This window comes from Pseudomonas sp. QL9 (assembly GCF_041409665.1).
GTDB classification, from domain to species: domain Bacteria; phylum Pseudomonadota; class Gammaproteobacteria; order Pseudomonadales; family Pseudomonadaceae; genus Pseudomonas; species Pseudomonas knackmussii.
On sequence record NZ_CP166971.1, the window covers coordinates 4,085,927 to 4,139,775 of the forward strand.

The 53,849-nt window shown below is 63.1% G+C and carries 54 protein-coding genes, 1 tRNA gene and 1 pseudogene (1 of these 56 cut by a window edge); 24 read left to right on the top strand and 32 right to left on the bottom strand.

Features of this window, described 5'->3' with window-relative positions:
* Nucleotides 1-32: 32 nt before the first annotated feature.
* A complete protein-coding gene (locus ACA097_RS19180) occupies nucleotides 33-635 on the bottom strand; it encodes a glutathione S-transferase family protein (RefSeq protein WP_371365256.1) in 603 nt (200 codons plus the stop codon).
* 138 nt (nucleotides 636-773) lie between these two features.
* Between ACA097_RS19180 and ACA097_RS19185 the strand changes: the two genes are divergently transcribed.
* The 8 genes from ACA097_RS19185 (at nucleotide 774) to ACA097_RS19220 (ending at nucleotide 14,217) form a co-directional block, all read left to right on the top strand.
* Nucleotides 774-1,673, top strand: coding sequence for a LysR substrate-binding domain-containing protein (locus ACA097_RS19185; RefSeq protein WP_371365258.1), 900 nt, complete (start codon nucleotides 774-776; stop codon nucleotides 1,671-1,673).
* Between the two features lie 159 nt (nucleotides 1,674-1,832).
* Nucleotides 1,833-5,315 carry an exodeoxyribonuclease V subunit gamma gene (gene recC, locus ACA097_RS19190; RefSeq protein WP_371365260.1) on the top strand — a complete coding sequence of 1,161 codons (3,483 nt, stop codon included), beginning with the start codon at nucleotides 1,833-1,835 and terminating at the stop codon, nucleotides 5,313-5,315.
* Nucleotides 5,312-8,992, top strand: coding sequence for an exodeoxyribonuclease V subunit beta (gene recB, locus ACA097_RS19195; RefSeq protein ID WP_371365262.1), 3,681 nt, complete (start codon nucleotides 5,312-5,314; stop codon nucleotides 8,990-8,992). Before recC ends, recB begins: the two co-directional genes overlap by 4 nt.
* Entirely contained in the window at nucleotides 8,989-11,022 is a 2,034-nt protein-coding gene (gene recD, locus ACA097_RS19200) for an exodeoxyribonuclease V subunit alpha (protein ID WP_371365264.1), read from the top strand. The genes recB and recD overlap by 4 nt, the downstream gene beginning before the upstream one ends.
* Nucleotides 11,023-11,141: 119 nt before the next feature.
* Complete coding sequence (locus tag ACA097_RS19205; protein WP_371365266.1) at nucleotides 11,142-11,513, top strand: YciI family protein; 372 nt, start codon at nucleotides 11,142-11,144, stop codon at nucleotides 11,511-11,513.
* Between the two features lie 213 nt (nucleotides 11,514-11,726).
* The gene (locus ACA097_RS19210; RefSeq protein WP_371365268.1) at nucleotides 11,727-12,509 is read left to right on the top strand and encodes a DUF899 domain-containing protein; all 783 of its coding nucleotides are present in this window, start codon (nucleotides 11,727-11,729) and stop codon (nucleotides 12,507-12,509) included.
* A gap of 22 nt (nucleotides 12,510-12,531) precedes the next feature.
* Entirely contained in the window at nucleotides 12,532-12,960 is a 429-nt protein-coding gene (locus ACA097_RS19215; protein ID WP_371365270.1) for a nuclear transport factor 2 family protein, read from the top strand.
* Between the two features lie 9 nt (nucleotides 12,961-12,969).
* Complete coding sequence (locus ACA097_RS19220; RefSeq protein WP_371365272.1) at nucleotides 12,970-14,217, top strand: RNA polymerase sigma factor; 1,248 nt, start codon at nucleotides 12,970-12,972, stop codon at nucleotides 14,215-14,217.
* A gap of 92 nt (nucleotides 14,218-14,309) precedes the next feature.
* Here ACA097_RS19220 and ACA097_RS19225 read toward each other — a convergent pair whose 3' ends face one another.
* A complete protein-coding gene (locus ACA097_RS19225) occupies nucleotides 14,310-14,999 on the bottom strand; it encodes a Crp/Fnr family transcriptional regulator (RefSeq protein WP_371365274.1) in 690 nt (229 codons plus the stop codon).
* 168 nt (nucleotides 15,000-15,167) lie between these two features.
* Between ACA097_RS19225 and ACA097_RS19230 the strand changes: the two genes are divergently transcribed.
* The 3 genes from ACA097_RS19230 (at nucleotide 15,168) to copD (ending at nucleotide 17,496) form a co-directional block, all read left to right on the top strand.
* Entirely contained in the window at nucleotides 15,168-16,031 is an 864-nt protein-coding gene (locus tag ACA097_RS19230) for an SDR family NAD(P)-dependent oxidoreductase (RefSeq protein WP_043254472.1), read from the top strand.
* Between the two features lie 208 nt (nucleotides 16,032-16,239).
* Nucleotides 16,240-16,605 (top strand): copper homeostasis periplasmic binding protein CopC, encoded by a 366-nt coding sequence (gene copC / locus ACA097_RS19235; protein WP_371365277.1) that lies wholly within the window; start codon nucleotides 16,240-16,242, stop codon nucleotides 16,603-16,605.
* A gap of 30 nt (nucleotides 16,606-16,635) precedes the next feature.
* Nucleotides 16,636-17,496, top strand: coding sequence for a copper homeostasis membrane protein CopD (gene copD / locus ACA097_RS19240; protein ID WP_371365279.1), 861 nt, complete (start codon nucleotides 16,636-16,638; stop codon nucleotides 17,494-17,496).
* A gap of 99 nt (nucleotides 17,497-17,595) precedes the next feature.
* On the opposite strand, the gene fahA is transcribed toward copD, so the two are convergent.
* Nucleotides 17,596-18,900 (bottom strand): fumarylacetoacetase, encoded by a 1,305-nt coding sequence (fahA, locus tag ACA097_RS19245; protein ID WP_371365281.1) that lies wholly within the window; start codon nucleotides 18,898-18,900, stop codon nucleotides 17,596-17,598.
* 5 nt (nucleotides 18,901-18,905) lie between these two features.
* On the bottom strand, nucleotides 18,906-20,192 hold the full coding sequence (gene hmgA, locus ACA097_RS19250) for a homogentisate 1,2-dioxygenase (protein ID WP_160288118.1): 1,287 nt from the start codon (nucleotides 20,190-20,192) through the stop codon (nucleotides 18,906-18,908).
* Between the two features lie 101 nt (nucleotides 20,193-20,293).
* Here hmgA and ACA097_RS19255 point away from each other — a divergent pair, with 101 nt between their 5' ends.
* Nucleotides 20,294-21,082: an IclR family transcriptional regulator gene (locus tag ACA097_RS19255; protein ID WP_371365283.1), complete on the top strand. Its 789-nt coding sequence runs from the start codon at nucleotides 20,294-20,296 to the stop codon at nucleotides 21,080-21,082.
* 125 nt (nucleotides 21,083-21,207) lie between these two features.
* On the opposite strand, the gene hppD is transcribed toward ACA097_RS19255, so the two are convergent.
* Both hppD and maiA read right to left on the bottom strand, forming a co-directional pair.
* A complete protein-coding gene (gene hppD, locus ACA097_RS19260; RefSeq protein ID WP_371365285.1) occupies nucleotides 21,208-22,284 on the bottom strand; it encodes a 4-hydroxyphenylpyruvate dioxygenase in 1,077 nt (358 codons plus the stop codon).
* A 168-nt stretch (nucleotides 22,285-22,452) separates the two neighbouring features.
* The gene (gene maiA, locus ACA097_RS19265) at nucleotides 22,453-23,076 is read right to left on the bottom strand and encodes a maleylacetoacetate isomerase (RefSeq protein ID WP_371365287.1); all 624 of its coding nucleotides are present in this window, start codon (nucleotides 23,074-23,076) and stop codon (nucleotides 22,453-22,455) included.
* A gap of 217 nt (nucleotides 23,077-23,293) precedes the next feature.
* Here maiA and ACA097_RS19270 point away from each other — a divergent pair, with 217 nt between their 5' ends.
* From ACA097_RS19270 to ACA097_RS19280, 3 genes are all read left to right on the top strand, one after another.
* Complete coding sequence (locus ACA097_RS19270) at nucleotides 23,294-24,433, top strand: DUF1615 domain-containing protein (protein ID WP_371365289.1); 1,140 nt, start codon at nucleotides 23,294-23,296, stop codon at nucleotides 24,431-24,433.
* Nucleotides 24,434-24,525: 92 nt separating this feature from the next.
* Nucleotides 24,526-24,942, top strand: coding sequence for an MAPEG family protein (locus ACA097_RS19275; protein ID WP_160288113.1), 417 nt, complete (start codon nucleotides 24,526-24,528; stop codon nucleotides 24,940-24,942).
* Nucleotides 24,943-25,027: 85 nt separating this feature from the next.
* On the top strand, nucleotides 25,028-25,792 hold the full coding sequence (locus ACA097_RS19280) for an NAD-dependent deacylase (protein WP_371365292.1): 765 nt from the start codon (nucleotides 25,028-25,030) through the stop codon (nucleotides 25,790-25,792).
* A 24-nt stretch (nucleotides 25,793-25,816) separates the two neighbouring features.
* On the opposite strand, the gene ACA097_RS19285 is transcribed toward ACA097_RS19280, so the two are convergent.
* Entirely contained in the window at nucleotides 25,817-26,854 is a 1,038-nt protein-coding gene (locus ACA097_RS19285; protein WP_043254453.1) for an aldo/keto reductase, read from the bottom strand.
* Between the two features lie 134 nt (nucleotides 26,855-26,988).
* Nucleotides 26,989-27,426 (bottom strand): Lrp/AsnC family transcriptional regulator, encoded by a 438-nt coding sequence (locus tag ACA097_RS19290; protein ID WP_043254447.1) that lies wholly within the window; start codon nucleotides 27,424-27,426, stop codon nucleotides 26,989-26,991.
* A gap of 133 nt (nucleotides 27,427-27,559) precedes the next feature.
* Here ACA097_RS19290 and ACA097_RS19295 point away from each other — a divergent pair, with 133 nt between their 5' ends.
* On the top strand, nucleotides 27,560-28,450 hold the full coding sequence (locus ACA097_RS19295) for a DMT family transporter (RefSeq protein ID WP_043254446.1): 891 nt from the start codon (nucleotides 27,560-27,562) through the stop codon (nucleotides 28,448-28,450).
* A gap of 10 nt (nucleotides 28,451-28,460) precedes the next feature.
* Here the strand turns inward: ACA097_RS19295 and ACA097_RS19300 are convergent, their stop codons facing one another.
* Complete coding sequence (locus ACA097_RS19300; protein ID WP_043254445.1) at nucleotides 28,461-29,423, bottom strand: sensor domain-containing diguanylate cyclase; 963 nt, start codon at nucleotides 29,421-29,423, stop codon at nucleotides 28,461-28,463.
* Nucleotides 29,424-29,627: 204 nt separating this feature from the next.
* On the opposite strand from ACA097_RS19300, the gene ACA097_RS19305 reads away from it, so the two are divergent.
* Nucleotides 29,628-30,026: a hypothetical protein gene (locus ACA097_RS19305; protein ID WP_043254443.1), complete on the top strand. Its 399-nt coding sequence runs from the start codon at nucleotides 29,628-29,630 to the stop codon at nucleotides 30,024-30,026.
* Between the two features lie 218 nt (nucleotides 30,027-30,244).
* Here ACA097_RS19305 and ACA097_RS19310 read toward each other — a convergent pair whose 3' ends face one another.
* The 3 genes from ACA097_RS19310 to ACA097_RS19320 all read right to left on the bottom strand — a co-directional run bounded on the left by ACA097_RS19310 (nucleotide 30,245) and on the right by ACA097_RS19320 (nucleotide 33,423).
* Complete coding sequence (locus ACA097_RS19310; RefSeq protein ID WP_043254442.1) at nucleotides 30,245-31,054, bottom strand: gamma-glutamyl-gamma-aminobutyrate hydrolase family protein; 810 nt, start codon at nucleotides 31,052-31,054, stop codon at nucleotides 30,245-30,247.
* Nucleotides 31,055-31,542: 488 nt separating this feature from the next.
* On the bottom strand, nucleotides 31,543-32,643 hold the full coding sequence (locus ACA097_RS19315) for a polyamine ABC transporter substrate-binding protein (protein ID WP_043254441.1): 1,101 nt from the start codon (nucleotides 32,641-32,643) through the stop codon (nucleotides 31,543-31,545).
* A gap of 216 nt (nucleotides 32,644-32,859) precedes the next feature.
* Nucleotides 32,860-33,423 (bottom strand): hypothetical protein, encoded by a 564-nt coding sequence (locus ACA097_RS19320; RefSeq protein WP_371365296.1) that lies wholly within the window; start codon nucleotides 33,421-33,423, stop codon nucleotides 32,860-32,862.
* 158 nt (nucleotides 33,424-33,581) lie between these two features.
* Here ACA097_RS19320 and ACA097_RS19325 point away from each other — a divergent pair.
* Nucleotides 33,582-33,655: transfer RNA gene (locus tag ACA097_RS19325), tRNA-Gly, on the top strand.
* A 110-nt stretch (nucleotides 33,656-33,765) separates the two neighbouring features.
* On the opposite strand, the gene ACA097_RS19330 is transcribed toward ACA097_RS19325, so the two are convergent.
* Entirely contained in the window at nucleotides 33,766-33,927 is a 162-nt protein-coding gene (locus tag ACA097_RS19330) for a hypothetical protein (protein ID WP_371365298.1), read from the bottom strand.
* Between the two features lie 287 nt (nucleotides 33,928-34,214).
* Here ACA097_RS19330 and ACA097_RS19335 point away from each other — a divergent pair, with 287 nt between their 5' ends.
* The gene (locus ACA097_RS19335; protein ID WP_371365300.1) at nucleotides 34,215-34,424 is read left to right on the top strand and encodes a cold-shock protein; all 210 of its coding nucleotides are present in this window, start codon (nucleotides 34,215-34,217) and stop codon (nucleotides 34,422-34,424) included.
* A 366-nt stretch (nucleotides 34,425-34,790) separates the two neighbouring features.
* Here the strand turns inward: ACA097_RS19335 and ACA097_RS19340 are convergent, their stop codons facing one another.
* The 13 genes and pseudogenes from ACA097_RS19340 to ACA097_RS19400 all read right to left on the bottom strand — a co-directional run bounded on the left by ACA097_RS19340 (nucleotide 34,791) and on the right by ACA097_RS19400 (nucleotide 42,623).
* Nucleotides 34,791-35,810, bottom strand: a complete 1,020-nt coding sequence (locus tag ACA097_RS19340; RefSeq protein WP_371365302.1) for a tyrosine-type recombinase/integrase — start codon at nucleotides 35,808-35,810, stop codon at nucleotides 34,791-34,793.
* Nucleotides 35,810-37,102 carry a hypothetical protein gene (locus ACA097_RS19345; protein ID WP_371365304.1) on the bottom strand — a complete coding sequence of 431 codons (1,293 nt, stop codon included), beginning with the start codon at nucleotides 37,100-37,102 and terminating at the stop codon, nucleotides 35,810-35,812. Before ACA097_RS19345 ends, ACA097_RS19340 begins: the two co-directional genes overlap by 1 nt.
* A gap of 142 nt (nucleotides 37,103-37,244) precedes the next feature.
* Nucleotides 37,245-38,432 carry a zonular occludens toxin domain-containing protein gene (locus tag ACA097_RS19350; RefSeq protein WP_371365306.1) on the bottom strand — a complete coding sequence of 396 codons (1,188 nt, stop codon included), beginning with the start codon at nucleotides 38,430-38,432 and terminating at the stop codon, nucleotides 37,245-37,247.
* A 12-nt stretch (nucleotides 38,433-38,444) separates the two neighbouring features.
* Entirely contained in the window at nucleotides 38,445-38,774 is a 330-nt protein-coding gene (locus ACA097_RS19355; RefSeq protein WP_371365308.1) for a DUF2523 domain-containing protein, read from the bottom strand.
* Nucleotides 38,771-40,267, bottom strand: coding sequence for a virulence factor TspB C-terminal domain-related protein (locus tag ACA097_RS19360; RefSeq protein ID WP_371365310.1), 1,497 nt, complete (start codon nucleotides 40,265-40,267; stop codon nucleotides 38,771-38,773). Before ACA097_RS19360 ends, ACA097_RS19355 begins: the two co-directional genes overlap by 4 nt.
* Nucleotides 40,268-40,413: 146 nt before the next feature.
* The gene (locus tag ACA097_RS19365) at nucleotides 40,414-40,644 is read right to left on the bottom strand and encodes a major capsid protein (protein WP_371365312.1); all 231 of its coding nucleotides are present in this window, start codon (nucleotides 40,642-40,644) and stop codon (nucleotides 40,414-40,416) included.
* A gap of 13 nt (nucleotides 40,645-40,657) precedes the next feature.
* A complete protein-coding gene (locus ACA097_RS19370; RefSeq protein ID WP_371365314.1) occupies nucleotides 40,658-40,837 on the bottom strand; it encodes a hypothetical protein in 180 nt (59 codons plus the stop codon).
* A gap of 29 nt (nucleotides 40,838-40,866) precedes the next feature.
* Complete coding sequence (locus ACA097_RS19375; RefSeq protein ID WP_371365316.1) at nucleotides 40,867-41,097, bottom strand: hypothetical protein; 231 nt, start codon at nucleotides 41,095-41,097, stop codon at nucleotides 40,867-40,869.
* Nucleotides 41,098-41,113: 16 nt separating this feature from the next.
* Nucleotides 41,114-41,518 (bottom strand): DNA-binding protein, encoded by a 405-nt coding sequence (locus ACA097_RS19380; protein ID WP_371365318.1) that lies wholly within the window; start codon nucleotides 41,516-41,518, stop codon nucleotides 41,114-41,116.
* A 226-nt stretch (nucleotides 41,519-41,744) separates the two neighbouring features.
* Nucleotides 41,745-41,972: a hypothetical protein gene (locus ACA097_RS19385; protein WP_371365320.1), complete on the bottom strand. Its 228-nt coding sequence runs from the start codon at nucleotides 41,970-41,972 to the stop codon at nucleotides 41,745-41,747.
* Between the two features lie 3 nt (nucleotides 41,973-41,975).
* On the bottom strand, nucleotides 41,976-42,317 hold the full coding sequence (locus tag ACA097_RS19390; RefSeq protein WP_371365322.1) for a DUF5447 family protein: 342 nt from the start codon (nucleotides 42,315-42,317) through the stop codon (nucleotides 41,976-41,978).
* A pseudogene (locus ACA097_RS19395) lies at nucleotides 42,292-42,411 on the bottom strand (Arc family DNA-binding protein); the annotation flags it as partial. The pseudogene ACA097_RS19395 and the gene ACA097_RS19390, both read right to left, overlap by 26 nt.
* A complete protein-coding gene (locus tag ACA097_RS19400; RefSeq protein ID WP_160288099.1) occupies nucleotides 42,408-42,623 on the bottom strand; it encodes a DNA-binding protein in 216 nt (71 codons plus the stop codon). The pseudogene ACA097_RS19395 and the gene ACA097_RS19400, both read right to left, overlap by 4 nt.
* Before the next feature lie 114 nt (nucleotides 42,624-42,737).
* On the opposite strand from ACA097_RS19400, the gene ACA097_RS19405 reads away from it, so the two are divergent.
* Both ACA097_RS19405 and ACA097_RS19410 read left to right on the top strand, forming a co-directional pair.
* Nucleotides 42,738-43,010 (top strand): DNA-binding protein, encoded by a 273-nt coding sequence (locus ACA097_RS19405; RefSeq protein ID WP_371365325.1) that lies wholly within the window; start codon nucleotides 42,738-42,740, stop codon nucleotides 43,008-43,010.
* Nucleotides 43,011-43,086: 76 nt separating this feature from the next.
* Nucleotides 43,087-43,374, top strand: a complete 288-nt coding sequence (locus ACA097_RS19410) for a hypothetical protein (RefSeq protein ID WP_371365327.1) — start codon at nucleotides 43,087-43,089, stop codon at nucleotides 43,372-43,374.
* A gap of 89 nt (nucleotides 43,375-43,463) precedes the next feature.
* Here ACA097_RS19410 and ACA097_RS19415 read toward each other — a convergent pair whose 3' ends face one another.
* Both ACA097_RS19415 and ACA097_RS19420 read right to left on the bottom strand, forming a co-directional pair.
* Nucleotides 43,464-43,979, bottom strand: a complete 516-nt coding sequence (locus tag ACA097_RS19415) for a hypothetical protein (protein WP_371365329.1) — start codon at nucleotides 43,977-43,979, stop codon at nucleotides 43,464-43,466.
* Entirely contained in the window at nucleotides 43,979-44,716 is a 738-nt protein-coding gene (locus ACA097_RS19420) for a hypothetical protein (RefSeq protein WP_371365331.1), read from the bottom strand. The genes ACA097_RS19415 and ACA097_RS19420 overlap by 1 nt, the downstream gene beginning before the upstream one ends.
* A 540-nt stretch (nucleotides 44,717-45,256) precedes the next feature.
* On the opposite strand from ACA097_RS19420, the gene ACA097_RS19425 reads away from it, so the two are divergent.
* Nucleotides 45,257-47,629, top strand: a complete 2,373-nt coding sequence (locus ACA097_RS19425) for a site-specific integrase (RefSeq protein ID WP_052355357.1) — start codon at nucleotides 45,257-45,259, stop codon at nucleotides 47,627-47,629.
* Between the two features lie 156 nt (nucleotides 47,630-47,785).
* On the top strand, nucleotides 47,786-48,157 hold the full coding sequence (locus tag ACA097_RS19430; RefSeq protein ID WP_043254440.1) for a histone-like nucleoid-structuring protein, MvaT/MvaU family: 372 nt from the start codon (nucleotides 47,786-47,788) through the stop codon (nucleotides 48,155-48,157).
* A gap of 827 nt (nucleotides 48,158-48,984) precedes the next feature.
* On the opposite strand, the gene ACA097_RS19435 is transcribed toward ACA097_RS19430, so the two are convergent.
* Nucleotides 48,985-49,425 carry a hypothetical protein gene (locus ACA097_RS19435; RefSeq protein ID WP_043254437.1) on the bottom strand — a complete coding sequence of 147 codons (441 nt, stop codon included), beginning with the start codon at nucleotides 49,423-49,425 and terminating at the stop codon, nucleotides 48,985-48,987.
* 690 nt (nucleotides 49,426-50,115) lie between these two features.
* Here ACA097_RS19435 and ACA097_RS19440 point away from each other — a divergent pair.
* The gene (locus ACA097_RS19440) at nucleotides 50,116-51,372 is read left to right on the top strand and encodes a tyrosine-type recombinase/integrase (protein WP_043254436.1); all 1,257 of its coding nucleotides are present in this window, start codon (nucleotides 50,116-50,118) and stop codon (nucleotides 51,370-51,372) included.
* A 119-nt stretch (nucleotides 51,373-51,491) separates the two neighbouring features.
* On the opposite strand, the gene ACA097_RS19445 is transcribed toward ACA097_RS19440, so the two are convergent.
* From ACA097_RS19445 to ACA097_RS19455, 3 genes are all read right to left on the bottom strand, one after another.
* Nucleotides 51,492-52,874 (bottom strand): relaxase/mobilization nuclease domain-containing protein, encoded by a 1,383-nt coding sequence (locus ACA097_RS19445; protein ID WP_371365334.1) that lies wholly within the window; start codon nucleotides 52,872-52,874, stop codon nucleotides 51,492-51,494.
* Nucleotides 52,871-53,167, bottom strand: coding sequence for a plasmid mobilization relaxosome protein MobC (mobC, locus tag ACA097_RS19450; RefSeq protein ID WP_084166695.1), 297 nt, complete (start codon nucleotides 53,165-53,167; stop codon nucleotides 52,871-52,873). Before mobC ends, ACA097_RS19445 begins: the two co-directional genes overlap by 4 nt.
* A 198-nt stretch (nucleotides 53,168-53,365) precedes the next feature.
* On the bottom strand, nucleotides 53,366-53,849 hold the 3' portion of the coding sequence (locus ACA097_RS19455; protein ID WP_371365336.1) for a metallophosphoesterase. Its footprint extends 308 nt past the window's final position; only the last 484 of its 792 coding nucleotides appear in the window; its start codon lies beyond the right edge, outside the window; it ends in the stop codon at nucleotides 53,366-53,368.

The following is a 53,849-nucleotide window of genomic DNA, read 5'->3' on the forward strand; positions in this document are numbered from 1 at the left end:
CTACAGAAAGCCATGCGCCAAGGCGCGCAACCTCACACCGGCGGAAACGCCTTGAACGCCTCCAGCGTCTCGGCATACGCCGACCACTTGGCCAGCCCCGGATAGTCGCCGGCGGCGATGCGCTCGGCGTGCACCAGCTGGATGAAGCGCCAGGCCACGGCGATGCTCAGGCCCGCCTGGTCGATGCGCCCGTCGCGCGGCAGCGGTTGCGTCAGCAGTTCCAGCTCCAGGCCGGCGCAGGCTGCACGCAGTTGTTGATCGACGCGGGCGAACCAGTCCGGGTCGCGACGGCCCTCGGCGCGCTGCAGTTCGTAGTACATCTGCACGGCCTTCTCGCAAGCCGCCAGGGCCAGGCCCAGCAAGCGCGTGGCGCGCACCCGCTCCGCCGGTTCGGCGGGCATCAGGCTGCGCCCGGCCTGGTGCTCCAGCAGCTCGATCATCAGGCTGGAATCCATCAGCACCTGGCCGTCGTCGAGCACCAGGGTCGGCGCCTTCACCACCGGGTTGATCGCGCGGAATTCCTCGTAGTGACGGAACACCGAGAGCGAGCGATGGCTGAAGTCGATATCCAGCAGGCGCAGGCTGATGGCCACGCGGCGAACGTAGGGCGAGTCGAGCATTCCGATCAGTTGCATGAGGGCTTCCTGTTATTGGAGATTACATGGTCCGTTTGCGGGGATTGGCCGGCTAACCCGCTGTTAGTGCCAAATCTAGCCGTTCCTCAGGGGCGGAAAAATCGATGATTAATAACTGCATTGGTTAGAAAAACTTACATGAGCGCCTATCCACCGCTTTCCGCGCTGCGCAGTTTCGAGGCCGTCGCCCGGCTGGGCAGCGTGACCCTGGCGGCTGCCGAACTGCATGTCACCCACTCGGCGGTGAGCCAGCAGGTGCGTCAGCTCGAAGAGCTGCTCGGCATCACCCTGCTACAGCGCGAGGGCCGTGGCTTGCGCCTGAGCGAGGAGGGCCGGCTGTATGCCCTGCAGGTGCGTCGCGCGCTGCGTGACATCGCCGAGGCGACCCGCCTGGCTCGCGCCCGGCCCAGCGAGGGCGAGCTGGTGATCGCCGTGCTGCCGTCGTTCGGCCAGCAATGGCTGCTGCCGCGCCTGCCGTCGTTCCGCGAGCGTTATCCACAGTTTCGCTTGCGCCTGCTGGCCAGCCTGGAGGTCATCGACCTGCGCCAGGGCCTGGCCGACGCAGCCGTGCGCATCGGCCAGGGGCACTGGGAGGGGCTGGCCCAGCAGCGCCTGTTCGACGACGAACTGGTGGCGGTCTGCGCGCCGCATTTCAACGGTGGGCGACTGCCGCGAACCCCGGCGGAAATCCTCGCCAGCCCATTGATCCACGGCTTCGAATCCTGGCTGCCGTGGTGCCAGGCGGCGGGCGTGCCACTGCCCAAGGGCGATGGCGTCTTCACCGCCAACGATTCCAACCTGGTGGTAGAAGCCCTGCGCCTCGGCCTGGGCGTGACCATCGAACGCCGCAGCCTGGTGGCGGGCGCCCTGAGTCGCGGCGAACTGGTGCAACTGAGCGAAGTGCGCGCGCCCTATGCCTATCCCTACTGGCTGGTCTGGCCGCAGCGCGAGGCGGCGCAGGCCAAGGTCGCGCTGTTCGCCGACTGGCTGGCGGAGCAGGTGGACCTCTACCTGAACCCCGAGCGCCAACCGCTGTAGCGGATCCCATCCGCGAAAGACCGTGCGCCGATGCCACCCTGTAGGAGCGGGCCATGCCCGCGATCGCGGACAAGGTCCGCTCCTACAGGACTGCTGCCCCCGCTAGAATGCCCACCCAGTGGAAAATCCCCACCCGCGCTCCAGAGATAGGAAGAAACGATGAGCGAAGCCCTGAGCCCCGGCCTGATGGTCATCCATGGCAACCACCCGGAGGCGCTGCGCGACCTGCTGGTGGCCTGGATGGCGCGTTACCCGCTGGCGCCGCTGGAAAGCGAGACCATCCTGGTGCAGAGCAACGGCATCGCCCAGTGGCTGAAGCTGGCGCTGGGCCGCGATGTTGCCGACGGTGGCTGTGGCATCACCGCCGCGCTCGACGTGCAATTGCCCGCGCAGTTCCTCTGGCAGGCCTATCGCGGCGCGCTGGGCAAGGAGGCGGTGCCCGAGGTCTCGGTGCTGGACAAGGCGCCGCTCACCTGGCGCCTCATGCGCCTGCTGCCGACCCTGCTGGAGCGCGAGGAATTCCACGCCCTGCGCCGCTTCCTCGCCGACGACGCCGACCTGCGCAAGCGCTATCAGCTGGCCGAGCGCCTGGCCGACCTGTTCGACCAGTACCAGGTCTACCGCGCCGACTGGCTGGAAGACTGGAGCGAAGGCCGCGACCAGCTGCGCACCGCCAGCGGCGGCCTGCGTGATCTGGATGCCGACGAGCGCTGGCAAGCCGCGCTATGGCGCGCGCTGCTCGAAGAAGTCGGTGAAGACGGCCTGGCCGGCAGCCGCGCCGGGGTGCATCGGCGCTTCCTCGAACGCCTGCGCGAAGGCGCGCCGCCCAAGGGGTTGCCGCGCCGCGTGGTGGTGTTCGGCATCTCCGCCATGCCGGCGCAGACCGTCGAGGCGCTGGCCGCCTTGTCGCAAGTCGCCCAGGTGCTGCTCTGCGTGCACAACCCCTGCCGCCACCACTGGGCCGACATCGTTGCCGACAAGGACCTGCTGCGCCACGAGTACCGCCGCCAGCAGCGCCGCCCCGGCGTGCCGCTACAACTCGACGACGACCTGCAGCACCAGTACGCCCAGCCGCTGCTGGCCGCCTGGGGCAAGCAGGGCCGCGACTACATCAACCTGCTCGACCAGTACGACGACCCGGCGAGCTACCGTAACCGCTTCGGCGAAGTCAGCGGCGGACGCATCGACCTGTTCAGCGAGGAGCAGCCCGCGCACCTGCTCGGCCAGTTGCAGGACGACATCCTCGAACTGCGCCCATTGGCCGAGAGCCGAGCACTCTGGCCGGCTGTCGATCCGGCGCAGGACAGTTCCGTGCGCTTCCACCTGGCGCACAGCGCGCAACGCGAAGTGGAGGTGCTGCACGACCAGCTGCTGGCGCGCTTCGATGCCGACCCGACGCTGCGCCCGCGCGACGTCATCGTCATGCTTCCCGATGTCGACGCCTACGCGCCGCACATCCAGGCGGTGTTCGGCCAGCTCGGCCGCGACGACCGCCGCTTCATTCCCTACACCTTGGCCGACCAGGGCCAGCGTGGCCGCGAGCCCTTGCTGGTGGCGCTCGAACACTTGCTGCAGCTGCCCGACAGCCGCTTCGCGGTGAGCGAGATCCTCGACCTGCTCGACGTCGGCGCCCTGCGTGCGCGCTTCGGCATTCACGAGGCTGACCAGCCGCTGTTGCGCCGCTGGATCGACGGCGCCGGCGTGCGCTGGGGCCTCGATGGCAAGCAGCGGGAAACCCTCGGCCTGCCCGCGGCCGCCGAAGCCAACACCTGGCGTTTCGGCCTGCGCCGCATGCTGCTCGGCTTTGCGGTGGGCGAGGGCGAGGCCTTCCAGGGCATCCAGCCGTATGCCGAGATCGGCGGCCTCGATGCGGCGGTGCTCGGCCCGCTGGCCAACCTGCTGCAACGCCTGGCCGACACCTGCGAAAGCCTCGCTGAACCGGCCACGCCGCAGGATTGGTCGAAGCGCCTGCAGCAGCTGCTGGGCGACTTCTTCCTGACCCGCGACGAGCATGACGAACTGCTCCGCCAGCAACTCCTGCAACTGCTCGAGCGCTGGCTGGAAACCTGCGGCCACGCCGCCTTCGCCGAACCGTTGCCGCTCTCGGTGGTGCGCGAGGCCTGGCTCGGCGGGCTCGATGCCGGCGGCCTGAACCAGCGCTTCCTGGCCGGCGCGGTGAGCTTCTGCACGCTGATGCCGATGCGTGCCATTCCCTTCCGCCTGGTCTGCCTGCTCGGCATGAACGACGGCGACTACCCGCGCCAGCAACCGCCGCTGGACTTCGACCTGATGCGCAACGACTACCGCCCCGGCGACCGTTCGCGGCGCGAGGACGACCGCTACCTGCTGCTCGAAGCCGTGCTCTCGGCGCGCGACCAGCTGTACGTCAGCTGGGTCGGCAAGAGCATCCGCGACAACAGCGAGCGCGCGCCCTCGGTGCTGATCGGCCAGCTACGCGACCACCTGGCCGCCGGCTGGTCGCTGCCTGGGCAAGCCGGCGACGGCCAGGCGCTGCTGCATGCGCTGACCACCGAACATCCGCTGCAACCCTTCAGCCGCCGCTATTTCGAACAGGCGGGCGCGGGCATCGACGGTCTCTACACCTACGTCCGCGAGTGGCGCGAAGTGCATCGCGACGAAGCGCTCGCCGAACAGGCCGAGGCGCCCTTGTCCGAATACCTGCCGGACACTTCCATCGGCCTGCGCGTGCTGGGCGACTTCCTCGCCAACCCGGTCAACGCCTTCTTCCTGCAGCGCCTCAAGGTGCGTTTCGCCGAAGAGGACCTGACCGGCCACGACGAGGAAGCCTTCGCCCTCGACGGCCTGCAGACCTGGCAACTGCAGTTCGAGCTCTGCGAGCGCCTGCGTCCTTGGGTCGAAGACCAATGGGATAGCGAAGCGTTGCCCGAACGCATCGACCAGCAACTCACCCGCCTGCGCGGCGAAGGGCGCCTGCCGTTGGCGGCCTTCGGCGCCTTCTCCGCCCGCGAGCTGAGCAAACCGTTGAGCGAATTGCTGGGCCGTTATCGCGAGGCGCTGGAGCACTGGAACGAAGCCGAGGAAGGCCAGCGCGAGCTCGCCCATGAACATGCCGGCGTGAAGCTGGAAGACTGGCTCGGCGGCCTGCGCCGCAACGCCGACGGCCAGTGGGCCAGCGTGCAACTGGTCAGCGGCAAGCTGCATGAAGGACGCGGCTACAAGTGGCATAGCCTGGTGCGTCCGTGGGTTAGGCACCTCGGTTTGCAGTTGTGCGGAACGCCGGTGCGCAGCCTGCTGGTCAGCCAGACCGGCACCCTGGAACTGCCGCCACTGGCCGCCGATATCGCCCGCGGCCATCTGAACACCTTGATCGGTGCATGGCTCGAAGGTCTCCGCAGACCACTGCCGGTGGCCGGCAAGGCAGCCTTCGGCTGGTTGAGCGGCGGCGACGACGAAGAGAAGGCCGCTCGCGAAGCGGCCAAGCGTTACGACGGCGGCTTCGGCATGAGTGGCGAAGCCGCGTCGTCGCCCGCCCTGGCGCGGGTCTACCCGGACTTCGCCAGTCTGGCCGAAAGCGGCGAGTTCGCCACCTGGGCCGAAGCCCTCTACGGCCCGCTGTACCAGCTGCTGCAACGCCGCGACGACGAGGAGCAAGGTCAATGAGCCGCGAACTGCGCGCCCTGGAATTCCCCCTGCACGGCAGCCGGCTGATCGAGGCCAGCGCCGGCACCGGCAAGACCTTCACCATTGCCCTGCTGTACCTGCGCCTGGTGCTCGACCACGGCGGCGAGCTGGCGTTCGGGCGGCCTTTGAGCCCGCCGGAAATCCTCGTGGTGACCTTCACCGACGCCGCGACTCAAGAGCTGCGCGAACGTATCCGCGCGCGCCTGGGCGAGGCTGCCAACTGCTTCGCAGAGCCGGCGTTGGCGCACGATCCGCTGCTGGTCGAACTGCGCAGTAGCTACCCCGAGGACCGCTGGCCCGGTTGCGCGCGCTTGCTGCGCCTGGCTGCGGAATGGATGGACGAGGCGGCCGTTTCGACCATCCACAGCTGGTGCTACCGCATGCTCCGCGAGCACGCCTTCGACAGCGGCAGCCTGTTCACCCAGGACTTGATCACCGACCAGAGCGAGTTGCTCGCGGAGGTGGTGCGCGATTACTGGCGGCGCAACTTCTACCCGCTGCCGGCGCCGGCAGCGAAGGTGGTCGGCGACATCTACAAGGGCGGCCCCGAGGCGCTGTGCCGCCTCCTGCAACCGCTACTGGCGCAGCAGGAAGCCGACTTCCGCTATGCCGACCAGCCGCTCAGTGCCCCGGGTTCGCTGCGTGAGCTGCTGGAGGAAACCGGCGCCTTTTTCGCGCGTCTCGACGAGCTGGAGCAACAGGCTCGAAATGCCTGGTCCACTGACAAGGACGGACTGCGCCAACTGCTGATCGACCTGCGCCCGCAACTCAACGGCAACAGCTATCGCAACAAGGATGACGACGAAGTCTTCAGCGGCTGGCTACAGGCTCTGGAGGCCTGGAGCGAAGGCGGCGACGCCCCGGAAAACCTGGCTCGCTTCGGCCAGACGCGGATCAAGGTGAAGGCCAAGACGGTCGTTCCCGAACACCCCGCATTGCTGGCCATCGACAGCCTGCTCGACGCCAGAGAGCAGCAACCGGACATCGCTCCGCAACTGCTGCTGCACGCCCTCGGCGAAGTCGGCCGCGCCCTCGAAGCGGAGAAACAAAAGCGCGCCGAACTGGGCTTCGACGACCTGCTGGTGCGCCTCGACCGCGCCCTGGCCGGCGCCGGCGGCGAGCACCTGGCCGAGCGCATCCGCCAGCAGTTCCCGGTGGCGCTGATCGACGAATTCCAGGACACCGACCCGCTGCAGTACCGCATCTTCGAGCGCATCTACCGGATCGCCGAGAATCCGCGCGACTGCGGCCTCTTCATGATCGGCGACCCCAAGCAGGCGATCTACGCGTTCCGCGGCGCGGATATCCACACCTACCTGCGCGCCCGCGCAGCAACCGAAGGCCGGCACTACACCCTGGGCACCAACTATCGCTCGACCGAGGCGGTGGTCGAGGCGGTGAACCACTGCTTCGCCTACGCCGAAGGCCACGAGCGCGCGGCTTTCCGCTTCGCCAGCGAGGCCGGCAACCCTGTGCCGTTCCAATCGGTGGCCGCCAAGGGCCGCGCCGAGCGCTTGCTGATCGATGGGGAAGAGGTCTCGGCGCTGACCTTCTGGAACCTGGGCAACGATGGCCAGGTGGTCGGCAGCCGGTTCTACCGCGAGCAGATGGCCGCGCGCACCGCGAGCGCCATCCGCGACTGGCTGAGCCTGGCCCAGCAAGGCCGCGCCGGGCTCTACAAGGCTGATGGCACCGGCCGCGCGTTGCGCCCGGCGGACATCGCCATCCTCGTGCGCGGCCGCAGCGAGGCCGAAGCCGTGCGTAACGAGCTGGCCGCGCGGCGGTTGGCCAGCGTCTACCTGTCCGACCGTGATTCGGTGTTCGACAGCATGGAGGCGGTGGACCTGCTGCACTGGCTGCGCGCCTGCGCCGAGCCGGGCAACGATGCTCTGCTGCGCGTCGCCCTGGCCACCCGCAGCCTCGGCCTGGGCTGGGAGAGCCTGGAGCGGCTGAACCAGGACGAACAGTTCTGGGAAGGCATGCTCATGCGCTTCCGCGACTACCGCCTGCTCTGGCAACAGCAGGGCGTGCTGCCGATGCTGCGCCGCCTGTTGGCCGAGTTCGAATTGCCGGCGCGCCTGCTGCAACAACCCGATGGCGAACGCAGCCTGACCAACCTGCTGCACCTGGCCGAGTGGCTGCAGCGCGAGGCCGCCGAACTGGATGGCGAGCACGCCCTGCTGCGGGTGCTGGCCGAGCAGCTGGCAAGCCCGTCGAGCGAGGAAATCCTCCGCCTGGAAAGCGACGCCGACCTGATCAAGGTGGTGACCATCCACAAGTCCAAGGGCCTGGAATACCCGCTGGTGCTGCTGCCCTTCATCTGCAGCTGGAAGGAGCTGGACGGCAAGGGCACGACGCCGCCGAGCTACCAGGGCGAGGACGGCAAGGTGATCGAACTGGCGCGCGGCAAGGACCTTGCCGACGCCGCCTACAAGCTGGCCAACGATGAGCGCCTGGGCGAGGACATGCGCCTGCTCTACGTGGCCCTGACCCGCGCGCGCCATGCCCTGTGGCTCGGCGTGGCGCCGCTGGTGAGCGGTAACGCGAAGAACCCGGAGCTGCACAAGGGCGCCTTCGGCTACCTGCTCGGCGGTGGCGCGGCCATTGCGCTGGATAACTTCGACGCAAGCCTTGCCGCAGTGGCAGCCGGTTGCGCCGGTATCCGCATCGAGGCGGCGCCGGAAATCGACCTTACGGCCTACGACGAAACCCGTGCCGGGCTGCTCGGCCAGGCTCGCGAGCCGTTGCGGCGGGTGGCTGAGAAGTGGTGGATCGCCAGCTATTCGGCGCTGGCCACCCTCGACCCCGAAGGCGATGTGCCTGAGCCCGCGAGCGAACCGATAAGCGCCGAGGAAGCCACTCTGCGCGAAGGCGATGCCGACACGGCCGCGGCGGAGCTCGCGCAAAGCGCGCCGGTGGCCGGCAGCCTGCACGCCTTCCCGCGCGGACCGAACCCCGGCAGCTTCCTCCACGGCCTGCTGGAGTGGGCCGCCGACGAAGGCTTCGATGCCGTCGCCAATGATCCCGAAGCGTTGCGTGATCTGATCGCCCGGCGCTGCCAGCTGCGCGGCTGGGAAGCCTGGATCGAGCCGCTGAGCCAGTGGCTGCCGGCCTGGCTGCAGCTCGAATTCCCGCAGCCGGAAGCATCGCCCGTGCGCCTCGCCGGGCTGGCCACCTACCAGAAGGAAATGGAGTTCTGGTTCGCCGTGAATGCCGCCGACAGCACTCGCCTGGATGCTGCCGTGCGTGCCCATGTCCTGCCTGGTGCGCCGCGTCCGGCGCTGCAGCCGACCCAGCTCAACGGCATGCTCAAGGGCTTCATCGACCTGGTCTTCGAACACGAGGGGCGCTACTACGTGGCCGACTACAAATCCAACTGGCTCGGCCCCGACGACAGCGCCTACACCGCTGACGCCGTGCGCGAAGCGGTGCTGGAGCATCGCTACGACCTGCAGTACGCGCTCTACCTGTTCGCCCTGCATCGCCTGCTCAAGGCGCGGCTGCCGGACTACGACTACGACCGCCACGTTGGCGGCGCGCTCTACCTGTTCCTGCGCGGCGGTGCGCGCGGGGTGTTCCATGAGCGGCCGCCGAAGGCGCTGATGGAGGCGCTGGAGGCGCTGTTCAGCCGTCGCGTCGAGGAGGTGTCGGCATGAGCCTCGAAGCCCTTCTCGCACTGCTCGGCCAATGGGCCGAACGCGGCTGGCTGCGCGAGTTGGACCGCGCCTTCGCGGCCTTCCTCGTCGAGCAGGCGCCCGACGCCGAGCCGCGGCTGATTCTCGCCGCGGCCCTGGCCAGCCACCAACTCGGTCGCGGCCATGTGTGCCTGGACCTGGAGGCGACCTTGGCCGACAGCCGCTTCGCCCTGTCTTTGCCACCAGATGGCGAGCTGGAAGGCACGCCGCTCACGCTGCCGGGCGAACTGCTCGACGGCCTCGACCTGGCCGGCTGGCAGGCCGCGCTGGCCGACCCGCGCCTGGTGGGCGAGGGCGCCGGCGCCACGCCGCTGGTGCTGGCCGGTCCACGCCTGTACCTGAGGCGCTACTGGCAGTACGAACGCGAAGTCCGCGCTGGCATCGACCAACGCCTGGCGCGCTCGGAAGAATTGCGTGCGGCCTTGCCGGTCGATGCGTCGCGTCAGGCGCTCGATGCGCTCTTCCCGAAGAAGGATGGCGCGCCGGCGGACTGGCAGAAGCTCGCCTGCGCGCTGGCCGCCGGTAACGCCTTCGGCATCGTCACGGGAGGCCCCGGCACCGGCAAGACCACCACCGTGGTGCGCCTGCTGGCGCTGCTGCAAAGCCTGGCGTCGGCGCGGCCGCTGCGCATCCGCCTGGCTGCGCCGACCGGCAAGGCAGCGGCGCGGCTGAACGAATCCATCGCCGGCGCCGTGCAGAAACTCAAGCTCGATGGCCTGCCCGGTGGCGAAGGGCTGCGCGACCACATCCCCACGGAAGTGACCACGCTGCACCGCCTGCTCGGCAGCCGGCCGGACAGCCGCCAGTTCCGCCACCACCCGGGCAATCCGCTGGCGCTGGACCTGCTGGTGGTGGACGAGGCGTCGATGGTCGACCTCGAAATGATGTCCGCGTTGCTTGGCGCGCTGCCGGCCAAGGCGCGGTTGATCCTGCTCGGCGACAAGGATCAGTTGGCCTCGGTGGAAGCCGGCGCGGTGCTCGGCGAGCTGTGCAGCCGGGCGCGCGAAGGGCACTACCAGGGCGCGACCCGCGACTGGCTGGAGCAGGTCAGCGGCGAACGCATCGACGCTGCGCTGCTCGACGCCCAGGGCCTCGCGCTCGACCAGGCGGTGGCGATGCTCCGGCAGAGCCATCGCTTCACTGCTGCCAGCGGCATCGGGCAACTCGCCGAGGCGGTCAACGCCGGGGACGTGGAAGCTACGCGCGCGGTCTGGGAACGCGGCTACGCCGATCTCGCGCGGCTGGCGCTCGACGCCAAGGACGCCCGCAGCCTGCGCGAGCTGGTGGTGGAAGGCGGCGGGCGCTTCTTCCTTAACGCCGCAAGCCGCGAAGGCGTGCCGCCGCCGCAGGGCTATCGGCACTACCTGCAGGTGCTGCGCGACGGCCAACCAACGCTGCACGCCGATCAGGAGGCGTTCGATAACTGGGCCAAGCGCGTGCTCGAAGCCCACGGCCAGTTCCAGGTGCTTTGCGCCCTGCGTCGCGGGCCCTGGGGCGTGGAAGGGCTGAACCTGCGCATCGCCGAACTGCTGCAGGGCGAAGGACTGATCCAGGCGACCGGCCCCTGGTACCTCGGCCGTCCGCTGCTGGTGACGCGCAATGACTACGGCCTCGGCCTGATGAACGGCGACATCGGCATCACCCTGGCCCTGCCGCGCGAACAGGACGGCGAGCTGAAGTGGGCGCTGCGCGTGGCTTTCGCCGACGGCAAGGGCGGCATCAAGTGGGTGTTGCCCAGCCGCCTGCAGGCGGTGGAAACCGTGTTCGCCATGACCGTGCACAAGTCCCAGGGCTCGGAGTTCACCCACGCCGCCCTGGTGCTGCCCGACGCGCTCAACCCCATCCTCACCCGCGAGCTGGTCTACACCGGCATCACCCGCGCACGCAGCTGGTTCAGCCTGGCCAGCGCCGGGCGCGGCCAGTGGGTGTTGGAGTCGGCGATCCAGCGCCGGGTGCAGCGGGCCAGCGGATTGTTGGAAGCGGGGGACTGAAACCCACGGTTTCGACCGTTCGTCTGCCGACCGGGTCGGTTTCCGACCCGCTGTCGATCCCGCTGCCTCGCCGACGACTATAGGTATCTGCCACCCAGTCGCCGCCGAGGAGCCTGAAGATGAAATACCTGTGCCTGATCTACGTCGACGAGAAAGTCGCCACCCGCATGCCGCTGCATGACTATCGCGCGGTGGTGGACGAGTGCCTGACCTACGAGCAGCAGCTGCGCGAGAGCGGCAAGTTCCTCGCAGCCGAGGCGCTGCAGTCGGTCGAGTGCGCCACCACCCTGCGCCATCGCGATGGCCAGCTGTCGATCACCGACGGGCCTTTCGCGGAGACCCGCGAGCAGCTCGGCGGCTTCTACATGATCGAGGCGCGCGACCTCAACGAGGCCATCCAGATCGCCGCGAAGATTCCGCCGGGGCGCCTGGGCGCCATCGAGGTGCGGCCGATCCGCGATTGGGAAGAGCACTTCGCCGCCCTGGGCTGAAGGCGTTCCGGGCCATCCAGCCGCTCGCGGTGATGGCCGAACCGGTGTCCGCGACGGCTGCGCGGGCGCTCGAAAGGGAGGTCACGCCATGTGCCCCTTGTGTCTGTCCGCCTTGGGCCTGGCATTAGCCGGCGCCCTGTCCGCCGGCGGTTACGCCGCCTTCGCCGGGCGTCGCCGGCCGCGCTCATCCACCGCCGAAGAGGAGAAGGTCGCATGAGAATCGACAATTTCAGCCTGCCGCCCGTGGTCTCCCGCGAGGAATGGCTGCTGGCGCGCAAGCGCCTGTGGGAAAAGGAGCGCGCGGCCACCCATGCGCGTGACGCCCTGGCCGCCGAGCGGCGCCAGCTGCCGCTGGTGCGGATCGACAAGGACTACCGCTTCGAAGGCGCCAACGGCCCATTGCGCCTGCTCGACCTGTTCGAGGGCCGGCCGCAGCTGGTGATCTACCACTTCATGTTCCACCGCGACCGCGCCGAGGGCTGCGAGGGCTGCTCGTTCCTCATCGACAACATCGGCCGCCTGGAGCACCTGCACGCCCGCGGCACCAGCTTCGCCATGGTCTCGCGTGCGCCGCTCGACGAGTTCGCCGCATTCAAGGCGCGCATGGGCTGGCGCTTCCCCTGGGTGTCGTCATTCGGCAGCGATTTCAACTACGACTTCCACGTCAGCAACGACGAGAGCATCGCGCCGGTGGAATACAACTATCGCGACAAGGCGGAGCTTGAGCGCCTGGGCCAGACCTATCACGTTCAGGGCGAGCAGCCGGGGCTGAGCGTGTTCCTGCGCGACGGCGACAGCGTCTACCACAGCTACTCCACCTACGGTCGCGGGCTGGAGTCGCTGATGTTCACCTACCACCTGCTCGACCTCACGCCGCTGGGGCGCGGCGAGGGCTGGGGCGGCATGGCCGACCTCGACGGCCTGGGCCTGCAGTGGACGCGCTACCATGATCGCTACGGGCAACAGGAGCCGCCGCACAGTTGCTGCGCGTCCTGAACCGAGCACGGAGGGAACCCCCATGCACAGTCCCATCGACCCGGCCGTCCAGCGCCTGCTGGACAGCTGGCTGGAGGCGGTGAAGGCCGCCGATCTCGAGCGTATCGTCAGCCACTACAGCAGCGACGTGCTGGCCTTCGATGCGGTGGCGAAGCTGCAGTTCGTCGGCATCGAGGCCTACGCGGAGCAATGGCGCGCTTCGCTGAACGCCTGCCAGCAGGGCGTGTTCGAGCGCCATCAATTGGCGGTCGAGCAGGGCGGCGACATCGCCTTCGGCCACTACCTCGCGTATTGCGGCGGCAAGGATGAACAGGGCGTGGAGAAGGCGTCCTGGGTGCGCGTCAGCTTCGGTCTGCGGCGGACGGCGGGGGAGTGGCGGATCGTCCACGAGCATTTCTCCATTCCCTTCGACATGCAGAGCGGACAACCGCTGTTCGACGCCAAGCCGTGAGTCGTTCGCATGCATGACTACGAGCCGCGCCCGCTGCGCGACCAGGTGGACGCTATCTACCGGCGCGATTCGCGGCGGGTGCTGGCCACGCTGATCCGCCTGCTCGGCGACTTCGACCGCGCCGAGGAAGCGCTGCACGATGCCTTCGCCGCCGCCGTGGAGCAGTGGCGGCGCGACGGCGTGCCGCACAATCCGCGCGCCTGGCTGGTGTCCGCCGGGCGCTTCAAGGCCATCGACCACCTGCGCCGGCGGGCGCGCTTCAACGCTTCGCTGGAACAGATCGCCCAGCAACTGGAGCTGGACGCCGAGGAAGAAACCGAGGAGTACGAAGGCCTGGAAGACGATCGCCTGCGCCTGGTGTTCACCTGCTGCCACCCGGCGCTGGCCGCCGATGCGCAGGTGGCGCTGACACTGCGTGAGGTCTGCGACCTGCGCACCGAGGAGATCGCCCGCGCCTTCCTCGCGCAGCCGGCGACCATCGCCCAGCGCATCGTCCGCGCCAAGCAGAAGATCCGCGACGCGCGCATTCCCTACCAGGTGCCGGAGCCGGCCGAGCTGCCGCAGCGCCTGGCCAGCGTATTGCGCGTGGTGTACCTGGTGTTCAACGAGGGCTATGCGGCCTCCAGCGGCGAATCGCTGACCCGTGGCGACCTGTCGGCCGAAGCCATCCGCCTGGGGCGGCAACTGCTCGAACTGCTGCCCGAGCCGGAAGTGATGGGGCTGCTGGCGCTGATGCTGCTGCAGGAATCACGGCGCGCCGCGCGCACCGATGCGCAGGGCGAACTGGTACTGCTGGAGCACCAGGACCGCTCGTTATGGGATCGCGCGCTGATCGCCGAAGGGCGCCTGCTGATCGGCCAGGCCATGGCCAGCCGGCGCTTCGGCCCCTACACGCTGCAGGCGGCACTGGCTGCTCTGCACGCCGAGGCCGTCGATCTGCCGAGCACCGACTGGGCGAGCATGGTGGAGTTGTACGACGCCCTCCTGCGGATGCAGCCATCGCCAGTGGTGGCGCTCAATCGTTCGGTGGCCCTGGCCATGCGCGACGGTCCCGAGGCGGGCCTGGCGGCGGTGGACGCGATCCTCGCCAGCGGCGAGCTGGCCGACTACCACCTGGCCCACGCCACCCGCGCCGACTTCTGCCGCCGGCTGGGGCGCAACGGCGAGGCGCGCGCGGCGTACGAGCGAGCCTTGGCGCTGACGCGCCTGGAGCCGGAGCAGCGCTTTCTCGAACAGCGTCTGCGCGAGCTGGACTGAGGCGGTTCGCGAGCAAGCTCGCTCCTACAGGTGAAGCCGGCTCTTCGTAGGAGCGAGCTTGCTCGCGAACCTTGGGGCGACCGGCAACGCCATCACTCCTGCGCCAACGCCCTCAGTTTCTCCAGCGAGAGGATGCGCAGCTGCCGGTAGCCCAGCTCCAGAGCGCCGGCGCCGACCAGTTCGCGAAGCTCCAGGGAAAGCGTCTGGCGGCTGATGCCGAGCATCATCGCCAGTTGGTCCTGGCTGATGCGCACGGTGTTGCGTTGCGCGCCGTCGAGGCTGCCGTCGCCGCGCGCGAGTTGCTCCAGGCGGCTGACGATGCGTGCACGAGTGGAGCGCAGCATGCTGTCTTCCAGCAGGCGGTAGACCAGCCGCGTGTGCTGCGCCTGCAGCACGCAGATGGCGCGGGCGAAGCCGTTGTCGAACATCAGCCGGTCGAAGGTCGCCTGGTCGATGCCGAGCACCTCGCTGTCGCGCGTGGCCATCACGTCGTGGCTGCGCGGCAGGCCGTCGAGCATGGAGGCCTCGCCGAACCAGTGGCCCGGTTCGAGCACGGCGAGGATCGCTTCCTTGCCGTCCTCGCGCAGGGTCGAGGCCTTCAGCGAACCGCGCAGCAGGGTGAGGAAATGCCCGCCGCGGTCGCCCTGGCGGAACACGTATTCGCCGGCGTGCAGGCGCTGCCGGTGGCCCTCGCTGGCCAGCGTCTGGCGCACGGCCGGGGACAGGCCGGCGAACCAGGAATTGGCGCAGAGTTGCTGCAGCAGCGGGTCGAGATCGCTCATGGGAGGGGCGGGATCGGGCAGGGAATCGCAGCACTTTGACCGCCTCGCCCGAGCGGCGCAAGGGCGACGCAATTGTCGGGTTTCAGGCAGTTTCGCGCGGCATGCCGGCCTAGCCTGCGTGACACCGCGGGCCGCCCGTGTGCCCGCCCGGCCTAGGAGAACAACAAGATGAGTCATGCCGCCAAGGTTGTCTGGATCACCGGGGCTTCGTCGGGTATCGGCGAGGCGTTGGCACTGGCGCTGCTGGAACAGGGGGCCGAGGTGATCCTCTCCGGTCGTCGCGTCGAGGCCCTGCAGGCCCTCGCCGAGCGTGCCCCGCAGCGCACTTTCGTGCTGCCCTTCGAGAGCACCGACTATGCGCGCCTGCCGGCGCTGGTCGAGCAGGCCTGGGCCTGGCGCGGGCGCATCGACCTGCTGGTGAACAACGCCGGCGTGAGCCAGCGCAGCCTGGCGCTGGACACCGATCTCGCGGTCTATCGCCAGCTGATGGAAGTCGATTACCTCGCGCCCGTGGCCCTGACCCAGGCGCTACTGCCGCGCCTGGTGGAGCAGGGCGGTGGCCAGCTCGCGGTGGTCAGCTCGGTGGCCGGCAAGGTCGGCGCGCCGCTACGCACCGGCTACTGCGGCGCCAAGCACGCGGTGGTCGGTTACTTCGAGGCGCTGCGCGCGGAAGTGGAGGCGGCCTACGGCATCGGCGTCAGCGTGATCCTGCCGGGCTCGGTGCGCACCGCCATTGCGCAGAACTCGCTGGAGGGCAACGGCTCGCAGCGCGGCCGCTCCGACACCAACATCGACAACGGCATCGACCCGGCGGTCGCCGCGCAGACCATCCTCGCCGGCCTCGCCGCGCGGCAGCACGACATCGTGGTCGCCGAAGGCATGGAGAAGCTGGCGCTGCAACTGCGCCAGGCCGACGCGGAGAAACTCTTCGCCCTGACCGCCCAGGAAGGCGCGCGGCTGGCGAAGCAGCGCGAGGAGCTGGGCGCCGGCGCTTCCATCGATCCGGGTGACGTTCAACGCCTGCAGGGCTGAAGGGCTGGGTCCCCGCGTTCGCGGGGATGACGGAGGGGAACGTAGGATGGGGGGAGCCTGCGAGCCCCATGCTGTGACGGGGGGGAACTGCAGAGCGCCCACCTTCGGTCCGCATGGGTTTCGCTTCGCTCAACGCCATCCTACGAATGCCCGGAGCGCACCTGGGCTGGTAAGCTCGCGGCCGACTTTTTCCTGCCGAGGCCCCGTCATGCGCAAATCCTCCCTGCTCGCCACCCTCAGCCTGCTCGCCGTGCTGAATGCTCCGGCAGTGTTCGCCCATGCCCACCTGAAGACGGAAGTCCCGGCGGCCGACAGCACCGCCAGCGCGCCCAAGGAGCTGCGCCTGACCTTCTCCGAAGGTGTCGAGGCGAAGTTCACCAAGGTCTTGGTCAAGGGCGCCGACGGCCAGCCGGTAAAGGTCGCCGGCATCGCCACCGAGGCGGGCAACGCCAAGGTGCTGGTGGTGACCTTCGACCAGCCGCTGCCGGCCGGCAGCTACTCGGTGGAGTGGCACGCGGTGTCCGTGGACACGCACAAGAGCGAGGGCCATTACGGCTTCAAGGTCGCACCTTGATTCGCGCTGTCATGACGGGGTGCAGCCGCCATGGATGACGCCCTGGTCTTCTGTCGCTTCCTGCACCTGTCGCTCTGCCTGACGCTGTTCGGCGTCTCGCTGTTCCGCGCCGTGCTGCGTCGCCAGGAGCCCGCCGTTCTGGCGGCGTTGGACGGACACCTGCTCGGCTGGCAACGCCCTGCTGCCTTGCTGGCGCTGTTCAGCGGGCTGGCCTGGCTGGGCCTGGTGGCAGCGAGCATGGCGGGCGGCTGGTCCGCCATGCTCGATCCGTCGACGCTTGGCCTGGTGCTGCGGGAAACCTTCTTCGGCCAGGTGTGGACCTGGCACCTGGCGGCCAACGCCGCGCTGCTCGTCGCGCTGTGCCTGCCGCTGTCGGCGGACAACCCACTGCGTCCGCTGCTTGGCGGCGCGCTGCTGGCGAGCCTTGCCCCGGTCGGCCACGGCGCCATGCTCGATGGTTGGGCCGGCATCGGCCTGATGTTCAACCAGGGATTGCACCTGCTCTGCGCCGGCGCCTGGCTCGGCGGCTTGCTGTTGCTCGCGGCACTGCTGTATCGCGCGCCGGACTCGACCCATGCCGAGGCACTGCGACGCTTCAGCGGTGTCGGTTATCTGCTGGTGGCGGGCGTAGCGGCGAGCGGGCTGGTCAACGTCTGGGCGCTGGTCGGGCAATGGCCGGACCCGCGCACCTCGACCTTCGGCCGAGTGCTGGCCTTCAAGCTGCTGCTGGTGGCGGGCATGCTTGCCCTGGCGCTGCTCAACCGCGTGGCGCTGGCCTTCCGTGAACGCCACCTGCTGGCGCTGCGGCGCAGCGTGTTGCTGGAGTGGGCGTGCGGGGTGGCCGCGGTGGCGGCGGTTTCGCTTTTGGGGACGCTGTCCCCGGCGGGGTAGAAATGCTCTTGTAGGAGCGAGCTTGCTCGCGAACCGACTCCGCAGCGGGGCTGTTCGCGAGCAAGCTCGCTCCTACGAAAAGCAATGCCGGGCAGAGCTTCAACGCGCCGGCAGGATGACTCCACGGCATTCGCCGAAGCCGATGCGCGGATAACCTTCGCGCTCGCACCAGGCGCGGAAGATCACTTCGTCGCCGTCCTGCAGGAAGGTGCGCTGTTCGCCGCCGGGCAGCTCGATCGGCTGCTTGCCGCCGAAGGTGCTCTCCAGCAGGCTGCCGAACGCATCCGGTTGCGGGCCGGAGAGGGTGCCGGAGCCGAACAGGTCGCCCGGTTGCAGCTTGCAGCCGCCGACGCTGTGGTGCGCGACCATCTGCGCCACCGTCCAGTACATGTTCTGCGTGTTGCTCAGCGCCAGGCGCACGGGCGCGCTGCCGTGCTTGCGCATGGCCGGGGTCAGCAGCAGCACTTCCAGCTGGATGTCGAAGGCGCCGTGGGCCTGGTCGTTGGCGTCCATCAGGTAGGGCAGCGGCTGGGGGTCGCCTTCCGGGCGTGCCGGCTGGGCCTTGCGGAAGGGTGCGAGGGCTTCGGCGGTGACCACCCAGGGCGATACGCTGGTGGCGAAGTTCTTCGCCAGGAAGGGGCCCAGCGGCTGGTATTCCCAGGCCTGCACATCGCGCGCCGACCAGTCGTTGAGCAGGCAGTAGCCGGCCACGTGCTGCTCGGCCGCGCCGATGGCGATGGCGTCGCCCATGGCGTTGCCCTGACCGATCCAGATGCCCAGCTCCAGTTCGTAGTCCAGGCGCTTGCTCGGGCCGAAGCTCGGTGCTTCGGCGCCCGGCGCCAGGGTCTGGCCATTGGGGCGGCGCACTTCGCAGCCGGAGGCGACCACGGTGGATGCCCGGCCGTGATAGCCGATGGGCACGTGCTTGTAGTTGGGCAGCAACGGGTTGTCCGGGCGGAACAGACGGCCGACGTTGTTGGCGTGGTGGATGCCGACGTAGAAGTCGGTGTAGTCGCCCACCTGCGCCGGCAGCTGCAGCTGGCAGTCGATCTGCAGCGGCAGCAGCGAATCGCCCATCGCTTCCAGCGCGATCTGGTGCTCGCTGCCTTCGGCGAGCATCGCCTGCAGCTGTTCGCGCAAGGCGCGGCGGGGGCCGGCGCCGAGGGCGAAGAAGGCATTGAGGCTGGCGCCGCTGGCGGCTACGGCGGCGTGCTTGGCTTCGCCGATGAACAGGCCGGCATCGGCTGCCACCTTGAGGTCGAAGATGTGCTCGCCGATGGCCACGCCGCCGCGCGGCGTGCCGCCGGCCGTGCTGAACACGCCCAGGGGCAGGTTCTGCAGGGGGAAGTCGGGGTGGCCGTTGGCGGAGGCGATCCAGCTCTTGCGGGTGTCTGCCTGGGTCATGTCGATCAGTTCCTCTGGAAGGTCTTGGCCATGCCGCTCCAGCAGGCGTCGTAGTCGCGCTGCAGCTGCGGGCTCTCGAGAGCGTAGCGGCTCGGGCGGAGCACGCGGCCGGTCTCGAACATGAAGGCCATGGTGTTTTCGATCTTGTGCGGCGCGAGCTCGACGGCGATGGCCTGCACGGTGCTGGCGTTGTCCGGGCCGTGGGCGCTCATGCAATTGTGCAGCGAGGCGCCGCCCGGGGCGAAGCCGTCGGCCTTGGCATCGTAGGCACCGAGCAGCAGGCCCATGAATTCGTTCATCAGGTTGCGGTGGAACCACGGCGGACGGAAGGTCTTCTCGGCCACCATCCAGCGCGGCGGGAAGATCACGAAGTCGACGTTGGCCATGCCGTGGGTGTCGCTGGGCGAGGTCAGCACGGTGAAGATCGACGGGTCCGGGTGGTCGTAGCTGACCGTGCCGATCGTGTTGAACAGGCGCAGGTCGTACTTGTAGGGCACGTGGTTGCCGTGCCAGGCCACTACGTCCAGCGGCGAGTGGTCCAGTTCGCAGGCCCAGAGCTCGCCGAGGAACTTCTGCACCAGCTGCACGGGGGCGTCGATGTCTTCGTAGTGCGCCACCGGGGCGAGGAAGTCGCGCGGGTTGGCCAGGCCGTTGCTGCCGATCGGGCCGAGGTCGGGGATGCGCAGCGCGGCGCCGTGGTTCTCGCAGATGTAGCCGCTGGCCGTGGCGTCGAGCAGTTCGACGCGGAACTTCATGCCGCGCGGGATCACCGCGATTTCCAGGGGCTCGATGTCGAGCAGCCCGAGTTCGGTGGCCAGGCGCAGGCGGCCTTGTTGCGGGACGATCAGCAGCTCGCCGTCGGCGTCGAAGAACACCCGGTCCATCGAGCGGTTGGCACGGTACAGGTGCACGCTCACGCCGCTGGCCTGCTCGGCATCGGCGGTGGCGGCGAGGGTCAGCAGTCCGTCGAGGAAGTCGGTGGGCTCGGCCGGCACTTCATGCGGGTTCCAGCGCAGGCGGTTGGGGTTCACCGGGCCGATCTCGCGGCCGGGGATCTGCCGCGCCAGGCGCTCGAAACGCGGGTGCGCGGCGGACGGGCGGATGCGGTACAGCCAGGTGCGCCGGGCCTCGCTGCGCGGCACGGTGAAGGCGGTGCCGGAGAGTTGCTCGGCATAGAGGCCGAAAGGCACCCGCTGCGGCGAGTTCTGCCCGTGGGGCAGGGCGCCGGGAATGGCCTCGCTGCTGAACTGGTTGTTGAAGCCGGGCAGGTAGGTGAGGGATTCGACGGGCATGGCGACCTCGTTGTTTTTGTAATCGAATTACGAATAACGTAATTTGAACCGGGAAAGGGGTCAAGCTATAACAGCGCCTCCATTGCCTACCGAGTGATTGCATGGCCATCTCCAGGGACACCGGCGACGCGCCGAAACGCCAGAAAGTTCAGGCCGCCGAAGTCGGCACGGACATCCTCAAGGGCCTCGCCGACCTGGCCCCGGCGACCTCGCTGTCGCGCCTGGCCGAGCACGTCGGCATGCCCGCGGCCAAGGTTCACCGCTACCTGCAGGCGCTGATCGCCAGCGGCTTCGCCGAGCAGGACGCGGCCACCAACCACTACGCGCTCGGCCCGGAGGCGCTGTTCGTCGGTCTCGCCGCCATCGGCCGCCTCGATGTGGTGCGCGCCGCCACGCCGCATCTGAGCGCGCTGCGCGACGAGCTCAACGAAACCTGCTTCCTCGCCGTGTGGGGCAACAAGGGCCCGACCGTGGTCCAGGTCGAACAGCCGCTGCGCGCCGTGACCCTCGTCACCCGCGTGGGCTCGGTGCTGCCGCTGCTCGGTTCGTCCACCGGCCTGGTGTTCAACGCCTACCTGCCCGACGGCGAAACCACGCCGTTGCGTGCGGAGGAGGCGGGCATGCCCGGCGCTCTCGATGACGACGAACTGCATAAGCAGACGGCAGAAATCCGCGCGACCGGCCTGCACCATGTGCATGGCCTGCTGATGCCGGGCGTGAACGCGCTGTCGGCGCCGGTATTCGCCGTGGGCGAACAGCTCGCAGGCGTGGTGACGGTCGTGGGCGCGGCCAGCGCCTTCCGCGCCGAGACCCAGGGCCGCGCGGCGGAACTGCTCAAGGAGGCTGCTGCAGCCATTACCGCGCGCATGGCCGGGACCCGACCGGCGTAAAACTGCGGTGCCTTGTAGGAGCGCGCCATGCGCGCGAATCGCGGCCATGGGCCGCTCCTACAGGTGGTGTGTTTCCCCGTAGGAGCGGATCGCATCCGCGAACCGGCCGGCAGGCCGGCCCGGCGTTACTTGGTTTCGAGAACGCCGCGGCGGATCTGGTCGCGCTCGATCGACTCGAACAGCGCCTTGAAGTTGCCCTCGCCGAAACCGTCGTCGCCCTTGCGCTGGATGAACTCGAAGAACACCGGGCCCATCAGGGTTTCCGAGAAAATCTGCAGCAGCAGGCGACGGCTGCCGCCCTCGGAGGTGCCGTCGAGGAGGATGCCGCGGCTGCGCAGCTCTTCCACCGGTTCGCCGTGGTTGGGCAGGCGTTCTTCGAGCATCTCGTAGTAGGTTTGCGGCGGCGCGGTCATGAAGCGCGTGCCCATGCCTTTCAGCGCGTCCCAGGTCTTGAGCAGGTCGTCGGTGAGGAAGGCCACGTGCTGGATGCCCTCGCCGTTGAACTGCATGAGGAACTCCTCGATCTGCCCGGCGCCCTTGGAGGACTCCTCGTTCAGCGGGATGCGGATCATGCCGTCCGGCGCGGTCATGGCCTTGGAGGTCAGGCCGGTGTACTCGCCCTTGATGTCGAAGTAGCGGATCTCGCGGAAGTTGAAGAGCTTCTCGTAGAAGTCCGCCCAGTAGGCCATGCGCCCGCGGTACACGTTGTGGGTCAGGTGGTCGATGATCTTCAGCCCGGCCCCCTTCGGATGGCGGTCGACACCCTCGATGAACTCGAAGTCGATGTCGTAGATCGACGAGCCTTCGCCGAAGCGGTCGATCAGGTACAGCGGCGCGCCGCCGATGCCCTTGATCGCCGGCAGGCGCAGTTCCATCGGGCCGGTGGGGATGTCCACCGGCTGCGCGCCCAGCTCCAGGGCGCGGGCGTAGGCCTGGTGCGCATTCTTCACGCGGAAGGCCATGCCGCACACCGAGGGGCCGTGTTCGGCGGCGAAGTACGCGGCCAGGCTCTTCGGCTCGTTGTTGAGGATCAGGTTGATCTCGCCCTGGCGATACAGGTGCACGTCCTTCGAGCGGTGGGTAGCTACCTTGGTGAAGCCGAGGCTGGCGAAGATCGGTTCCAGCACGCCGGGGACGGGGGATGCGAATTCGATGAACTCGAAGCCCATCAGGCCCATTGGGTTTTCAAAAAGGTCTGCCATGTTGTGTTCCTCGCGGTGGACGCGCGCTCGCGCGTCCGGGATTCGTAAAGTCGTGGGGTGTCTCAGCAACGTGGCTGGCGCGGTGGCGAGCAGGGTACGCCGCGTACGCTGCGGGCGAGGAAATCGCCGATGGTGACTTTGAATCCGAGGCTTTGCATGGTGCGCTCCTCAGGCCGGCTTGTCGGCCTGGGCGTCGGGGTGGGCCTGGCGGAACGCCGGATGCTCCAGCGCCAGACGCTCTACCCGAAGTATGCGCGGGAATGCCGCGAGGTCCACATTGAAGCGGCGGGCGGCGTACAGCTGCGGGAGCAGGTAGACGTCGGCCAGGCCGGGTTGGCCGAAACAGAACCCATCGTCGCCGATCAGCGCTTCCACGGCGGCGAGGCCCTCGCCGATCCAATGGGCGATCCACTGGTTGACGCCTGTTTCGTCGATGCCCAGGCCGCGCAGGCGGTTGAGCACGGCGACGTTGTGCAGCGGATGGATATCGCAGCCGATCAGCGCGGCCACGGCACGCTGGTGCGCGCGCTGCAGCGGATCGCGCGGCAGCAGGGCGGGCTCGGGGAAGCGTTCTTCCAGGTATTCGATGATCGCCGGCGACTGGATCAGCAACTCGCCGTCGACGCGCAGCGCCGGCACGCGGCCTTGCGGGTTGATGGCGCGGTAGGCGTCCTGGCGGTGCTCGCCCTGCAGCAGGTTCACCGGCAGGTGCCGGGCGTCCAGCCCCTTCAGCGCCAGGGCGATGCGCACCCGGTAGGAGGAGGTGGAGCGGTAGTAGGTGTAGAGATCCATGGACCTTGGCTCGCAGGCTGCGCATCCGTCGTTGCGGGTGCTGTTGTTTTCGTAATCTTTTTACACTCTGCGTAATTTTTCGCGAATCGGCAAGCTCTGCTTGACCGACTGGCGCCGTGAACAGGAGCGTAGCCGCGCCGGCTGCAGGTGGCGATTCGACCTGTGTCCGGCTAACGCTTAGGATGCCCGGGCCGTATCTAGAAGGAGTCCGCCGCCGATGTCCCCTGTCCTCGTTTCGCCTGGCTTGCCAAGCGCCAATCGCTTGCTGCGCGACACCCTGGCCCTGGGCGCCGTGCTGCTCGTGCTGGCAGGCTGCAGCTCGCAATCGACGCGCCAGGCCGCCGAGCCGACGCCCGCCGAAGTCCGCGCCAGCCTCGTGCGCCTGCTGCCGGCCACGGTCAAGGACCGGCAGGGCTGGGCGACCGATATCCAGGTGGCTTTCGCCGCCCAGAAGATCAAGCCGAGCACGCAGAACCTCTGCTCGGTGATCGCGGTGGCCGAGCAGGAGTCCAACCTGCAGGCCGACCCGCAGGTCCCCAACCTTGGCGGCATCGCCCGAAGTGAAATGCAGCGCCGCGCGTCGGCTGTGCACGTTCCGAACTTCATGCTCGATGCCGCGCTGGCGCTGAAGTCGCCGGACGGACGCAGCTACAGCCAGCGCCTGGACAAGGCGCGCAGCGAACGCGAGCTGAGCGCGATCTTCGACGATTTCATCGGCATGGTGCCGCTTGGTCAGCAGCTGTTCGGCCGCTTCAACCCGGTGCATACCGGCGGGCCCATGCAGGTGAGCGTGGCCTTCGCCGAGGAACACGCCGCGGGCTATCCCTATCCGCTCAAGGGCAGCATCCGCCAGGAGGTCTTCAGCCGGCGCGGCGGGCTCTACTTCGGCACCGCCCACCTGCTCGGCTATCCGGTGGACTACCCGCAACCGCTGTACCGCTTCGCCGACTACAACGCCGGCTGGTACGCCAGTCGTAACGCGGCCTTCCAACGTGCGGTGAGCCTCGCCAGCGGCATTGCGCTGACCCTGGACGGCGACCTGATCCGCTACGACAGCAGCGCCGCTGGCGCCACCGAACTGGCTGCGCGCAGCCTGGGCAAGCGCCTGGACATGAGCGACAGCGAGATTCGTCGCGCGCTGGAGCAGGGCGAACGCCCCGAGTTCAGCGAGTCGCGGCTGTATGCGAAGGTCTTCGCCTTGGCGGAGAAGGCCGAAGGCAAGCCGCTGCCACGGGCGATCCTGCCAGGCATCACGCTGCACAGCCCGAAGATCACCCGCAACCTGACCACCGCCTGGTTCGCCCAGCGCGTGGACGAGCGTTACCAGCGCTGCCTGGCGCGGGCGGGGAAGGGCTGACGGTTCGGCGAAAGTACGGCTAGAGCAAATGCTCTAAATTCTCTACAGTCACGGGGCTTCTCCTCCATCAAAACAACAAAAGGAGTTTCCCCATGTCTCTCAGCGCAAGCGCAGTCGCCTTGCTCGGCCTGGTCGCCTGGACCCTGCTGCTGGTCTTCCTGCTGGTCAATCTGCGCGGCCTGCTGGTTATGTCCGGGCGCATGGCGGTCAATGCCTTCGCTGCCGACGGCAGCAATACACCTGGCCTTGGCCAGCGCCTGGCGCGCGCCCATGCCAACTGCGTGGAGAATGTGCCGCTGTTCGCAGCCGCGCTGCTCTACGCGATGGTTACCGGGCAGACCCAGATCACCGATCCGCTGGCGCCGCTGCTGTTGGGCGCGCGAATCTTCCAGTCGCTGATGCACCTGATCAGCACTTCGCCGCTGTTCGTCTGGCTGCGTTTCGCCGGCTTCCTGGCACAACTGGTGATCCTCGCCTGGTGGCTGCTGCGACTCGCCGGATGGGTCTGACATCTCCGTAGGCGCAAGCCGCATTGCCCCACCCGGTGCGCGCCGCGAATAATGCCGGGCTCATTCCTCAGCCAAGGTGCCAGGCATGTCCGCGACCTTCCCCCACGTTCTTCTCGATGCCCTGCGTACGACTCGCCACCTGGTGGTGTTTACCGGAGCCGGCGTTTCCGCCGAAAGCGGCATCCCTACCTTCCGCGACGCCCTGAGCGGGCTCTGGGAGCGCTTCGATCCAGCGCAGCTGGCTACCCCCGAAGCCTTCGCAGAGGACCCGGCGCTGGTCTGGGGCTGGTATGAATGGCGGCGCATGAAGGTGCTGGCGGCGCAGCCCAACCTCGCGCACCACGCCATCGCCGAACTGGAGACCTGCGTGCCGCGCCTGACGCTGGTGACACAGAACGTCGACGACCTCCACGAGCGCGCCGGCAGCACTGAAGTCATCCATCTCCACGGCAGCCTGCACCAGCCGCGCTGTGTGGCCTGCAGCATGCCCCACGGCACTTTGTCGAGTGCTCCGGGCGAGCCCGAAGAAGGTCGCCGCCTGGAGCCGCCGCGTTGCCTGCACTGCGGGGAGCGCGTGCGGCCGGGCGTGGTCTGGTTCGGTGAAATGCTGCCGGAATCGGCACTGCAGACAGCCTTCGAAGCAGCGCAGGACTGCGACTGCCTGCTGTCCATCGGCACCTCCGGCGTGGTCCAGCCAGCGGCGATGGTCCCGCAACTGGCTGCCGAAAGCGGCGCCGTGGTTGCCCACGTCAATCCACAGCCGGTGAGCGTGCACGGGCCGCGCGAGTTCAGCCTGGAAGGGCCGGCCGGGGTGGTCCTGCCGGCGCTGCTCGACGCGGCCTTCCAGTAAGGGTCAGGCGCGTCCGGCTTCGGCTCAACCGCGCAGCTGGCCGCGCCGGTACTCGCCCTGGCGTTCGAGCATCCAGCCGGGGTATTCGGCCGGCAGCGCGCTGACTGCATCTAGTGTGGCCAGCTCCTCGGCGCTCAGTTGCACCTGGGTGGCAGCAAGGTTGTCCTGCAGTTGCTCCAGGCGCTTGGCGCCGATGATCACGCTGGTCACTACCTCCTGGTGCAACAGCCAGGCGAGGGCGACTTGCGCCACCGTCACGCCCTTGGCCTCGGCGATGCCACGCATGGCGTCGATGCAGTCATAGGCGCGCTCGCGATTCACCGGCGGGAAGTCGAACTGGCTGCGCCGGCTGTCGGCCCCGGCGTCCAGGCCGCGTCCGTACTTGCCGCTGAGCAGCCCGCCGGCCAGGGGGCTCCAGACCATCAGGCCGACCTTCTCGCTGCGCAGCAGCGGCACCAGCTCGCGCTCCAGGTCGCGCCCGGCGAGGCTGTAGTAGGCCTGCAGCGATTCGAAGCGAGCCAGGCCCAGGCGCTCGGCAGTGCCCAATGCCTTCATGATCTGCCATGCCGCCCAGTTGGAAACACCGACGTAGCGCACCAGGCCCTGGCGCACCAGGTCGTCGAGGGCGCGCAGGGTTTCCTCGATTGGCGTCGCCGGGTCGAAGCCGTGCACCTGGTAGAGGTCGATGTGGTCGAGTTGCAGACGCTCCAGGCTGGCCTGTACCCCACCTGCGATGTGGTAGCGCGACAGGCCGCGGGAGTTGGCGCCGCGGGTGCCGGTTTCGCCGAACACCTTGGTGGCGACCACCACGTCCTCGCGGGCCACGCCGAGGTTCTTCAGGGCCTGGCCGGTGATCTGCTCGGAGCGGCCTTCGGAGTAGACGTCGGCGGTGTCGATGAAGTTGATGCCGGCCGCCAGGGCGGTAGAGATCAACTGCTCGGCCTCGGCCTGCTGCAGCTTGCCGATCTGGCTCCAGAGCTGGCCTTCGCCGCCGAAGGTCATGGTGCCCAGGCACAGTTCCGAGACGAACAGGCCGGTGTTGCCGAACTTTCTATAGCGCATGGAGCGATCCTCGGGATGGGCAGTGGAAGGCGCCGCTCCGCCGGGGGCGGCGAACGTCGTCCAGTATGGTTGCAGCGGCCGAAAAGGACGGCGCTCGATGCTGCCGGATTCTTGCCCGATCCTGTCGCGGCGCTTCAGGTCATCGGTGGCAGGCGGCGCTTGACCGGGGTTTTCTTGACGATGGCGGTGTTGGTCTCGGCCTGGCCGTTGAGGCGGTCGAGCAGGGCGTCGAGCTGCTCCATGTCGCGCACGCAGAGACGGGCGACGAAGCAGTCGTCGCCGGTGATCTTGTCGCACTCGGTGAACTCGGGGATCGACTGGATCAGCCGCTCCACTTCATGCAGCCGGCCCGGCAGCGGGCGCACGCGGACGATGGCCTGGAGCAGATAGCCGAAGGCCTTCGGGTCGATTTCCAGGGTGTACCCGCGGATCACCCCGCGCTCCTCCAGCTTGCGCAGGCGCTCGCCGACGCTGGGGGCGGAGAGGCCGCTGACCTGCGCCAGGGCCTTGAGCGACAGGCGCGAGTCATCCATCAGGGCGGCGATCAGCAGTTGGTCGATTTCGTCGGTCATGGTGCGCTCGTAAGGTGAAGTGCGTGAGTTGCCTTGATAGTAAAGGTGAGTCTGCAGATACGCCTATGTAATGCGATAGAAGGCTGTCGCGCGCCTTGGCATCCTGTAGGCACATCCTGCTGGAGACCTTCCCATGGACAAGTCGATTCAACGCGGCACGCTGGAGATGACCGCGGCAATGCTGATCTGCGGCACCATCGGCTGGCTGGTGCTGATCTCCGGGCAACCGGTGCTGGACGTAGTGTTCTGGCGCTGCGTGTTCGGCGCCGTCACCCTGCTCGCCGCCTGCGCGCTGCTCGGGCTGCTGCGCCCGGGCGTGCTGAGCCTGGCGAGCTTCGGCCTGGCGCTGCTCAGCGGCGTGGCCATCGTCGGCAACTGGGTGCTGCTGTTCGCTTCCTATTCGCGCGCGTCCATTTCCATCGGCACCGCCGTGTACAACACCCAGCCCTTCATGCTGGTGCTGCTGGCGGCGTTGTTCCTCGGCGAGAAACTCAGCGCGCGCAAACTCGGCTGGCTGGCGCTGTCCTTCGTTGGCATGCTCGCCATCGTCAGCGCCCATGGCGGCGCGGGGCAGGGCAGCGACTACCTGGGCGGCATCCTCCTGGCCCTGGGCGCGGCCTTCCTCTATGCGCTGGCGGCCCTGATCATCAAGCGCCTGCAGGGCGTGCCGCCGCACCTGATCGCGCTGATCCAGGTGTGCACCGGCGTACTCCTGCTGGCGCCTTGGACCAACCTGAGCACGCTGCCGCAACAGCCATCGGCCTGGGCCAGCCTGGCGACACTGGGCATCATCCACACCGGGCTGATGTACATCCTGCTCTACGGAGCCATCCAGAAGCTGCCGACCACGCTGACCGGCGCGCTCTCCTTCATCTACCCGGTCTCGGCGATCCTGGTCGACTGGGTCGTGTTCGGCCATCGCCTGGGCCTGGTGCAGTGGCTCGGCGTGGCCGCCATCCTGCTGGCGGCGGCCGGGATGCAGCGCGGCTGGGGACTCCCGAAAGTGCGCTGGGCGTGGCGTTGAGGCGGGCGCCTCAAACCTGCTCGGCCAGTTGCTCGGCGTTGCCCCAGCAGGCGGCTTCCAGGCGGTTACGGCCGTTCTGCTTCGCCTTGTAGAGCAGGCGGTCGACCTGTTCGATGAAGTCCAGCGCTCGTTCGCCATGACGGGGCTGGATGGTGCCGACGCCGAGGCTGATGGTCAGCAGCGAGGCGATGGCGGACTTCTCGTGGGGAATGCAGCGTTCGCGCAGCAGGGCCCGGCAGTGTTCGGCGACCAGGATGGCCGACTCCCCGGAGGTCTCCGGCAGGATCAGCACGAACTCCTCGCCGCCGAAACGGCCGACGAAATCGCGCGGCCGGCTGACCGCCTGCTGCAGGACCTGGCCGACGCTACGCAGGCATTCATCGCCCTGGATGTGGCCGTAGTGGTCGTTGTATTGCTTGAAATAATCGATATCCAGCAGCACCAGGGACAACGGCTGGCCGCTGCGCTGCGCGCTGGCCCATTCGGTCTGCAGCACAGAGTCGAACATGCGCCGGTTGGCGATGCCGGTGAGGCCGTCCTTGAAGGAAAACTCCTCCAGCTGTTTCTGTAGCTGAAGCAGTTGCTGCTCGGTTCGCTTGCGTTCGCTGATATCGAACATGAAGCCGATCAGTGCCAGCACCTCGCCGTTGGCATCGCGTTGCACATGCACCACGTCGCGGATCCACACGTAGTCGCCGTCGGCGGTGAGCGCGCGATAGTCGGCCTCGTGGTCGGTGCCGGCCTGGGACTGCGAGACGCAGAAGGCCACCACAGCGTCGCGGTCCTCCGGATGCATGCGCTCCGCCCAGTCGTTCACGCCGACCCAGCTGGACTGGCTCCAACCCAGCAACTGCTCGATCTGCGGGCCGATGTAGGCGAAGGTCATGGTCTTCCAGTCGATCTTCCAGGGGATCGCCCGGGTGGATTCCAGCAGGGTCTTGTAGACGTCGTTATCGCTTGGGGCGTCTTGCATTGTCGTCTCCGATGGAGAGGGCGGGGCGCGTGCGTGCGATCCTTCAGGCGCAATAATCCGTGTACGGTTAACGGCAGCATGGATGATGGCTGAAGGCCATTTATCCGGAATCCTACTGGCAGCGGAGACTTTTCTATCGCATTCACCGGAATTTTTCCTACGCCAAGCACTCCAAACCGCACCAAAGACCGTCCCGAGGAAAAGATGAACTACAAGTTGCTGCCCCTGATCGCCGCCGCGGTGCTGCTCAGCGCCTGTGGCGCAAAGAAGGATGCTGAGGCTTGCGTCAGCAAGGACATGCGCGACCAGTTGGTGAAGGTGTTCACCGATGGCCCGTTGCAGGGGCGTGCTTCACTGCTCAAGGATGCCGAACTGAGCGAGGGCGCCGTGACCGAGAAGGACGGGGAGAGCGGCGTGCTCAACTGCGTGGCGACTTTCAAGGTACCGGTCGGCCAGCAGGTGGTGCAGGGACCGTTGGAGTTCCGCATCGCGCCGGCGGCCAAGTCCGATCACGACTACCTGCTGCTGTTCACCAAGAGCGACCGCGCCATGGCCTTGGCCGAGCGCATCCAGCGGGTGTTCCCCAACGCACCCGCCCAGTAAGGTTCTGCTGTAGTAGTCGCAACCGTCTTTAGGGCCAGTCCTATTCCGACCAGCGCAAACCCTGTTCGCGGGAGTGACAGCTGGGAGTGGCTTCTCCTGCGTCATCCCCGCGAACGCGGGGACCCAGAAGACAACGCAGGCGTTCCCCTCGCAGCTACACAAAAGACAGGCAAGAAAAAGCCCGACCAATGCCGGGCTTTTTCATTTCAGGCTCTCGCTCAGGCAGCGTTGCCGTAGCGGGCCTGCTTCTTCTTTACCTGCTGGCGGCAAGCGTCGCCAAAGGCCTCGAAGATCTTCACCGAATCGGGGTTCTTCGCCGCCTGCCATTCCGGGTGCCATTGCACCGCGAAGAGGAAGGGCGAAATGCTCGGTGCGTGGATCGCTTCGACCAGGCCGTCTTCGGCGTGGGCGATGGCTTCGATGCCCTTGCCGAGGGTCTTCAGGCCCTGGCCGTGCAGCGAGTTGACCTGGATGGTGTCGCTCTGCAGCAGCTTGTGCAGCCAGGTGTTGGCAGCTACTTGCACGCTGTGCGCCGGCGCGTACTGCACATCCACCGGATCTTCCGGGTTCTCCCGGTGATCGTTGAAGCCAGGCTCGGCGTAGAGCTTCTGGTACATGTCGCCGCCCAGCGCCACGTTGATTTCCTGCATGCCGCGGCAGATGCCGAAGATCGGCAGGCCACGGGCAATCGCGGCTTTGATCAGGGGCAGGTCGAACAGGTCGCGGTTCTTGTCCTGGCCCTTCTCGGGGGTGGCGTTTTCCTGACCGTAGAGGGTCGGGTCGATATTGCTGCCGGCACCGGTGAGGTACACGCCGTCAGCCATGTCGAGGTATTGCTCGAGATCTTCGGTACCGCAGCAGGTCGGTACCAGGACCGGCACGCACCCGGCGATTTCGGCGAGGGGAGTGATGTACTTGTGGGTCATCACTTGGTAGTCGTGACCCTTGCGTTCCTGGTAGCCCATGGACATCAGGACGACGGGTTTACGGAGTTTCTGATTCTTATTGCCAATGTTGCTGTTGGACATATGTCACCTTGAGACAGGCGCGGCCTGTCGTTTCTGTGCAGGCGCGACCGGCGGGACGCTACCTGGGGTTCCGAGCACTGCCGCAAACGGGACCTAGGAAGCCCGAATACGGTCGAAACCTGTCCACCAGCCTGCCAGAGCCGTAAAATATGTCAAACAATTTCGGTTTGGATCGTCAAAAATAATGGCCGAACCGAGCACGCGGTTATGTCGTAAAGTGCTGATTTTTAAGTTTAAAAATGTAATGCCGATAAAAATCGGTCCATTATTTTTGACGACTCACCCTGGTTCATGAAAATTATACTGAACATTTTCACGGAGTCGGCGGCAACCGCGTCCTTGAGCGGGCGGTGTGTTCGGGAATATCGAACAGGGTTCGCGAAGGGGAATGCAGAAATAAAACGCCCGCCCCGTTCGTTGTGCGAAAGCGGGGCGGGCGTTTTGGATTTGCACCTTCCTGGTGCGATTTGCGTCCTGCGTGGAGCGGATTACTTGCCGGTCTTGATGGTGGTCCAGGTACGGGTCATCAGACGCTGGGTGTTCGCCGGCAGGCCCGGGAAGGCGTACAGCTTCTTCATCACCGCTTCGCTCGGGTAGATGCCCGGGTCATTGCGGATTTCCTCGTTCACCAGCGGAGTGGCGGCGGAGTTGCCGTTGGGGTAGGAGATGGCGTTGCTGATCTCGGCGATCACCTTCGGATCAAGCAGGAAGTTCAGCCACTGCAGCGCGCCTTCCTTGTTCTCGGCATCCTTCGGAATGGCAACGGTATCGAAGAAGGCGCCAGCGCCTTCCTTCGGAATGTTGTACAGCACTTTCACGTTGTTCTTCGCTTCCACGGCGCGAGCCTTGGCCTGGTAGACGTCGCCGGAATAGCCGATGGCGACGCAGATGTTGCCGTTGGCGAGGTCGGAGATGTACTTCGAGGAGTGGAAATAGGTGATGTACGGACGGATCTTCAGGAACAGACCCTCAGCTTCCTTGATCTGCTTCGGATCGTTGGTGTCGGTCTTGTAGCCCAGGTAGTGCAGGGCCGCCGGCAGCATCTCGGTCGGCGAGTCGAGGAAGCTCACGCCGCACTGCTTCAGCTTCTCGATGTTCTCGGGCTTGAACACCAGGTCCCAGGAGTCGACTGGCGCATTGTCGCCCAGCACGGCCTTGACCTTGTCCGGGTTGTAGCCGATGCCGATGGTGCCCCACATGTACGGGATCGCATACTTGTTGCCCGGGTCGCTGACTTCCAGGGTCTTCATCAGATCCGGGTTGAGGTTCTTCCAGTTCGGCAGCTTGGACTTATCCAGCGGCATGTAGACGCCGGCCTTGATCTGCTTGGCGAGGAAGTTGTTCGACGGAACCACCACGTCGTAGCCCGACTTGCCGGCCAGCAGCTTGGCTTCCAGCACTTCGTTGCTGTCATAGACGTCGTAGACGACCTTGATTCCGGTGGCCTTGGAGAACTCATCGACCGTGTTCGGGGCGATGTAGTCCGACCAGTTGTACACGTGCAGCACTTTGTTGTCCGCCTGCGCCATACCAGCCACAGCGCCCGCCAGAGAAACAGCGAGCAGGGTCTTGCCGAAGGTCTTGAACATGCGTGTAGCTCCGTTTTTTTTAATGCTTGCGGAAGTGTCTGGACTGCCGCGCTGTGGAACAGCAAAAAGCATTCCGGATAATAGCCGTCCGCCATATGTCGGCAATCGGCCTTTACCATTTCTTGACCTAGAGCAGATCAGGTGCAGTGCGGCTACGGAGCGCCCGGCGGAATGCCGGCACGGCGTGTTACAAGGAGTACCGTCGTACCAGAGGCGTCAGTCGAGGCGGTAACGCGCCAGGTCCTGGGCGGAGAGCAGGCGCACCTGCCCTGGGGTAATGGACGACATGTCGTCCAGGAGGCTCTGCGCGACATTCATTTCGCGCAGATAAGCCGCCGGGCTGTAGCGACCGGCGCGCTCGTCCTGCCAGGAGTCGCCGCCAGGGAAGTAGGGGCGATGCAGGCCGACGTAACCGCGTACCCGCCGCGAATGCCCGGCAGCGAGCACGTAGACGCAGGTGCCCTGGCAAACGCCATGGCTAGGGACCCAGGTGTCGAACCCGGTCTCGCGCAGCAGCCGGCCGATCTTGATCGCCTCGTCCTGGTTGCCGCCGATGCAGTCGAGCAGGGCGATCTTGCGCGAGAACTTACCGGGGTTGTCCTTCAGCCCACGCATCAGCAATTCGTAGTCGCCCACGGCGATGTCTTCGGTGATGCGCACCGCCAGCGTCGGTCCGAGCGAAGGGTTCTGCACCGGCTTGACCTCGACCCGCGCCAAGGCCGCTGCCGAACACAGCAGACCCAACCCCAACGCGGCAGCACGCATGGCAGAACGGCTCATCACCTGTCTCACTCGAATCCGAAAATCGAAAGCGCTCGAAGATACCTGCCCAAGCCGTATTTGGCACGACCCATAAGGGGAGGGGAGAGGCAGTATGCGAAGCGGCAGCGGCCAAGGCTTCACTAAGCCCAAGCCTTCTGGTAAAAAGGCACCCCCAAGCGGGCGTCGTATAATGGCATTACCTGAGCTTCCCAAGCTCATGACGAGGGTTCGATTCCCTTCGCCCGCTCCAGAACACCCTGCCAAGCCCCTGAAATGCCTAGCGTTTCGGGGGCTTTGCTTTTGGGGGGATGGAAAGGTGTCGAAAAAGTGTCGAAGGATCAACGCAACGTTGGGTTCAAATCAGGCTTCGGGCTTTTTCTCAGGGGACTTCGTCCAAAGCGGCGGACGCTTGTAGCCAGTCTTACCAGCTGGAACCTTCTGAATTTCTCCCCCTTGGGATAAAAATAATTCAGTTTTCGCGTTTATCTCCGATCGTGCACTATCTAACAGTTCGTTGGACATGTTTTTACCCTTTCATGACGGGTGGCAAAATTAGCAGCCCTCTTGAATATACAGGTTTTGTCCATGTATCTGGTGGAAATGCGGACCATCTATCCGAATAATCAGTGATTGAGCGAAATATCTATCAATTCATCCGCGCGGCGGTATTCTACGAATCTGCCTGCTTGGTCTAGCGGCCCCGTCTTGATGTTCTCTAGTTGACTTTCATCTCCTCGGCACCTCTTCACTTCGCATTCAGTCAGTCTCAGTCCTGACGACTGGGTATTCCTGCTTTGGAGAAAAACATCATGGCTAGTCGCCAAACCGGTACCGTCAAATGGTTCAACACAGTGAAGGGCTTCGGCTTCATCACCCCTGAAAATGGTCCAGACGTCTTCGTGCACTATCATGAGATCGAGTCGAGTGGCTTTAAAAGCCTGGAGGAAGGCCAGCGAGTAAGCTTCCTGGTGGCTCCCGGGGCCAAAGGACTTCAGGCCGAGCAAGTACAAATTCTGTAATCGGTCTAAGTGGGGAAAACCCGTAATTCACACATTGCGGGTTTTTTTATACGAAAAGGTGAGGAGTAAATCAGTTGCTATAAATTTGAATAGAGAGGATGGTTGAGAAATTTCATGTCCGAGCCTTGGCGGAATTGCCCGCCACCGTTCGGTCGTCAACCGAGGTTGATATGAATGACGAACGATTCAATCGGGGGTTGAGCATCGCTTGTTGCTGCTTATCTCTGGCAATGGATGACCTTGAAATTGCAGAGAAAAAAACTGAACCCAACGACGCGCTGGAAAGAATTCAAGAAATAATTCGCCACGTCGAGAGCTGCTTGTTGATACTGGAATCTCTGCAAAAGTATCGAGCTTTGGCTGTAGTTAAAGTCGATACGTTGCACTAGAAGCAGGCGAAGTTTCCCCTGAAAGCGGATTGAGCCGCACAGCTTCAGACAAATGGTCTTTAGACAAATGTGCGTAGCGCATCGTCATCGACAGTGACGCATGCCCCAGGATGTGCTGCAAAGTCACGATGTGACCGCCGTTCATGATGAAGTGACTGGCGAAGGTGTGGCGTAGCACATGACTGGCTTGGCCCCTTGGTAGCTTGATCGAGGTGGACAACAACACCAGCCGGAACACGCCAAGGCAATTCGTGAAAGGGCCGTGAGTCTTCCAGTGCTGGCGAATATCTTTGGCCAATTGCTCCGAGATCGGCACCGACCGAACACGTTTTGACTTCGTGTTAGCAAACACCACCGTGTTGCCCTTGAGCCGTTCCGGTGTCAGGGCCTGAGCTTCACCCCAACGCGAACCAGTAGCTAGGCAGAGGCGGGCGACCATCTTCGGATGAGGCGACGTTTCGCGTGCGTCGAGCGCTGCGAGCAGCTCTGAAACCTGATGCTTGGTCAGGTAGGTGAGGGGCTTTTCCTGAAGCTTCAGCGGACGCATCCTGCCGATGGGGTTCTCGTAGTCGATGACACCCAGTTGCCGCAGTTCATTGAATATGGACTTGAGGTAGCCCAGCCGGTTGTTTGCTGACTTGCCCGACATGCCTTGGCTGATCTGCTTGGTTCGCAGGCGAGCCACTTTCGCCGGGTCCAGATTCGCCGCCACTGGGTTGCCGAGGTCTTGCGCTACCAGCCGCAGAATCGCGACACAGCGGTGGCCGTTAGCCAACGTCTGCCCATGCAACTCATACCAGAGTTCGACCAGCTCGGAGAGCTGTCGACGATCCTTTGGCTTGATGCTCCAGCCTGGATTTTCAGCGCATTTCTGGCGCGCCGTGGCCTCAAAATGTTGCGCCTCGGCCTTGGTCTTGAAGCGTTTGCGGAAACGCTTGCCCTTGATCGGTTCGACATCAACGAACCAGCGACCATCGGGGAGCTTGGTGATGCTCATTACACCGCGTATCCCTTCTTGAGGTATCGGTCGCACATGAGCCGGTGTATGTGCCGTTCGAATTCCTTCAGAGTCCAACCCTTGCTCAGGTAGTGGTCTTCGATCACGTGCCAGAACTCCAATTTACGGGCGGACTCGATGGCCTTTTTTGCCGGTATCCGCTCCCGGGCAATCAGGCTAATGAACTGGCCGAGGAACATCTCGCAGTTACGACCAGAGAAGCCTTGCGCGGTCTTGTAGTAGCGCCGGTATTCGGTGCGCTCGATGAGCGGATCGGCTTCGACCTGGACCCGCACGTCCTGGCTGATAAGGGACCAGAACGGATCGAAGGTGGTGCGCGATTCCAATAGCCGGAAATTCTCGCAGGCGTATTGCCAGAGCCCTTGCAGATGCGGACACAGCCCCTCGTAGGTTCTGCAGCCAATCACCTCACCAGAGGACAGCGTGGAGCCCTGCGCGAACTGCTCCACCACCGAATGGTGGAAACGAAATTCCAGGCGCCACACGGTTTCCAGCGGGTTATAGGCGGGTTCGCCATCGCCGAAGGGATCGCCGTTCAGTGTGGCCCACACGCTTTGCCAGTAATCGAGCTTGTCGGTAGCCCGTGCCTGCAAGGTCTTGTTGTAGATGCACAGTTGCACGCCGGTTGCCGAACCGAACATGTACGTTTCACCACGGCCATACACCGAGGCGTTGCCGTCAAACTCGATGCGTTGAATCCCGCTGATCTGGCGCACGCGGTGGGCGCGGCAATGCATGCGGTCCACCAGATCGGCGGGAGGCGTCCAGCCCTGCACGTCCAGGGCGATATGGACGGCGCACTGGTTGGCTTCACAGGCGGTCAGGACAGCGGCGGCGAGGTCGTCGAGCATACCTTGCAGGATGCGCGGGTCGGCGCCATCCAGGGCGTGCGGCGAGATTTCGAACTTGAGATGTGGCCCGATGTTTTCGAGCTTCACGTTGTGGTTCTTGATGAGCAGGATGATGCCGAGGTCTGCGTTCTGCAGCCGGAACTGATAGCCCGAATCCCGACCGATACGGCCCTTCATCCATTCATAGCCCGCGAACTCTACGAGGTCGTCTTTCTCGTCGAAGATGGCCATGACCTCGGGACGAATCAGCCCGTTGTAGAGCTGGCGAACGGTGTCCACGCCACAGCGCAGGAAGCGCACGCCGGACAAATCGGTCCACTTCACGGTTTTATCGTTGAAGAACAAACGCCCTTCGGGCGACTCGAAAACTTGGCCGTCCGGTTTCATCACGACGCGGACTTGATGGGTCGGTTTACTCATTTCTCAAACACTCCGAATAGCAACGAATCGAAACGGGACTAGGTGAGCTTTCTGACGTGTTACAGGGACGTCGACCGCTCCGGCTGGCCGGTTTGCGGTGGGGCTCCTCCGTCGCCTCCAACCGCAAAACGGAGCCAGCCGGCTACCACAGGAATTCCCCTTTCTCGTGCGGGATGATCGTCACCCTTGGCCCGTTGATTTCGCCGTTGCTGGCCTGCTGCTGGGCGGGGTCGGGGATTGGCTGGACCGGCACCGGTTGCTGCGCCACGCGCGACTCAGGCCCTGTGCCTCGGTCGGGGATGGTTGGATCGAAATAGCCGTTCCTGGCCACGCTCAGGCAGAAGTCGAATGAGGTGGCGAACTTGCTCGCCTGCTGCGTGTAGCACTGGCAGGACGTGCCGTCCCGTACCGTCTCCGGCGGGCGGCGTTCCACCAAGCGCGGATCACTGGTGGACAGGCAGTAGATGCGAGGTCGACTGACGGGTGTGCTCAGTTGGTCGTACAACGGCGCCGAGGCTGGAAAGTCAGGAATCCTTGGCTTGCGGTCGGCGATGTACTGCTCGGGTGTCGTGGCCTTCGGTGCGTCGGCGCCGCCGCTGGGATTGATGAGGGAGCCGACCATGGACTTGGCCTGATCAACCACGCCCTTGTCTTCGCCGGGCTTGCTCGGGGCAGTGGCTTCCGCCGGCTTGGTCCCCTGCTGGTAGCGCTCATAGGCGCGGTACACCATGAACGCCGCGCCCAGGATCACCGCCAGCGCCAAAATCATCTTCTTCGGCGGTTTGAAGGCGAAGTGGTGCTTGGCCTGGGTACTGGTGTAAACGCCGAAGTACTTCTTATCGAGCTTGAGGACGGTCTTGTCGGCGTCCTTGAAGCTGGTCTTTTTCTCGACGTTCTCGATCACCACCTCCGATTCAAAGCGGAGGAGCTGCTGCGACTTGAAGACCCGCCAGTAGTGGATGTGGCCGTTGCACAGGCGCCTCAGGTGGACGTCGATGTAGCGCGGGTCTTGGGTCACGAGATGCACTTCGTGACCCTGATGGCGCATGGTCTCGAAGCGGGTGATGTGTTCCGGCGGGCGGTTGCGCGGGTCGCGCACGCCGAACCAGCCTTGCGATTCATCGACGACGATGATGGCGTCGTGCGGCAGCTCGTACCACTTAAGCGGGTCATCAAACTCGAACCAGGCCGCGTCGAGCTTCTCCGGCTTGAGGCCTGCGACGTTGTGGAAGTACACGACGCGACCTTCCGCCTTCGCCTTGGCATCGACTTCGCGGATGGTGTTGAGGGTCTTGCCGTGGCCGGGTTTGCCGGTGCGGATATAGAGCATGGCCGGTCCCCCTTAGGCGTCGATGTAGTCGCGGCCCGGCGGATTCCACACCTGCCGACGGAGACGGTCCTGCGCCTTCAGCCATCCGGCCATCAGGGCGCGGGTGGTGACGGCGGCGAGGTACATATTGATCGCCACATCGATCTTCGCGAGGCCGAGGATTTGCTGCACCGGGACGGCGACGCTTCCCATCTCGGCCATCAGGTAGCTGCGCGCCTGATCGATGAGCAGGTTGAAGCCGACGTAGCTGACAACGGCGAAGCCAATGGCGCGCAGCACCATCTTCACGATGGGCACCGCGATGATTAGGAGCATCTGGACGATAAAGGCGTATTGCATCATTCACCTCCGAGGGAACGACCGACGTAGAGCACGCAGAAACACCCGACCGCGATGACAATCAGGTAGCCAAGGTCAGTGGCGAGGGAGCACAGCGGCCCATAGGTCAGCGTGAAGGTGCGACCGCCGCCGGTTTGCAGGGAGAAGGACTTGTCCGCCGGACAAGCCGCAGGCAGGAAGCGCGTGCCTTGGTTGATAAAGGACGGAATCTGGATTTCGCTGCTGTCGTCGATCTCGAATTTCTGGCCGGTGACAGCGGCTTTGATTTCGTCCTTGTGCTTGTCGTAGTCGTTCTGCTTTTCGTAGGCGCAGCGCAGGGCCTTGTCTTGGGTCAGGACCGCGCAATCGATGGCGTCGCCCGAGCAGGAGAGCGGTACGTCGCATTCGCTACCAGCGGCCTCGCGCTCGGGCTTCTCCTCTTCCGGCTTGTCTTCGTCCGGCTTCTGCTGCGGGTCGCCCTGGTCGGTAGTCGTTTCCTGGCCGGTCTGCACACCATCTTGCGTGGTGGTCTTGGTGGTGACGGTGTCGTAGTCGAAGTAGGTATCGCCGTAGCGAATGTTGTAGGTGGTCCCGGTGGTGGTGGCCGTGCTGCCCAGCGTGCCGTCCGGACGGTTGTAGGTGCCAGTGGTGGTTTGCTTCGGACCTTGGACCGAGGTGGGGCCACTGATGATGGCCTTCGACTGCTTCTGCAGATCGTCGTAGCAAGCCTGCGGATTCAGCGTGCCGTAGGAGCCGCCACAGGTGTCCATTAATAGCGTTTTCAGCCAATCAGCAGATTGTGCAGCCACCCACGGATCAAGCGCGGCCCAATCCGAATCAGTCAGGTCGAGCTTGGAGGTCTGAATATCCGCAATGGATATCGCTTTAGCCGCCGACTGCTGCCAACCATTGGTGGTCGGGTAATAGCCATTGGCTGTTTGCGTGCAGTTATTGGGTGCCTGCGTATAACCGCTTGGAATCCCGCCATACTGCGTAACGATCACGGCGTAGGTAACGCCTTCATAGACCGTGATGTTGATCTTGTTGAGTGTCTGGGCAATAGGCAGGTTGAAGCAGATCTGAGAGGGCGCAAAGGTGAAATGCCCGTTGACTGGCTTGGCGTCCACGTTCTCCTGTTTACGCTGCAACTTCGTGTTGTCGTCCGACATCACCCAACCAACGCCGGCGACTGCACCAGAGACAGCGGCACTGAGCATCAGCTGACCGGCGTTGGTTTTTAGACCGGACTTCAACTTCCCAACCAAACCGCCGACAGGGACTGTCACCTTAGGCTTGATCGTGACCGGAGTTTTAACCGACGCCGACCCGAGCCAACCTTTGCGCTCGGCCTCCATCAGGAGCTGTTGATTCGACTTCGATGGGACATAGCCAGTGATCGAGCCGGTGGCGGCGGTATAGCCGGGACCGGCCTTGATGTACGGATCGACTTGCACGCGCTCAGTGGCGAGCGCCGGGAGCGCGAGAGCAACGAGGGCAAGGGCGAGGTAACGGCGCATGGTCAGACCCGCCCGAACAGCACCACGGCAAACGCCAGGGTGGTGACGATGAGGACATACCATTGGACGGTCATTGCAGTGTCTCCAGAAGAAAGAACCCCGCCGGAGCGGGGTTCGGTGCTTCGGCTGCCTAGGCCGGGTGGGGGTTACAGGGCGCGGCGCATGTACTTGAAGGCCGCGGCGGCGACCAGCACGGCGAACACGGCCCAGCCGATGGTGTTGGTGTCGGTGCCGGCAGTGGTCAGCGCGGTGGTGGCCGAGGCCGGGACGTCAGCCATGGCGACGCCGACAGCACCGATGGACAGAGCGGCTACCGCAGCGGCCTTGCGACCGAAGGCGAAAGCGCCGTTTTGCAGGTGGGTTTTCAGTTGGTTCATAGGTGTTACCTCGCTATTTGATGAGTCGTTTCAGGGCCAGGAAGCCGAAGGCGATGCAGAAGAGGCCGAGCACTTCGCCGCGCAATTGGGCGACCTGATCCCAGGTCAGATCGGAGCCCAACAGGCTCCGCATTTCCTCGCTCGTGTAGGTGTGCAGGGTGCCGGTGCAGGTGGTCGCGCCCTCTGCGTTCACGGTCCAGCTCCCATCACAAGCGAGGAAATTCACTTGGCCTCCCCCACCTGCCGTCGGGGGGCGTCACACCAGCGCCAGAAGGCGCGGAGCACGAACCACCAAAGGGCGATGAAGGCCACCAGGGCGGTGGTCAGGGAGATGGCCAGATCGAGCGGAGCGCCCTCGAGGAACGCCAGCACCGCACGCACTACCGGAGCGACGGCGCTGAACAGCGCGACGTAGAGAACCCAGCCGAAGGCGAAACGGAGCGGAGCTTTCATCTAGGCGCCCCTCCGGTTAGGACTTGGCCGGTTCGGACGGCTTGTCCGAGGTGGGCTGCTGAGTCGGGCGCGGGGACTGCGGCTGGCGGGCGACCGGCGCTTGGGCGAGCGGCTTGCCGTCCACTTCCAGCAGTTCGACGAGGACTTGGGTGTTGGTCACCCGGCCGAAGCGGTCCTGAGTGGGGCGCACCACCGAGGCGAACTTGCAGCGCAGCGGCGCGCCGTTGAAGACGATCTCGTCCAGCAGGGTCGGCTCTACCGGGTATTCGGTGATCTCGAAGCCCTTGGCGTTGCCGCGAGCGCCTTCGGGTATCGCGGAAATCGCCTGGACGTTGGCGTAAATCTCGCCGGTCTTGGTCGAGGTGTAGGTATCGGTCTTGGTGACCCAAATCTCGGTGATGCTCTTAGCGGTATCGAACATGGTGAAACTCCTTATTGGCCTTTTTCGGGCATGAGTTGGCCCGCTGCTGCAATGGGCTCGGTTTGGTGGCCGTCATTCAGCGGGTGGGGTGGTGCTCGGTTTTTGCGGTGGTGCGCGGTAAGTCGGGTGAACACCAAGGGCTCTGCCCTTGTCATCCCGCTCTTGCCGCCGAGGGCTCAGGAGCGCGGGGCGGTGGAGCTGCCCCACACTCCCGAGGGGAGGCTATTCAGGGCGGGGGACGGTCAAGGGTGCGCTTCGCCCGGCGCTCCGTTTGTCCGAACGGGAAAGCGTGTTCGGACAAGCCGGTGCGGCGGCCCTGGACCGGGTTGGCCTGGGTGCGGTTGTTGCGGTCGGCCCACTTCGAAATTTCATGGGCTACGCACATCAGCGGAAAGCCAACGCAGGTCAGGAGAGCGAACAGCAAACTTACGCAGAAGGTGGCGTCAGCAGGCATGGCTCAGGCCTCCAGCTCGAAGCGCTCGCGGATCGGCACGAAGGGCGTCGGTTTGCCGCTGTCGTACACAACGTGCCAGTACGGCGGCGGACGCCGGGCGGGATCGTGTTTCGCGCAGAAAGAACGGGGGCGGCAGAGCCACCGGCCATTTTCCTTGTAGGGGCGCCCAGGGGGCTGGCAGTCCGGACACGGCGACGGGTTGCACGATTGCGGACCCATGTTGGCGACAAAGCACACAGAGCAGTCGCAGTGGGCGGGATGGGGTAGGTGTAGATATCGACTGACGTGCATCGGCAAATACCTCCCAGTCAAAGCTTTCTCGAAGGCGGAAGACCAGCTCGGCATTTAGGGAGCGGTTAGCGGCTTTGGCTGCGCGCTCAACGCGGGAGCGGAGCGCGGAAGGCAGACGGAGCTTAAATTGCGAATCCATACGGCTCATGCGGTCCACTCCTGTTCCAGCAGCCAAGAACGGAGCAACGCGCTATTCACCATGCGCAGCTTGCCGAGCTTCACTGAGGGGAGAACGCCCCGGTAGACCCAAGCGCGGGCAGTGCCGAAGGTGACGCCGTTACGCTCAGCCCACCGCTCGATGGGCTCCACATCCTGTTGCGGCCCAACCAGGGCTGCGGGGTTCAGCTCTTCCAGTTCCATGCTCGTTCCGTCACTATTCGTTGCATTGGCAAAAAGGCGAATATGCAATAAGTGCATATGCACAGAGTACACTCTCAATGGTGAATGTACAGAGTGCATTTATGGAAATTTTTTATGAGCGAAGAGATAAGCAATAGAGGAATGCTATTGCTGGAAGCGGCAAGCATCAAAGCCCTTGCCGAAGCAGGCAGCACCGAATACATGCGCTGGCAGAACATCAAGCGCGGTCGTGCTCGCCTTGGAGCCAACGAAATTGAAATCCTTGGAAGAGTTTTCCCAAAATATCGTTGGTGGCTGCTAACTGGTGAGGTACAGCCAGAGCTGGGCCAAACAAGCCCCGATTACGACGAAGCTAATTCAAACTTGACCGGTCAAAACGCGGGATAGCGATTACCAAGGAAGTAGCTAGGCGCTGGTTTGCCCGGCAAAAAGATCGGTAGGGCGGAGAGCCAAGGAGCTACAGATGGGATTGATGGATAGAGACTGGTTCAGGGATGAGGGCCGCAAACGTGACGGCTTACCGCCGAAGGACAGCAGCGGAAACAGATCGAATACCAGCCGCTCGAGCAACACTAACAGGTCTTCTACCCCGGAAGATTCAGCCAAAGCCAACAATGTGCCTCCAGCCCATGCTGTATTAGCTGCACGTTATGAGCTGGCGGTAAGGGCAAGGACAAAGAAAACCTTCGCACTTGGATTCATCTGTGGCGCGGTTGCATGTGGCATGGTGTTCGCCTTTTATTATCTTTAAAGCTGGTATCTGTAGATTGGGGGAGTGGAAAGAATTGGTGACTTCATCGCCCTCAGCAGAAAGGCGATGAAGTAGTGTTCCTCTATAATCTATTGCACGTACCCCGGACGCCTTCGAGTGCGGTCATCCATTACTGCCTGATTAGACTGTAATTTATTTACATCATTTCGAATCGCGCCAAGGTCGCTTTTTACGTCTCGAAGCTCTGTTTTATTTGTTTCGATATCTTTTGAAATCGAAACGTCCTTCATCTTCAAATCTACGATCTTCCCTTCGTGATCGGAAACTTTCCCCTTCAGTTCTGATATGTCTGATCCGGCAACCTCTAGATCTTTTTTAAAGACATAGTACGCGCCAACTCCACCGGCAATAGTTAGCAGGAGTGTAAGTATCACTCCCCAGGACTCCAAAGCCCCAACTATTTTTTGAAGTATATTCGACTCGGTTGGAACGTGACCAGGTACAGCAGCGCTAACTTCGGCGGATGGGTTAAATACACCCTCAGTATCTTGAGCGTTTCTGCCTCTCAAGGCGCCAGTGGTAGAGTCAGGTTTCAAGCCGCTTATTATTGCAACTCGCTTGCCGGCTGCACGTTTCTTGGCCATTAATCAAGCTCCAGCACTTTTAGCCTTTCCTTAAGCTGGCGCCGTTTCTCCAGAAATTCATCTTTAACTACTCGAACTTCGCGCGCTACGTTCGTCTTTGCGGGATTATAGTAGCGCTGAACATCTATGTTTGTATTAATCCTGCCGGGTAATTTAAAGACTTCGTCGCGTTCGGAGTTGTAAATGCTGTAAATGCAATTCCAGAATTCTGAAGTGTTATGATTGAATTCGCCCGGTGAGATAACGTTCATTTCGTCGAATATCGTCATGAACTGAGTGCTTTTTGAGTTGGAGTTCACAGGGAATTTTGAGAATTTCGAAATTAAGCTTGCGCTTGAATTGTCACCCTCATTCGAGAGTAAAAACTCACCAACTAGGCCTATCCTTCTTGCCCCAGGGAACTCAATCAAGCCATTAAGCAGCTTCCAGAGGTCAGAGAATTCCTCAATTACGCTATCAAGGTTTAGCGCGCTAGTTCCGGGCTGTGGCGACGATCTTGTATAAATTACCTGTCCGGTATCAATGTGCAGGGTGTTGTGATCATCCTCCGTAGCAAAACCGAGCTGATACACCTGCAGCTCGCTGACTCCGCCAACTTTTATAAATGGAGGTAAACCATCTCCTTTTTTGTCAGTTACTGCGGCTATGACTTTGTCGGTGATAACCCCTGCGAGCGAGGCAAGCCGGAAGATTTTTGCGTTAAAGGATACGCCGATAACAATCTTATTCAGTATCATGAATCCGTTCCCTAGAGTACTCCGAAGGAAGAGCCTCAAGATGTTAACGTGCCATCTATGGCGATTCCAAGCCCTGCCCCCACCTGTTTAGACGCTTCAAACGCCGCAGAGTCTCTACGTTGGCCCCACGGTCGTATAGACGTCGTTGCCACAGCTTCAAAGGCCAAATTAATCCACAATCTTGGACTAGTCGTTCTCCGGACAAACGAGCTCCACAGACACTGAAAGGGGCAAGGGAGCCGTCGACGTAATGGATGCATGCAAGGGCAGCATGTCGAAAAAGTGTCGAAATTAAAGACACATACTGTGCCGAAAGGAGACTGCGGAGCCTAGGTAATTACTGCGCTGAAACGCATTGGGTCGCTCTGAAACGCCGCCGTAGAGGGTTCGATTCCCTTCGCCCGCTCCATATCCTCTGTTGAAACCGCTCTAGCATGCGGGTTTCAGCGCGACTATGGTGGGGGTTCTGATTAGGTCGGTCACGAAATCAACCATTTCGAGGACTGCCCCATGTCACAGCGTACCATCAGAACCCCGCACATGATCTTCAGCCGCGAGCGCGGCTTCCTCTACGTCCGCAGCCTGCCCAAGGCCCTCCTCACGGACGATCGCCTGCCCAAACAAGTTCGCTGGCCGCTCGGTCAGAACCATGAAATCGCCCGCGATGTCGCGCGCCAACTCAACGATGCCTTCGACGATTTGCTGCAGCTGATCGCGGAGCGTCGCCTGGGTGCCGACTACCTGTTGCAGTCGCTGGGCCAGCTGTACCTGCAACACCAGCGGGTGATGCAGGACATGCGGCTGCCACTGGGCAGCTTGATCACCCCCAACGAACTGGCGAAAGGTGCCCTGGAACTCGGCTACGAGCGCCTGGCCGACCTGGAGGCGCTGTCCACGGTGCTGTATGCGGACGCGCAGGGTGACTACGTCTTCGTGCTCCTCGATCGGGGCTATGCGGAGCGCCTGGAGATGCTGCCGTTTGAGCGCTACGACGTGTCTCTGGGCACCCCCGATCTGGCTACGGCGCGCTGGAAGGCGGCGTATCTGCTCGATGCGCTGGAGCAGCTGAAGCGCTGGACGCGCGACGGCTACTTGCACGTGCTGCACCCGCTGCTCACCCGTACCCTGGCGTGGGAACAGTTCGTCCGCTTCGTCGCCAAGCCGCGCGAAGAGTCGCTGTTGGAGCAGCGCCTGCCGACCAGCCTGACTCAGCTGGAGGCGCTGCCGGGCTTGAAGTACCTGGCTTCGCCGCAGTCCGAACTGTTCCGCATTCACCAGGGCAGCGACGGGGGCTATTCGCTGCGCCTCGACTTCCACAGGATGGGAGTCGCACACTTGACGCCCGTGGGCGTCCTCGACCTGGAACTGCAGACGACAGACTGGATCCTCGCCAATCTGCTGTTTGCCGTTATTGCGCCGGACTTGCTCAGTTTCCTCACGGCCATCATCGCTCAGGAAGACATCGATCCGGCGGCGCTGCTGAAGCTGCTCGATCAGATTCATCAGCTCCTCGAGGACTACCTCAAAGGGCTCCCCAAGGCCAACGGCTTGCCGGAGCTGCCGCCGCCGAGCGCACCACAAGCTACGTTGCCGGCGCAGACGCAGTCCGTGCTGCAGGCCCTATCCGGGCTGTTGCCCGAGACCCAGGCCATCGCCTTGAATCGTGCGCTGGTGCAGTCGGGGGCCTTTGCGCCCCCAGCCAGCGGTGGTCTGCGCTATGCCGCGCTGGTGGAACGTTTCAAGCAGCACCATGAGGTGAGTCGGACGTGGACCAACGCGGATACCCGCATCCAGAACCTGGCGCGCCTCGATGCGCTGGTCGAGATCGTGGGCCCTGGCGTGGCGATCGAGCAGATCACCCGCGCGGACGTGGTCCGCGTGCGTGATGCGCTGCGCTTGTACCCCAAAGGACGCAACAAGACGCCCGGCCTGCGGCAAAAACCCTTGGCGCAGATCATGACCGAGGGCGGCTACGATCCCATCCATCCCCGCACGCTGAAACGCTATTTCGCGATGCTTAAAGGGACCCTCGATTTTGCTGTTGATCAGGGCCTGTTGGAGCAGAGCCCCGCGCAGTCGGTGCAGTACAAAGCTCAGGCGGCCGGGCGCAGCAATCGCAGCTACACCCGTGAGCAACTGCGACTGCTGCTCAGCGGGCCGGTGTACACCCTGGAGGCTCCGCCTCGCTGGCGTCTGCACGACTACAAATTTTGGTTGCCGTTGCTGGGCGCCTATCAAGGCGCACGCCTCAACGAGCTCTGCCAACTGCGCGTGGGCGATGTACGACAGGAGGCAGGAATCTGGTACCTGTCGTTGAACACCGAGCAAGCGGAAAAACGCCTGAAAAACTCCAGCAGTGAGCGGGACGTGCCGCTTCATCGGCAGGTGCTGGCCGCTGGCTTCCTGGAGTTCGTCGAGCAGCGTCGCCAAGCGGTGGGCGGCGATCGCCAGGCCATGCTGTTCGACGGACTGCCCCCTGTCCGCAATAAGTTGCCCGGCGCCACCGCGAGCAAGTGGTTTTTGGGCAACGGGACCAACTATGGCGGCTACGTGCAGGCGTGCGGATTAGGAGAGCAGGGCAGGACCTTCCATGGTTTGCGCCACAGTTTCATTGCGCAGTTCCGTGCACAGAAACTCGATATGCAGATCGCCAAAGCGCTCGTCGGCCATACCGATCATTCGGTGACCGGGCATTACGGTCGGGGTTATCCGCTGGAGGTACTCCAGGAGGAGTTGGATCGCCTGGATCACGGTGTGTCGCTCGAGCATATTCATTATCGCCACTACCTGGCATTGCAGGCGCACCAGGCGCCGACTCAAGGCGGCCCTACTTCTACGGTACGGCGTCCTGTGACGAAAACACAGAAACGCAACTGGCGGCGGTTTATTCCCCTGAGTGTTGCAGCTCGTTGATGTTAAGAGGCCCCGAAAGGGCCTCTTTTCTTTTGCGACTACTTACCGCACTTTGGTATCTAAGCTGATTTGTCGTGCTGCCAATTTTGATGGCAGAGAAAGCGAGCATTCGATACAGTTGTGGGGATGAATACTTCTTCTAGGGGGGAACCTTAAATGTCCAAAATCGCAGAATTCCGCGCGGCTGAAAAAGCACTTGCTGAACAGTTGGCGCACTTGGAGTCCCTGAAGAAAGACGCGGCGCTGCAGCAGGAAATTCAGTTCGAGGAAAAACTCCGGGAACTGATGGGCGCCTACGGCAAGTCTTTGCGTGATGTTGTAGCGATTCTCGATCCGGAATCGGCACGCGGCGCGGTTGCGCGGGCGACTGGTACGGGGCGTACCAAGCGCCGTCTGCGCGTGGTGAAGGTTTATAAAAACCCGCACACCGGCGAGGTAGTCGAGACCAAAGGCGGGAACCAAAAAACGCTGAAGGCCTGGAAGGCGCAATACGGCTCCGACGCAGTTGAGTCCTGGCTCCAAGGCTAAGGTAGCCTCTCGTTTGATCGCCTAGCGGTGTGGCTACCTCGGCCGCACTGCTGTTCCTTGTGCACTATCCCTACCTCGCTAAAGGGCAATTCGCCTGCATAGATAGGATGTTGCCCCTCCTTTGCGAGCAACTGCCTGGGGCGGGGCTAAGGCGCAGTAATATGTGTTGATTGCGCAGAATGATTAGACTGTTCTGTCATGAGCGCACGCTACTCGGCAACAGCGCGGCGCTCTTCTTCCTGTCTTGCAGCGTTCTCTTTCCACGAGTCGCTGCAACACGCCAACACCCTATCCGGGGCAGGTGTTGTTTGCGAGAAAGAACTGCGTCAATCGGCAGTGCTATGAGTAACTGTGGGCCACTTTAGGTTTGAGCGTATCGCGGGCTACCCAAAGGGGGCGCCAAGGCCTACACGTCTAGTCGAGCAGAAACTAACTGGGCCAGGAACAGCAGGCCAAGCATCACCTCTGCAAGCTACAGAGCTTCTTAGCGCTTGTCCGACCTGCTCAGCTGAGCTATTTGGATTTCGCTTCTATTCGCTTCTAGTTGGATGCCGCCGTCAGCTACAAGCGCACTGCGCACGCGACTGTAAGGTTTGTCCGAGGTGTGCAGCGATGGTGAGGAGGAGCATCCATGCTCAGAAAGGATGGGATAGTCTTAAATGACTAGTTAGCTATGAGCGAATGTTCTTCTGGCGAACATTGCAGTTGAACATCGCCGCAGTGCTCGGATAAGTTGTTAGTTCGCCTCGCTATGCCTAACCTGGAAGTCCTCCACCCTCAGGAACGATCAAGGCTTAGTATAGTTTTGGCGCCGGCATGTTCATGATTTAAGGTTCGCTCAGCGCATCCTTATAGAGAGTAAGGATATCTTCAGCTTTCGAAGCCTTGGCGACTTTTTCGAAGCAGGGCCAGAAGTTTTGCTCTTCTTCGTAGTTGAGCCCTAATGCGATATCCTTTTGCTCTGCATCAATGGCCGTCCAGACAATCTCAAACCGCTCTTCCCAATCATAAGTCTCCAACAAGGCACTGGCAGCCGCCTCACTGAGCCTGCCAACCGTCAGAAGTCCCTCACGCTCATAGTCTTTCTCATCAACTCTGATATCGAATCGGATGCAAAACCCATTGGTCTTGTCGAGGCACTCCAATATCCAACCAATACACTGGAATTGGGAGAGCTCAGTGGAATAATGCATTGCACTTGGTCCGGTAAATTTCCCGATACCCTGCGCATCGAACTCCCCGTAATCCACCATAAGCCAGTATGTCATTTTGCCGAGCTCCAAGATTAATTTATCTGGTCTCGCCTCCTTGGCTGGGGAATTCTAACCACACTTGGTTGGCGGTGTGCAAGAGGAAAAAACGATTGCGCGTGCAGCGGCGGAGGCGAGCAGCATGCCCTTGGAGAGTTATAAGCGCACTAGTTTAATCGCACTTCGAGTAAATCCGCCGCTTATAGTTTGACAGCTTGTCAATTTTGCCAAGGCGACGCCAGAAAGTTCTCACGCAGAAAACCTGTAGTGTCCCATTCGGTAACGTGTCGGCTGCCACCAGAGTGCCTCTTAGTGGTTAAGAAGAGCTGCAGCGTCACGCCTTTCTGCCTGCACTTGTAGCGCTTTGCAGGAGAGCAGTTGCGGAGTCGAGGTGCGCGTCAGCCGAGCAGTGCGGGCTGATGTGCGCGGGCTGTGCTTCGTCCAGCCTTATTGACGTAATGCTGAACCGGGGTGCCTTGATAGGCCATACCTGCTTGAGCCTGTTTTGACAAGGAAAATATTTTTTATCAGTTTTGAATAACTGAATGAACTATTTCGACGTATGAAGTCCGCTACTGGATCGGGTTTGGTTGGAGTTTTGCCACTTTCCGAAAGTCTCACGGTGAGGCTCTCGACGAAATTCGCCTCTTGTCGGGCATCGCCTTTGCTTTTAGCCTTCTCCTGCATTAACCATGAATGGAGAGGACTATGAGTGAGCTTCAGGAACTGCGCCTCAGCGTGATTCCAGGGGTCGAGGTTTGTTACAAAACGCCCGCCGGTTCTACTTATGCTTTCGAGTTGATTAGGATTCTGGAGGGACCTATTCGACAGTTCCAACGGATGCAGGCGGCCCCACTCCTGAGCGAGTTTGCGGCTGACTTCATTGAGTCTCACATTCGAGAGAGCTCGCCCAGCGTCAAACATTCGGCTCAATTGCGTAGTAGAGTTACCAGTCTGATTGAGTTGCTAACAGCGGTGGATCCCAATAGGAGCGTAAGCTCGTTGGGAAAAACCGATATAACGATGCTGCGCACGAAATTGCATCTGCATTTGGAGCGTTACTCTGACGGGCAAGGCTCAACGCTCGAGCGGTATTACGCGTTGTTTAATAGTCTGGTACGCGCGGCCAAGGCGGAGGGATACATCTCAGAAGACTTGGTGGTTGAGTCCTCCTACGAGCGACCGCCAGTGGATGTGACGCCGCCATTTAGTCTGCCGGATCTGCAGAAACTGTTTGATGGTTACGTCTATCAGGTGACTGGTGATATTGGTAGAAAGCCGTTATGGGAACCACTGCCGTTTAAGTTTTGGCTCGTTCCTCTCGGAGTATTGTGTGGGCTGAGACTCAATGAAATATGTCAACTGCAACTCAAGGACATTCAGTTTGAAGAGTCGATGTGGATCATCCACGTAAACGATGATGGTAAGCATCAGAGTGTCAAAACTCCGCATGCGCGCCGGAAAGTCCCGGCTTCACAGTTGCTGATCGATATGGGATTTCTAGAGTTTGTTGAGGAACGGCGGAGCGAGTGCGGAGGGAAAGGATCAAGCCAGTTGTTTCCGGAGCTTTCCTTTAGTGAGATGCACCTGTTCTCTCGTCAGGCCAGCCGTTTTTTCATGGGCTATGATCGTGTGGCCGGTTACCTGGATCGTAGTTGTGAGATTGCGACCAGCGAGGGGGGATGGGGCGCGCGCAGCCTTCGCCGAACGTTTGCTGAGCAGTTGCGGCAACGAGGTGTTTCGGCTGAGATTATTGCGGATCTGCTGGGGCATGCAGATCCTACAGGCCTGGAGGTCACGAGGCCCCACTATGCAGGTAAAACGTTGCTAGCTGCGAGAAAAGAAGTCCTCGAATTGCATCTGAACTACGGATTGGCACTGACGCATGTGCGCTGGTGTCACTATCGTGAATTTCGCCGGCAAGTAGGCAGACGAAAAGTGAGGGGCGTTAATCGCTCTCATTGATCTAACACCGCACGCGCAGGATGCGCGGCCCTTAGTCTCTCCCGCCACGCTCCATTCCTTTACTAAGAACTCCTTCTCTAAAGCGTGTCATCGCCGTCCTTGGCGATTCGACCTGATAGCTAGCCTTCGAGTGGAACTTTGCTTCGCGTTGATCGAGGCTTACGGCTGAACTCGCTTTCGCCGACTCTGTATGCCTCAGCCAATGTTTCAATAAGTTCGTCGTTGGTTGGCGTGAAGTTTGTAATCGTAAGTCCAGTCACCGCGCACGCCAGCCACAGCTTGATCAATGCTTGCCTGTCGGACGCGTGAATCTCGACGCTATTCCAGCCTTTATTCTTGGCAAGCTCGGCCATGGCCAGGTAGATGGTCTGATTCTGCCGACTGGTCGTTACGATTTTGTCGCCGCAATCTGAGAATGCTGGTCTTGTACAGCGCTTTTGGTTGCTCCAGTAATAATTTCTGGTGCCGTCACTAGAGCTCTCATATCTAAACCGTCGAAGCGCGTTGGTCCAGGTTTTGTTGGGTGCTCCTAGTGTGTGAATTTTTCTTTCCGTTTCGCCTGGGAAAACTTCATGGGTCTGTTTGAGTTCAAGTCTTGACTCTCTTGGTTTTAACCTCTCTAGTTCATAGGCGATGTCTCGATGTTGCGCTTCGTCAAAATTCAACCTACTGCTCAATTTGGTCCATGACCAGTCGCGGTTGAGTTGACTGCCTTTGAAAATGAAGCCGCTCGACCTTTGAAATGAGATGCCAGAAATTCGCCCGTTTTGTGCGCGTGTTAAAATTATTGTTAAGCCGCTTTTACGGCAGATATGAACGAATTCCCGAAACTCGATGTTTTCCGCACTCAGGATCTTGCTAAGCTGGAATTTTACTTTTCGTTTCTCGCTGTCGTCGCCGGTCCGCTTTTCCATTTGTATGGAGCCATGATCGAGTGCGATATCGGCTACCTTCTCGCCACGAGATATCCGATTGGGAGTACGGTAAAGTTTGTATTTGACTTCTAATTTCTCGGCCGCCCCTTCCCACAGACGATAGTCGTGGCGCGGGTTCCAGATTCTCCCTTCACTGCATACGGTGGAGAACATCACATGAACGTGTAGATGCCGAGTGTCACCATGCACCACGTAGAGTGCCAGTCGTTTACCTGGCGCAACATCACCAACCAACTCCTGCGCAATTTCTATAGCTCGTGATGGATCGACGGAGTCTTTAGGGAAAGCGTCGCAGCCAGGGTAAAAACTAATGGTCACGCTCTGCGCAATCGATTTGGGTGTCTTCTTATTTGCCCTGTGCTGTGCCGTCCATTTTTCAGCCAAGTCGCCAAATCTTTTGGCGTAATCAATTGTGCAGTTACTGGAATTTGGCGGGAGGGCATAGCTGGCCTCTGCCAGCAATACGCGCTCACCATTAAGAAGGGGGGCTACTTTATCGGAGAGTAAATACTTTACAAGCTTCTGTGCAGAGATGGCGTCAGAAACTTTGGAGGTTTCGATGATCATTGGAACGCCGCCCACAGCAACTCCAGGGAGTGCCAAATTCGTGCGAGGTCATTGGGTGTTATTGAGCTCCCGCTATTGGCGTGTCTAGCTAGTTGATTCAGATTATTGCCGATCCGTGATAGCTCGTTAATAAGTGCTGCTGGGGCGTGATTTTCTCTTCTGACGATAATTTCTTTGCCCAGCAAAACGCTACGTAAGTAGTCAGAAAGGCTCATCTCTTGTTCGGTCGCCAGGCGAACGAGTTCGATTTTTTCCTCTTCTGAAACGCGCACATCAATTCTGAGATTTCTCATGTGTTTGCCTGTTTTATTATTCTTGTTATACGGCTGAGAACGCAGTGATTGGCCGTCGAGCGTTTTGCCAGGGCAAATGTACACACGCGGGTGTGTGCGTTTTGTCCTGACGAAACCTTTGCTCGCCGGTCTAATAATTGTTAACAAAGAGAAAGAAGGAAGGCAACAGCTTTAAATTTGGCAGTTTGGCTGCTTGAGTTATATTTCGGTTGCAGGGTTGCCATAGACCCGTATACGGTCAGTCCTGATGGTTGGGGAGGCGTACGTGTCTGTAAACGCGGACGCGACGTTCAGTATTGATAAATGGTGCGCGCCTCGGCCACTGAATACGGCTCCAGTGTCGAGGAATACACTGTTTCCCAGTGCTGTTATAGCGGGCACTATGGTGTGGCCTGAGAATATATAATCGATGCCGCTTATCGTCGTGGCGTTTTGCGAGGTTAACCTTGATCGTCCCTCCAGAGCGCTTTGAATTGTTCTCTGGTCGCGTTTTTCTAGAAGGCTAAGGAATGTTTGCCAATAGGTAATACTCTTGGGGAGCTCTGCATGAACAATCCCCAACGTCATTTGCGGCGTGGAAATCTCGATAGATATAGGTAGGGGATTAAGAGAATTTAGAATTTTTACCTGCTGCTCCTCATCTATCAGTAGCCACCACCACGCGCCGTAGTCGCGGACCAGT

What these genes read in the sequence shown, in the direction of transcription:
- ACA097_RS19315 (WP_043254441.1), bottom strand. Translation starts at nt 32,643, where the DNA reads ATGTTCAAGACCTTCGGCAAGACCCTGCTCGCTGTTTCTCTGGCGGGC.
- ACA097_RS19210 (WP_371365268.1), top strand. Translation starts at nt 11,727, where the DNA reads ATGAGAATCGACAATTTCAGCCTGCCGCCCGTGGTCTCCCGCGAGGAA.
- ACA097_RS19425 (WP_052355357.1), top strand. Translation starts at nt 45,257, where the DNA reads ATGATCTTCAGCCGCGAGCGCGGCTTCCTCTACGTCCGCAGCCTGCCC.
- ACA097_RS19205 (WP_371365266.1), top strand. Translation starts at nt 11,142, where the DNA reads ATGAAATACCTGTGCCTGATCTACGTCGACGAGAAAGTCGCCACCCGC.
- hmgA (WP_160288118.1), bottom strand. Translation starts at nt 20,192, where the DNA reads ATGCCCGTCGAATCCCTCACCTACCTGCCCGGCTTCAACAACCAGTTC.
- ACA097_RS19310 (WP_043254442.1), bottom strand. Translation starts at nt 31,054, where the DNA reads ATGTCCAACAGCAACATTGGCAATAAGAATCAGAAACTCCGTAAACCC.
- ACA097_RS19225 (WP_371365274.1), bottom strand. Translation starts at nt 14,999, where the DNA reads ATGAGCGATCTCGACCCGCTGCTGCAGCAACTCTGCGCCAATTCCTGG.
- ACA097_RS19220 (WP_371365272.1), top strand. Translation starts at nt 12,970, where the DNA reads ATGCATGACTACGAGCCGCGCCCGCTGCGCGACCAGGTGGACGCTATC.
- copD (WP_371365279.1), top strand. Translation starts at nt 16,636, where the DNA reads ATGGATGACGCCCTGGTCTTCTGTCGCTTCCTGCACCTGTCGCTCTGC.
- recD (WP_371365264.1), top strand. Translation starts at nt 8,989, where the DNA reads ATGAGCCTCGAAGCCCTTCTCGCACTGCTCGGCCAATGGGCCGAACGC.
- ACA097_RS19300 (WP_043254445.1), bottom strand. Translation starts at nt 29,423, where the DNA reads ATGCAAGACGCCCCAAGCGATAACGACGTCTACAAGACCCTGCTGGAA.
- recC (WP_371365260.1), top strand. Translation starts at nt 1,833, where the DNA reads ATGAGCGAAGCCCTGAGCCCCGGCCTGATGGTCATCCATGGCAACCAC.
- ACA097_RS19305 (WP_043254443.1), top strand. Translation starts at nt 29,628, where the DNA reads ATGAACTACAAGTTGCTGCCCCTGATCGCCGCCGCGGTGCTGCTCAGC.
- ACA097_RS19430 (WP_043254440.1), top strand. Translation starts at nt 47,786, where the DNA reads ATGTCCAAAATCGCAGAATTCCGCGCGGCTGAAAAAGCACTTGCTGAA.
- ACA097_RS19400 (WP_160288099.1), bottom strand. Translation starts at nt 42,623, where the DNA reads ATGGAACTGGAAGAGCTGAACCCCGCAGCCCTGGTTGGGCCGCAACAG.
- ACA097_RS19255 (WP_371365283.1), top strand. Translation starts at nt 20,294, where the DNA reads ATGGCCATCTCCAGGGACACCGGCGACGCGCCGAAACGCCAGAAAGTT.
- mobC (WP_084166695.1), bottom strand. Translation starts at nt 53,167, where the DNA reads ATGAGAAATCTCAGAATTGATGTGCGCGTTTCAGAAGAGGAAAAAATC.
- ACA097_RS19340 (WP_371365302.1), bottom strand. Translation starts at nt 35,810, where the DNA reads ATGAGCATCACCAAGCTCCCCGATGGTCGCTGGTTCGTTGATGTCGAA.
- ACA097_RS19320 (WP_371365296.1), bottom strand. Translation starts at nt 33,423, where the DNA reads ATGAGCCGTTCTGCCATGCGTGCTGCCGCGTTGGGGTTGGGTCTGCTG.
- ACA097_RS19280 (WP_371365292.1), top strand. Translation starts at nt 25,028, where the DNA reads ATGTCCGCGACCTTCCCCCACGTTCTTCTCGATGCCCTGCGTACGACT.
- ACA097_RS19185 (WP_371365258.1), top strand. Translation starts at nt 774, where the DNA reads ATGAGCGCCTATCCACCGCTTTCCGCGCTGCGCAGTTTCGAGGCCGTC.
- ACA097_RS19230 (WP_043254472.1), top strand. Translation starts at nt 15,168, where the DNA reads ATGAGTCATGCCGCCAAGGTTGTCTGGATCACCGGGGCTTCGTCGGGT.
- ACA097_RS19285 (WP_043254453.1), bottom strand. Translation starts at nt 26,854, where the DNA reads ATGCGCTATAGAAAGTTCGGCAACACCGGCCTGTTCGTCTCGGAACTG.
- ACA097_RS19445 (WP_371365334.1), bottom strand. Translation starts at nt 52,874, where the DNA reads ATGATCATCGAAACCTCCAAAGTTTCTGACGCCATCTCTGCACAGAAG.
- ACA097_RS19350 (WP_371365306.1), bottom strand. Translation starts at nt 38,432, where the DNA reads ATGCTCTATATCCGCACCGGCAAACCCGGCCACGGCAAGACCCTCAAC.
- ACA097_RS19215 (WP_371365270.1), top strand. Translation starts at nt 12,532, where the DNA reads ATGCACAGTCCCATCGACCCGGCCGTCCAGCGCCTGCTGGACAGCTGG.
- ACA097_RS19345 (WP_371365304.1), bottom strand. Translation starts at nt 37,102, where the DNA reads ATGAGTAAACCGACCCATCAAGTCCGCGTCGTGATGAAACCGGACGGC.
- ACA097_RS19380 (WP_371365318.1), bottom strand. Translation starts at nt 41,518, where the DNA reads ATGTTCGATACCGCTAAGAGCATCACCGAGATTTGGGTCACCAAGACC.
- recB (WP_371365262.1), top strand. Translation starts at nt 5,312, where the DNA reads ATGAGCCGCGAACTGCGCGCCCTGGAATTCCCCCTGCACGGCAGCCGG.
- ACA097_RS19385 (WP_371365320.1), bottom strand. Translation starts at nt 41,972, where the DNA reads ATGCCTGCTGACGCCACCTTCTGCGTAAGTTTGCTGTTCGCTCTCCTG.
- ACA097_RS19275 (WP_160288113.1), top strand. Translation starts at nt 24,526, where the DNA reads ATGTCTCTCAGCGCAAGCGCAGTCGCCTTGCTCGGCCTGGTCGCCTGG.
- ACA097_RS19415 (WP_371365329.1), bottom strand. Translation starts at nt 43,979, where the DNA reads ATGGCCAAGAAACGTGCAGCCGGCAAGCGAGTTGCAATAATAAGCGGC.
- ACA097_RS19330 (WP_371365298.1), bottom strand. Translation starts at nt 33,927, where the DNA reads ATGTCCAACGAACTGTTAGATAGTGCACGATCGGAGATAAACGCGAAA.
- ACA097_RS19390 (WP_371365322.1), bottom strand. Translation starts at nt 42,317, where the DNA reads ATGCCGAGCTGGTCTTCCGCCTTCGAGAAAGCTTTGACTGGGAGGTAT.
- ACA097_RS19420 (WP_371365331.1), bottom strand. Translation starts at nt 44,716, where the DNA reads ATGATACTGAATAAGATTGTTATCGGCGTATCCTTTAACGCAAAAATC.
- ACA097_RS19360 (WP_371365310.1), bottom strand. Translation starts at nt 40,267, where the DNA reads ATGCGCCGTTACCTCGCCCTTGCCCTCGTTGCTCTCGCGCTCCCGGCG.
- ACA097_RS19355 (WP_371365308.1), bottom strand. Translation starts at nt 38,774, where the DNA reads ATGATGCAATACGCCTTTATCGTCCAGATGCTCCTAATCATCGCGGTG.
- ACA097_RS19290 (WP_043254447.1), bottom strand. Translation starts at nt 27,426, where the DNA reads ATGACCGACGAAATCGACCAACTGCTGATCGCCGCCCTGATGGATGAC.
- ACA097_RS19365 (WP_371365312.1), bottom strand. Translation starts at nt 40,644, where the DNA reads ATGAACCAACTGAAAACCCACCTGCAAAACGGCGCTTTCGCCTTCGGT.
- ACA097_RS19410 (WP_371365327.1), top strand. Translation starts at nt 43,087, where the DNA reads ATGGGATTGATGGATAGAGACTGGTTCAGGGATGAGGGCCGCAAACGT.
- ACA097_RS19180 (WP_371365256.1), bottom strand. Translation starts at nt 635, where the DNA reads ATGCAACTGATCGGAATGCTCGACTCGCCCTACGTTCGCCGCGTGGCC.
- ACA097_RS19440 (WP_043254436.1), top strand. Translation starts at nt 50,116, where the DNA reads ATGAGTGAGCTTCAGGAACTGCGCCTCAGCGTGATTCCAGGGGTCGAG.
- ACA097_RS19295 (WP_043254446.1), top strand. Translation starts at nt 27,560, where the DNA reads ATGGACAAGTCGATTCAACGCGGCACGCTGGAGATGACCGCGGCAATG.
- hppD (WP_371365285.1), bottom strand. Translation starts at nt 22,284, where the DNA reads ATGGCAGACCTTTTTGAAAACCCAATGGGCCTGATGGGCTTCGAGTTC.
- maiA (WP_371365287.1), bottom strand. Translation starts at nt 23,076, where the DNA reads ATGGATCTCTACACCTACTACCGCTCCACCTCCTCCTACCGGGTGCGC.
- ACA097_RS19405 (WP_371365325.1), top strand. Translation starts at nt 42,738, where the DNA reads ATGAGCGAAGAGATAAGCAATAGAGGAATGCTATTGCTGGAAGCGGCA.
- ACA097_RS19270 (WP_371365289.1), top strand. Translation starts at nt 23,294, where the DNA reads ATGTCCCCTGTCCTCGTTTCGCCTGGCTTGCCAAGCGCCAATCGCTTG.
- fahA (WP_371365281.1), bottom strand. Translation starts at nt 18,900, where the DNA reads ATGACCCAGGCAGACACCCGCAAGAGCTGGATCGCCTCCGCCAACGGC.
- copC (WP_371365277.1), top strand. Translation starts at nt 16,240, where the DNA reads ATGCGCAAATCCTCCCTGCTCGCCACCCTCAGCCTGCTCGCCGTGCTG.
- ACA097_RS19335 (WP_371365300.1), top strand. Translation starts at nt 34,215, where the DNA reads ATGGCTAGTCGCCAAACCGGTACCGTCAAATGGTTCAACACAGTGAAG.
- ACA097_RS19435 (WP_043254437.1), bottom strand. Translation starts at nt 49,425, where the DNA reads ATGACATACTGGCTTATGGTGGATTACGGGGAGTTCGATGCGCAGGGT.
- ACA097_RS19375 (WP_371365316.1), bottom strand. Translation starts at nt 41,097, where the DNA reads ATGAAAGCTCCGCTCCGTTTCGCCTTCGGCTGGGTTCTCTACGTCGCG.